The following is a 57,671-nucleotide window of genomic DNA, read 5'->3' on the forward strand; positions in this document are numbered from 1 at the left end:
ACAATACCTTATCAGCTGGAAAAAATTGTTCCATTCCCTCATAGGCTACACAAATCTTTGCTGCTTTAGCACCAACCTTTTTATTTGTTACGCCAGCGTAAGAATTCTGCTCCTGAACAACTGTAGGAATTCCCAATTTATTCGCCATCATCAATAAAGGGCCCGAAGCAAAACCACCAACACCTACTGCAACATCGGGTTTAAAGTCCCGGATTATCTTTTTTGCCTTACGAAGACTCTTCATTAATTTAAACGGTAATAAGATATTCTTCCAAAGCTGTTTTCTATTGATTCCCTGAATATCAAGCCCAACAATAGTGTAACCTGCAGCGGGTACCTTATCCATTTCCATCCGACCATTAGCACCTACAAATAAAATTTCATTTGCAGGATCCATCGTCTTCAATGCATTAGCAATTGAAATCGCCGGAAAAATATGTCCTCCGGTACCACCCCCACTTATTATTATTCGAATTGCCATGCTCAATATATTGTTTAAGCTGGAATGGAGCCGATAACCACTTTTTTGGGTTTCGGTTTTTCATCCAACTGTTCTTTTCCTTTTAATTCCTCAATATTTCTACTCACGCTCAGGATAATTCCTAAGGCTACACTTGTAAACAAAATCGAAGTTCCTCCCATACTCACTAATGGTAATGGCACCCCAGTTACTGGCCCAAGCCCTACTGCTACCGCCATGTTTGCTAGCGCCTGTATGGTAAGACTGAAACCTAAACCAGCAGCCAAGAACGTCCCAAACGCTTTGGGACTCATCGTGACAATACGTATACATCGATACATAAAAGCCAAGTATAGAAATAGCAGGATCACCCCACCAACTGTACCATACTCCTCAATAATAATTGCATAAATAAAATCGGAATATGGGTGCGGCAATACATTCCGCTGAACGCTATTTCCCGGACCTTTACCAAAAAGTCCACCAGTAGCAATTGCGATCTTTGCGTTATTTGCCTGATAGTTCTTATCATCCTGGAATGAAACTGTTTTATCAACTTTTTCGGTATTAAAGAACGATTTCACCCGACTAATGTATGTTGTTTTACGTGGACCAAAAAAGATGACTAACATCAATAGCACTCCTCCGCCACAGCAAACAATAGCGATCTGTTTAAACGATATCCGACCAATTAGCAGCAGCAACACACTAACACCGAATAACATGAGTGCTGTAGACAAATTCGCCAAGGCGATGAGAATAAACACCCCACAAACTGAACCCATTATTGGCAAAAAGGACTTTTTAACATCCTTAATTTCTTCCTGTTTACGCGATAACATCCGTGCAAGAAAAACAATCAATGAAAGCTTGGCTAAATCCGAAGTTTGAAAGGTCAAGCCTATACCCGGAATAGTCAACCAACGACTAGCTTCATTGACCTTACTTCCAAACAACAAGGTAAACAACAATAGAGGAATTGTAATTCCCATCATGATCTTGGATATACCAGCGTAATAGCGATAATCCAATTTGTGAGAAAGGTACATCAAAATAAATCCCACTGCGATGATAGAAAAATGTTTCAACAGATACATTTCTGTCCCCCTTCCTTCTTTATAGGCCAGGGTTCCGACCGAACTGTATACAGCCAAAAGTGACCATCCCGATAAGATCATCACAATGATCCATATCCATCGATCACCTTTTAATTTAGACATTATGTTCTGTAGCATATCCTTCTCCCTTTATGGTTGTACCATTTATTTATAATTCCATTACAGCTGCTTTAAATTTATCACCCCGATCTTCGTAGTTTTTAAACCAATCAAAGCTCGCACAGGCTGGCGACAATAACACCGTATCACCCTTTTTTGCTAAATGTGAAGACAATATAACAGCATCCTGCATGGATGTACTGTTAACAATAATTTCAACATCCTGCTCAAAGGCCTTATGAATTGCCGCAGTATCTTTTCCTAAACAAACTATAGCATGCACTTTGTCTTTCACCAAATCAGCAAGCATCGTATAGTCATTTCCTTTATCTACACCCCCCAATAACAACACGATCGGTGTGGAAAAGCTCTCCAAAGCGTACCATACCGAATTAACATTCGTCGCCTTTGAATCATTGATGTAGTTTACACCACCAATACAGGCAACGTGTTCAAGACGATGTGGAATATTCACATACGATCCCATACTTTCTTTCATCGCTTGATTTCTCAACTCCTGCACTTTTGCAATCAATCCAGAAGCCATACTATTATAAATATTATGCTTCCCCTGCAATGACAATTCCTCAGTTCTCATAGTGAATGTATCGTTATTTGGTGTATTAATAATCATTGTTTTATTGGCAGTTAAATAGGCTCCCAATTCAACAAGCTGTTCTTGTGTAAAAGGTAAATAAGTCCCCTTACTATGATGTCTCTCCAATCCTTTGATCGTCTCAGGATCGTCTAAACAGTATATAAAATAATCTTTCTCCGTCTGATTTTGAATCATTCTGAATTTGGAATCCACATAATTCTCCATTTTATGGTCGTAACGATCCAAATGATCTGGCGTGATATTTAGAATTACAGCAATATCTGCTCTAAAATGGTACATATCATCCAACATAAAGCTTGAAATTTCCAATACGTAACAATCAAAATTTTCACGCGCGACCTGAAGTGCAAAACTTTTTCCAATATTACCAGCCAAACCAACATTAAGACCACCATGCTTTAGCATTTCGTATGTCAACATGGTTGTCGTAGACTTCCCATTTGATCCTGTGATACAAATTAATTTAGCAGCAGTATATTGGGCTGCAAATTCTATTTCGGCAATTACCGGAATATTTTTTTCCTTTAAGGCGACCACCAAGGGCACTGTCTCCGGAATTCCGGGGCTCTTGACAACAAGAGCAGCATTCAATATGCGAGATTCATCATGATTCCCCTCTTCGAAAGCAATGCCTTCCGTTTTCAATTGCTCCTTATAATGATCCGCTATCAGTCCTTTATCCGATACAAAAACATCATAGCCCTTTTCCTTTCCCAGGATTGCTGTACCCACACCGCTTTCACCTGCGCCTAAAACGACCAAGCTTCCTGATTGAGGGTAATATGCTGTTGATATATTTGACATCGTTATCTAATTTTTAATGTTACAATTGTCAGAATGGCTAAAATTATTCCCACAATGACAAAACGTGTTACAATTTTTGCTTCATGGTACCCCTTCTTTTGGAAGTGGTGATGCAAAGGGGACATTAAAAATATCCTTCTTCCTTCACCGTATTTCTTTTTGGTGTATTTGAAATAGGAAACCTGTAGGATCACAGAGAGATTTTCCAACAAAAACACACCACATAAAATTGGAATCAACAATTCTTTACGGATCAAAATGGCAAATGCTGCAATGATACCACCAATTGCCAAGCTACCTGTATCACCCATAAAAACCTGTGCAGGATAGGTATTATACCATAGAAAACCGACACAAGCTCCCACAAATGCTCCTGCAAAAATCACAAGCTCACCAGAGTTGGGGATATACATAATATTGAGATAGTCTGAAAAAATCACGTTACCAGACACATAAGCCAAAATTGCCAAGGTAACCCCAATTATTGCGGACGTACTCGTGGCCAGACCATCGATACCATCGGTAATATTAGCACCGTTGGATACTGCAGTAACGATAAAAATGACAACAATTAAAAAGACTACAAAAGTCAAATAGTCACTTTGCAAGCCAAACATCTTGAACACCTTGGCGTAGTCAAATTCATTATTCTTATAAAACGGTATATTTGTTTTAGAAGATTTTACATTTTCAGCATATGTTTTTTCTCCTGTCCCTTCGTTAATAACCACTTCCACCGGTTTAGTTGAAGTCGGCTTATCCACACCTTTACGTACCACAATATCTGGGTGAAAATACATCGTGCAGGCAATAATAGCCCCCAATCCGACTTGGCCAACCACCTTAAATTTCCCAGCTAACCCTTCTTTATTATGTCTAAAAACTTTAATATAATCATCCAGAAAACCTATTGCCCCCATCCAAAGCGTCGTTACAATCATAATGATCACATAGATATTTGTCAACTTGGCAAATAATAACGTAGGAATCAAAATCCCGGCGATGATAATTATCCCCCCCATTGTCGGCGTACCAGCTTTCTTTTTTTCACCTTCTAGCCCTAAATCACGAATTGTCTCCCCAACTTGTTTATTATGCAAGAACTGGATCAATTTCCCCCCAAAAACCGTGGTAATAATTAATGAAGCTATAACAGCCATAGATGTTCTAAAGGAGATGTATTGAAACAAACCTCCTCCTGGTATATGGATATATTCGCTAAGCCACGTAAATAGATGGTACAACATATTCTATTTTTCGTTAAATGTATTCTCTAAAATTTCTTTATCATCAAAATGATGCTTTACACCATTCACATCTTGATATTTTTCATGTCCTTTTCCGGCGACCAGGATAATATCCCCAGGGTTTGCCAATTGATACGCTGTACGTATCGCTTCTTTACGATCTGCAATAGAAAGTGTTTTCGCCTTTTGTTCAGCTCCTACACCAGCTTCAATATCTTTAATAATCTGATATGGATCCTCTGTGCGTGGATTATCAGATGTAATCAAGAAACGATCGCTATAGCGTAATGCGGCTTCTGCCATCTCAGGTCTTTTGGTTTTGTCACGGTCACCACCACAACCTAAAACAGTAATGATCTTTTGCTCTGGACGTCTCAAAGAACTAATGGTTTTTAAGACATTTTCAACAGCATCAGGTGTATGTGCATAATCCACAATACCAAAGACACCTGAAGTGGATTTCATCGTTTCAAAGCGCCCTTCTGCCCCTTTCAATGTACTTAAGGCCGTCAATACCTTTACTGTTTCTTGCTCCAATAGGATTGCTGCCGTATACACCGCTAAAAGATTATAAGCATTAAAATCACCGATCAATTTGACCCATACTTCCTGCCCATCAATACTCATCAACATCCCATCAAAATGGCTTTCGATAACTTTAGCTTTAAAATCAGCGCCCGAACACAAGCCATAGCTTTTTTTATGGGCAACTGTATTTTGCAACATGATCTGACCATTTCGATCATCCGCATTTGTTAAAGCAAACGCATGTACATCTAGATCATCAAAGAACTTCTTCTTTGCTTTAATATAGTTATCAAAAGTTTTATGAAAATCCAGATGGTCGTGTGTAATATTCGTAAATATAGCACCAGCAAAAACCAGCCCTGCTATACGCTCTTGTACCACCGCATGTGAACTGACTTCCATAAAAGCATAATCACAGCCATCGTCTACCATATCCCTCAACAGCTGGTTCAACTGGATTGGATCTGGTGTAGTGTGCGTTGCAGGAATTATCTTTGGACCAATTTGATTCTGTACTGTTGACAGCAAACCAACATGATATCCCAGCTCTGTAAACAACTGGAATAACAACGTCGCTACAGTTGTTTTTCCATTGGTTCCCGTCACTCCAACCAACTTGAGTTGCTCGGATGGATTACCATAGAAATTGGCAGAAGCGACTCCTAAGGCATATGCCGAGTCTGCCACTAAAATGTAAGCCACAGAGTCTAATGTTTCCACAGGAAGTTCTTCAACAATAACTGCTCTTGCTCCAGAAGTGATTGCTTTATCGATAAATAAATGTCCGTCTGTCTGAACACCACGCACAGCGATAAACAAACTTCCCAGCTCCACCTTTCTGGAATCAAAGCACAAAGAGTGCACATCGACCTCTTCGAGGTTTCCCACCACCTGTTGAACAGGGATAGCATGCAATACTTTTTTTAAATCCATCATTACTTAAGTTCTAAATTTATCGCTGTTCCAAATGGGAGTTTTTGACCTGCAGTCAGAGATTGTGCTCCCACTCTTCCCTTTCCAAATACATGCGTTTTAAATCCCGCATTCTCCATCACATACAAAGCATCCATCAATCCCATTCCCACTACATTTGGAACAATTCCTTCTTTATATTTCAAATCCACAAATGGCACACCTCTATTCGATGTATCTACTTCACCTCTCGCCACCATATCCCAATTCACTGTATTAATTCCCAACTTATCATATACTTTCTTACTCGCTTCTCTTGACCCTTGCAAGGTCAATGGCATTCTTCCGCCAACGTTAACTGCCTTAAATGATTTTTTTCCCTGCATCTCCATATCATTAGCATAAACCATATCCGCAAGCTCTTTAAAAACAGGTCCGGCCACCGATCCACCATAATAACCATTTCTCGGATTTCGGATCACCACAATAATCGAATATTTCGGATCTTCAGCTGGGAAATAGCCTGCAAAAGATGACTGGTATCTCCTAGCTCCATAACCTCTCGAGCCATCAGCCATCTGCGCTGTTCCCGTCTTACCTCCCGATGTATACAATGGGCTAGCAACACTTCTTCCTGTACCCTCTGTCATGACACCCTCCATCATTCCCCTTACCTCTGCCAATGCATGATCCGAAGCGATCTTTTCATTGATTACCTTTGCCTGAAAGGTTTGAATCGTATTACCCAGATGCCTAATCTCTTTGACAAATAATGGGGCAATCAATTTACCGTTATTTGCAACAGCGTTATAAAATGTCAAGGTCTGTAATGGTGTAATCTTCATCTCATAACCATAAGCCATCTGAACCAGAGACAATCCACTCCAAGATTTACTTTTCGATGTTTTCACCAATGGAACTCCCTCTCCTGGAATCTGTAGATCTAACGTCTTACCGAATCCAAAAGAATGCAGTTTCGACGTAAACTGATCTGGGTTATCTTTATAAGCTTGATAGACAAATTTTGTAACCCCAACATTCGACGACTCTTCAAAAGCTCTTTTAGCCGAGACTATAGATTTTTTTGGCGCATGCGAATCGCGGATTGTATGCTTGTAAATCGGCCAGTTACCATTTCCGATATTAATGGTCGTACTTGAATCGATTTTCTTATCATCGATCAATGCTAGATAAGAGGCAAGTTTAAAAGTTGAACCCGGATCGGCACTTTGCGCAATTGCAAGATTGAACTTCTCACGATAAACACCATCTTTATCCCGCATGAAGTTTGCAACAGCCCGCACTTCACCTGTTTTCACTTCCATCATCACAACACATCCTTCATCAGCATTACTCACAATCATTTGTTTCTCCAGCGCTCTTTGAGCCATATCCTGCATATTCACATCAATTGTAGATATGATGTCCGAACCATCAACTGGTGCAACCTCAATATCTCTATTGACAGGGATCCAAACCCCTCCTGCAATACGTTGCATCAATCTCTTACCACTTTTCCCATCGATATACTCACCGTATGCGCCCTCTAATCCGACATGGATATTTTCTTTTACGTTTTTATAGCCAATAGTTCTTGCCGCCAGATTAACGAATGGCAAAATCCGCTTATTCTGTCTATCGGTAATCAAACCACTAGGAAAACGTTCCTTTTCAACACGAGCAGATTTAAATAAAGGAAATTGCTTCACTTTCTTTAAATCCTGATGCGACACATTTCGTTTGATCAGTAGATAGCGCTGCTTTTTATTCCGCGCCTGTTTTAGTAATGTCAAATATTGCCGGGATGATTTATCCTTAAAAAAATCAGCCAATTTAATCGCGAGAGAATCAACTTTGAGATTGAAATATTCATTTTCTTCTTCGGGAATGGCCATAGCATCAAAACGAAGTTCATACTCAGGAACAGAAGTCGCCAATAAGCTCCCGTCGTTGGAATAGATATTCCCCCGTGCAGCTTCAACCTCACGCTCTTGAATAGAAAGACTATCCGCCAAAGCCTTCCAATGTTGCCCATCCACATATTGCAACTTCAGCATTTTCCCAAATACCATAAATGCAAGAAGCACAATAAGTCCAAAGGCAAAATAGACGCGAACAAGAATCGTGTTTCTGATACTCATAACTCTCTCTATTTATCTTCTTTTTTCTCTACAACTTCAATCTTGATCGGCGGCTCCACCCGTTCTTTCAAACCCAATGAGTCCACGCGCTTTGCGATCTCCGTTTGCGTGGACATTTTCATAAGTTCAGCAGATAGCGACTTATGATCCCAGCCCAATTCTTTTACTTCTTTGCTTACTTTATCGATACCTCGAATAGTTCGCTCAGCGAAGTGACGGTTAGAGATATACAACAGCATCAAAAAGGCGATGAAAGCCCCAAAAGGGAGATACTCCAATATTTTGTTTAAGGAAAGGTCTCCAACGGTAAAAAGCGTTTTAATAAACGCTTCTGTTTCTTCCGCCTTTTCCTCGACAGTTTCTTGTAGTTCTTCCTGAACTTCTTCACTCAATTCTTTCTGTCTTATTGTATTCCTGCTCATCTTTTCGCTCCATTTTTAAGACAAATCCAACCTTTCAGCAATACGCAGTTTCGCACTGCGCGATCTATTATTTACAGCCAATTCCTGCGGCGATGCGGTAATCGCTTTACGGCTCAACACATGGAACGGCTTGATTTCATTTCCAAAAAAATCTTTCTCAACATCCCCTTTAAATTTCCCTTTGGCCATAAAATTTTTCACCAAACGATCTTCTAAGGAATGATAAGACATCACCACCAATCTCCCCTCACTTTTCAATACATCAACAGTTTGCAACAAAAACTCTTGCAAAGCCTCCAATTCACGGTTAACCTCAATACGCAAAGCCTGAAAAACTTGCGCATGATATTTATGTTCTTTTCCCTTTGGAACCATTCGCTGAATAACTTCTTTCAATTCAGCAACCGTATGTATCGGCTGTGCCAAACGAGCTGTTACAATTGTTTTCGCCAAGGACTTTGCATTCATAATCTCGCCATACATACCAAAAATCCGATGAAGATCTTCTTCCGCATAAGTTGCCAACACGGCTTTTGCATCCAAATCTCCCACTTGATCCATACGCATATCCAAATCAGCATCAAATCGGATTGAAAAGCCACGATCTGCTGCATCAAACTGATGCGATGAAACGCCCAAATCAGCTAAAATGCCATCCACTGTACGTACACCATGCAGACGAAGACTATTCTTTAAAAACCTGAAATTTTGATGAATCAATGTAAAACGAGGATCATCAATCACATTTCCCAAAGCATCCGGATCCTGATCAAAAGCAAATAGCTTTCCCTCTGGCCCCAGCCTCTTCAGTATTTCACGAGAGTGACCACCTCCACCAAAAGTTACATCCACATACACACCATTCGGCTTGATCGCCAAAGCATCCATGCATTCTTGCAACATTACCGGAACATGATACACATTCTCCATATTACTATATTCCAAAATTAATATCCCCCATTACCTCTGCCGCTAAAGACGATATATCTTCCACACCTCCGTCACCCATCAAATCATCATACCCCTCTTTAGACCAAACTTCTATCTTGTTAAACTGACAAGCCAAAACCAACTCTGTTGTTATTCCTGCAAATTCAAGCAAGCTTTTTGGCAACAAAACACGACCAGCCGCGTCCAAAGTCAGCTCTGTAGCCCCACGAGTAAAAGCACGCACAAAAGCCCGCACTTTCGGATCAAATTGATTTAACTTAGCCAGTTTAGCTGTCATCAAATCCCACTCCTCACGTGGATAAAAAACCAAATGCTTCTCAAAACCGCGATTCACAACAAGCCCATCGCGCTCAACATGAGGCATCTGCCTCTTGAGCGCCGCTGGCAACACCATTCTTCCTTTGGCGTCTAGCTTGCATTCGAATTCTCCGATCAACTGAGTCATATCGTCAATTATCCTATTCTAATTTAAATGTAAAAGTATACACTTTCTCCCACTTTCCCCCACTTTACAACATAAAAAAGTTTTCCACATCGAAAAATAGCTACAAGAAAAAATAACATCCATTTTCACCATAAAGCATAAAACCTTATTTACAAACAGTTAAAGACGCATTTCAATCAAATATACCTTCAAAACACGGTCAGATATTTTTCGGTTTTTTTTCAATAAAACAGAAATGAATTGTAAAAATTTCCTCTTTAGAAATTTAATTTTGCTCCCTTTTTCTGGAAAAATGGGAGAAAGTGGAGAACTGAAAAACAGATAATCTCTAGTGTGGTTGAAAGTGGGAGAACAGCATTCAAATAAGAACAGTAGAATTCGTTATTGTCGAGTAAAACCAATAATTTTGCATAAATTTTATTTTTATTAAGATATGCACAGAACACACACTTGTGGAGAATTAACATTAGCTGACTTAGGGAAAACGGTTACCCTAAGTGGATGGGTTCAAAAATCCCGCGATTTGGGCGGTATGACTTTCATCGATGTTAGAGACCGATATGGTATCACACAATTAACGTTCAATGCAGATGATGACGCGTCTTTACGTGCTAGTGCCCGTGAACTGGGAAGAGAATATGTCATAAAGGTAACCGGAGAGGTTATTGAACGTTCCAATAAGAATGCTAAAATCTCTACTGGAGATATCGAAATCAAGGTTTCAAATCTTGAAATATTAAATGCAGCGAAATTACCTCCTTTTACAATAGAAGATGAAACGGATGGTGGCGATGATATCAGAATGAAATTCAGATATTTGGATTTACGTCGTAATCCGGTACGTGAGAATCTTATTTTACGACATAAAACTTCGCAGGAAGTACGTCGTTATCTTGACTCTCAGAATTTCTTAGAAGTAGAGACACCTTATCTTATCAAATCTACTCCGGAGGGAGCACGAGATTTTGTGGTTCCTTCTCGCATGAATCCAGGTGAATTTTATGCATTGCCTCAGTCACCACAGACATTCAAACAACTATTGATGGTATCAGGATTTGATCGCTATTTTCAAATTGTCAAATGTTTCCGCGATGAGGACCTGCGTGCTGACCGTCAGCCAGAGTTCACACAAATCGATTGTGAAATGTCCTTTGTAGAACAGGAAGATGTGCTGAATATTTTTGAAGGATTGGCAAAACACATCTTCAAAACGATCAAAGGCATAGACCTTGGAGCGGTGCCACGTATGACTTATGCTGATGCCATGCGTCTCTATGGATCCGACAAACCTGATATCCGTTTCGGAATGCAGTTTGTTGAATTAAATGATGTAGCCAAAGAAAAGGGATTCCCTGTATTTGATGCTGCGGAGCTGGTTGTCGGTATCAATGCCGAGAATTGCGCGGATTATACCAGAAAACAACTGGATGCCTTAACAGATTTTATTAAACGTCCTCAAATCGGCGCGACAGGTTTAGTTTATGCCCGTGTGAATGAAGATGGCTCAGTAAAATCTTCTGTTGATAAATTTTTTACTCCGGAACAACTAACGGCCATTGCTGCTAAGTTCCACGCGAAACCCGGGGACCTCTTATTAATTATGGCGGGTGGCAAGGATAAAGTTCGTAAACAATTAAACGAATTGCGTCTAGAAGTTGCCTCACAGCTCGGTCTTCGCGACAAAAACACCTTTGCTCCGTTATGGGTTATTGATTTCCCTTTATTGGAATGGGATGAGGACAACGCTCGCTACCATGCAATGCACCATCCTTTCACCTCTCCAAAACCGGAAGATATTCCGTTACTGGACACAAAGCCTGGTGAAGTAAGAGCAAATGCTTATGACTTTGTATTAAACGGTGTCGAAGTGGGCGGTGGATCTATCCGTATTCATGACAGAGACCTCCAGTCACTCATGTTTAAACACCTCGGATTTAGTCCCGAAGAAGCACAGAAACAATTTGGTTTCTTGATGGAAGCGTTCACCTATGGAGCTCCTCCACATGGTGGTTTAGCGTTTGGTTTTGACAGACTCGTATCGCTATTAGCTGGTCTAGATTCCATCCGTGATGTGATTGCCTTTCCAAAAAACAATTCGGGAAGAGATATCATGATTGATGCTCCATCAACTATTCACCAGGAACAATTGGATGAATTAAGCTTAAATATTAATATAAAAGAATAAATTTGAAGCTCGATTTTCGAGAAACAATTTATTAACACTATATTTAAAAGTTGGTAGGAAACGACCAACTTTTTTTGTGAAAAATCAGCAGATTAGATGTCAGAGAGTACGGCAAATACGTTTTTAAAGGAAAGTGCACAGAAAGCATTTGACACCAAACATCGCGATATTATAAATTACAATATCGACAAATACAGTATTGCTTTCGAAAAGGGGAAAAGCAAATTTGCAAATCTCGAAAACTCCAAAATAAAAGCAAATTTGATCAAATGGAAAGTAATGGAAAATCTCGATCGATATCTATTACAATTTGAAGCAAATTTTACCGCACGTGGTGGGAAAGTAATTTGGGCTAATGATGCCGATGAAGCGCGGGAGGAGATTTATAAGATCATCGAACGAAAAAGAACACGGTCGATTGTAAAATCTAAATCTATGGCTACAGAAGAAATTGAGTTAAATCATTTTCTGGAGTCCAAAAACATAGAAGCCATCGAGACTGATCTTGGAGAATATATTATTCAGCTGCTAGACCAGAAACCCTACCACTTTGTCACTCCTGCTATGCATTTAAGCTTGGAAGATATCGCTAAGCTTTTTCATGAAAAATTTGACACTCCCTTGGATGCATCTGCAGAACAGTTAACACTAAAAGCCCGCGAATTATTAAGAGACAAATACTTAGCAGCAGAAGTCGGTATTACAGGGGCTAATTTCTTAGTCGCTGAAACAGGAAGTATAGCGATTACCGAAAATGAAGGAAATGCACGTCTGACCTCCACATTTCCAAAAACACATATTGCTGTGGTGGGCATTGAGAAGATTATTCCCACACTACAAGATCTGGAAGTATTTTGGCCACTTTTATCCACACATGGTACAGGTCAAAACTTAACAGTTTACAACACCTTACTCACAGGACCAAAACAGTCTTACGAGTCTGATGGACCCGAAGAAATGTATGTTATCCTACTTGACAATGGACGTAGTAATCTCCTTGCACAGAAAGAACAACGTCAGGGACTATATTGTATCCGCTGTGGTGCCTGCTTAAATGTATGTCCTATTTATCAAAATATAGGCGGACACACATATGAAACAACCTATCAAGGACCAATCGGATCTTTAATCTCTCCACATTTAAATGGGATGAAAGAATTTAAACATCTGAGTTATGCATCTACCCTTTGTGGCAAATGTACCGAAGTTTGTCCCGTAGGCATCGATATTCAACGTATGCTTCTTGTCAACAGAAAAGACTCCGTAGAGCAGGGTCTATCAACCAAAACAGAACAAAAAGTCTGGAGCTGGTTTACATATGGTATCCAACGTCGAAAATTAATTGATTTCTTTGGCGGAAAATTCAAGAACTTCTTCCTCCGAAAGTTTTTTAAGAAAACTTGGGGAGATCAAAGGGAATTGCCCAAGCTAGCAGAAAAATCCTTTTCCAGACAATGGAAGGAACAGCAAAAAAACAAAGAATAACAAAAAAGTGGCATTAGCTTATCAAACTAATGCCACTTTTTTTATTAGCTTCACTCCAAACCTGCTGCAAATGACCTCTAAAAATATAAAAACGTATCTTCCTTGGATAGACTTTCTCCGCATTTTGGCTTGCTTTATGGTCTTAATATCGCACAGCTGCGATGCCTTTGTTGGAACATTTGACAATAGCAGCACATTTCATCAAGGCGTATTTTGGGGCAGCATTGTTCGTGCCTGTGTACCATTATTTGCAATGATGTCAGGTATATTACTATTTCCTGTACAAACCGATGTGGCAACTTTCTACAAAAAGAGAATAGGTCGAATACTTGTTCCTTTATTATTTTGGTCAATCGTCCTACCGCTCACTTTTTTTATCTATCTGAACTTTATTAAGAGTAGTTCGAGTGCTTTGATAGATATGAATAATTTTACGGTGCAAGCAACCTTAACAAAAATCTACACGGCAGCCTTCAACTTCAATTATGATACAACGCCTCTATGGTACATGTATATGCTGGTCGGTTTATATCTCATCATTCCAATTATCGGAAGCTGGTTGAGTCAAGCCAGTAAAAAAGATATTCAATATTTTCTCGGCTTTTGGGGAATTACACTTCTAGCACCTTACATCAAAATGGCCGCTCCAACTTTAGGTTATACGGGCAATTACGGACAGATGGGGTTATGGGGTGTCTGTAATTGGAATGAATTTGGCACATTCTATTATTTCTCAGGTTTCCTGGGTTATATCATATTAGCATACTATTTAGTAAAATACCCTTTTCAATGGTCACTAACTAAAACTATTTCAATTGCCGTTCCACTTTTTGCAGTAGGATTTATCATCACCTTTTCAGGCTTTCTACTAACCCAAAAACATTATCCAGGAAATTACGCTAATTTAGAGATCGTCTGGTATTTCTGTAATATCAATGTCGCAATGATGACAGTCGCTATATTTCTTATCGTACAAAAATTAAATATCCGCGAATCAAAGTGGATAAAAAATATAGCAGGCGCCACATTTGGCATCTATTTATGCCATTTTGTTATTGTACAGGCGATGACAGATACATTTCTGAATATTGATTACCTGCCCGCTTCCCTAAAAATTCTGTCGATTGCCCTTCTAAGTTTCGGTATAAGCTATTTGGTTACGAAGATTTTTGATACAAACTCAATTACACGAAGATTTATTCGCTAAAACAACTGCTCAGAAACAGAACAGCGGGTATGTGCACACAATAAAAAATAAAAAGGGGATCAATGATCCCCTTTTCAACTAACACTCACCAATTATTAATATGAAAACTACTCTTTTTATTAACCTTATGTTGTTTTTGCTTCAGCATCAACGGCTTTTTCACTCTCATTTTTCTTAAAATCTCCTTTTCGCATTTGTCGATGTTTTCTCCAATTTTCTTTGTGCATTTTATGGTTCTCAGCGTAAGAATCTTTCAATGTCTTTTGTTGCTCCGGAGTCAATAAACCCATCATTTTTTCTTGATCAGCAGCCCGTTGTTTTCTCATTTTTTCGCGATATAATTTGCGCTCTGCCGCGATTTTTTTATGATCCTGTGCTTGCTTCAAATGAAATGCATACACCTCTTTACGTTGTTGATCTGTAAACTTCAACTTTTGGTCCATACGATCTGTTTTGATCTTAGCTAATTCTTCAGGATTTTTATTTTTTAAGCCATCGTGCTTTCTATCCTTTGAATGCTTGTGCAATGGAGCGTTCATTTCTTTGGTATCTGATTTAAGATCCTTTTTCTCCTGTGCGAAACCTGTCAACATTAATCCGGATAACGCCAAACTTAACATCAATTTTTTCATCTCTCTATTTTTAAATCAACAATCTTTCAATTTTTATAGATTGACTTTCCAACCTACTTATCTATAAGAGTATTATTGACCATCAAAAGTTTAAATTCGCATCTGTTAAATAAAGTTAAGATTGGCTTTATTGAGATACCGCACTTAAACGGATAGGTAAAGTATAAGCCACCCGCACAGTTCGTCCATTCTGAACACCAGCTTTCCATTTTTTTGCCTTTTTTAATAAATTAATTGCGGCTTCTCCAGTTCCAAAATTCATATCCCGTTTTACCGCAATATCTGTCAAAGATCCATCTCGCTCCACCACAAAAGATACTTCGATAACCCCCGATACACCCTGATCCAAAGCTGATTGTGGAAAATTATAATTTTCCGACACCCATTTCATGAAAGCCGGCATACCACCTTCTGGACGTGGCATTACTTCAACAGCCTCAAACACTGTACTTGCATTGTTATCAGTACCTCCCCCTGACACTACTCCTACTTTACTGCCTGTAATACTACCATCCTTCTTAGAGGGGCCAAATTCACCTCGTGCGATATGCGTTCCCGCGGCATTCGCTTTCAACGTGATACGTGCAGTCATTGTATTGGGTTTATTCAGTTCATCCTGTGTAGCAACATCCTCAGTTACTTCATTTGCCTTGGTAATCTTAGGTTCTGGCATACGCACCAAATCAAACTTCGACACATCCTGTGCGATCTGCTGTGGCGCTTTCTCATGCATTAAAATAGGCTCTTCTTTCACCTCATCTTTTTTCTCAGCTTCTTTCTGAATCGCGTCTAGATCCTCAGGCATCATATCCGCAATCGTAGTGGTCACTACAGGTACAGCTTTCTTAAAATATCTATTATACCCATAAGAACCCACGATCAAAAGGAAAGCAAGGGAAACAACAATAGCTAGCCCCACATTTGTTGCTTTATTTGACAAATTCCGCAACTCATATGCACCATACATCTTGTTGCGACCTGCAAAGATAACATCCAGCCATTCCTTGCGATAGATATTCAATTTTGAGTTCATCATAACATTAAAGTTTAAATCTTTTCATTATGATGCGCGAAAGCCTTATATTTCATAAAAATTTTACGCACTCTTATGAAATCACTTTTTTTAGCTATTCTTCTACTTACATTATACGGTTGTGACAACAGTCAAAATCAATCCAAACCTCCGGTTAAGAGTGAAAATAAAGAGCAATTAATTTCACCTTATTTTGGCTTTTTGAATCAGCAAAAAGATTCATTAATTGCCCTTCCAATGGATCAGGCCATGGAGAGTCCCGAAAAATACAACTATGTCATTATAGAAAATCAAGTTAGCCCATTGGGATTTATACAGAATAAAACAGACAATAAGGAAAGCAACGGAAGGCAGACAGCACAAAACTTTGCCAATAGCGAAGGCTCATTGTTTACAATAAAGAATGAAATTAAATCCGGAGATTTTGGAATGTTAGTCAATCAGGCATTCTTAAATCAATATAAAATAGAATCTTTTACAAAAGTTCAGCGCGAGACAACTCAGGAGGTAAAGGAAAAACTGGAAAAAAAATATAAAAGGAAAATAAATAAAAGCACTACAGTCGCTGTCCTAAAAGATCAAGCTGAATTCAATCTCACGGTTTTTGAAAACCAACAAGATTCGGCACTGGCGGTTTTTTCGTATATCAAAGAAGACCAATTAATTAATTTGGATTTTCCGGCCACCTATGATGATATTAGTACTTGGCGAGTCGATGATGGTGGTCAATTTGACAATGAGGCATTCCAGGTTCTCACTGTACTGCGTTCGGAAGCAGGAATTAGTTTTATTAGCATTTTTTGGGGAGCAGAAGGTTATGAATTGAACTTCTATCAGCCTAAAAAAGATAAGTTTACTTCAGCAGCACAGGCCTACGGTTACAGTTCTCCTTTATAAGGAAATTATCGTTTCCCTAGTTAGATTATTAGGGAAACGTTCTTTAATAATATTTTATAAATGCATTCTCGCCATCGGAGCTACATCCTGACCAACAAAGTCCCCTTTTAAATATTTATGATATCCAGCAATGGCGATCATCGCTGCATTATCTGTACAATATTCTAATTTAGGAATAAAGACATTCCAATGGTATTGCTCCCCCATTTCAATCAATCCCTTTCTTAGTCCAGAATTCGCAGAAACACCGCCCGCAATCGCGATATCTTTCACACCCGTTTGCTTTGCGGCTTTCTTCAATTTATTTAATAAGATAGAGACAATACGGGATTGCACACTAGCACAGAGATCTGCGATATTTTCTGTCAAGAAATCAGGATTCTGCTTTAACTGATCTTGAACAAGGTAGAGTATTGCTGTCTTTAACCCTGAAAAGCTAAAATTAAGTCCCGGAATTTGAGGTTCTGGTAATTTGTACGTATTGGAATTACCCTGACTTGCATATTTATCAATAAGCGGTCCACCGGGGTAAGGCAGATTGAGGATCTTAGCCGTCTTATCAAAGGCTTCCCCTGCAGCATCGTCCAGAGTTTCACCCAATAATTCCATTTCGAAGTAATCTTTTACCAGGACAATTTGTGTATGCCCACCTGAAACAGTTAGACATAAAAAAGGAAAACTCGGTTTCGGTTCTTCAATAAAATGGGCCAAAATATGCGCCTGCATATGATTTATATCGATTAACGGAATATTCTGAGCAAGTGCAAATGATTTTGCAAAAGAAGTTCCGACCAAAAGAGCACCTAATAATCCAGGTCCGCGCGTAAAACTCACTGCATCTATTTGATTTTTGCTTATTTTTGCTTGACGAATGGCTTCGTCCACCGTAGGAATAATATTTTGTTGATGAGCACGTGAGGCTAACTCGGGAACAACTCCACCATATTTTGCGTGGATTGCCTGAGTAGCAATAACATTTGAATGAATTTCACCGTTAATACAAATAGAAGCGGAGGTTTCATCACAAGAGGATTCAATCCCTAAAATAATAGCCATAGCTGGAGTTATAAATTAGAATACAAAAGTATCAAAAAAATAATAAAAATAATGTCAATAGTCCTGGGTAGTATATTCATTATACTGCTTGCATTGGCATTATCGCTACAGCTGAAACCTGTGCAAAATTTTGTTGCACAAAAGGCCATCAAGTATTTATCCAATGAGCTGGACACTAAAATCAGTTTAAAAAGTATTTATTTTAAACCCTTTAAATCTGTTGTGATAGAGGGCTTCGAAATTTATACCCCAGAAGGTCAAAAAATCATAAAATCCGAAAAAATAGAGGCAATTGTAAATCTATCCCAACTAATAGAATTGAACAGGGTTGTCATTAATAAGTTGAAGATTGAAAATACGGAAAGTAATTTTGAACAATTTAAGGATAGCAGCAACATCTCATTTTTAATCCGATATTTCAACCCGCCAAAGAAAGAGAAAAAGAAAAGTTCAAAAAAAATAATCTTTGACATTAAAGAACTTATTATCAACAACAACTCATTCAACTATGTTAACCACAGGCAAAAACACTATAACAAAGTTGTTGATTTTGGCGATTTAGGCATATCAAAATTAAATGCACACTTTAGTAATATAAAAATTGACTCCAATCGAATCTCAGCAGACATCAAAGGTTTCGATCTTAATGAGAAAAAAGGATTGGTTATTAAGGGACTCCTCGCACGTGCTTCAGTAAGTAGCAAAAGCATTGAACTGACAGATCTCATGCTTACAACCAATCGTTCCACAGTCAAAAATTATATAAAATTAAGCTACAATAATTTCTCAGATTTTTCAGACTTTATTCATAAAGTCAATGTCGAGATTCGCGCACGCGATTCGCGCATACACTCCGAGGATATTGCTCTCTTTTCCTCTCCTATGCATCAGGTCAAGTTTGATGTAAAGATCAAAAAATCAAATCTGAGAGGTACAGTAGCAGCCATCGATGCTTCACAAGTAGATCTGACCATCGGAAAAAACACCAAATTAGCGGGTGATCTAAAAATTATAGGTCTACCTGATATAGACAAGACAAACTTTATTGTTCCCCATGTTTTTATTTCCTCTGAACATAGCGATCTCAAAAATATTATTAGTGAACTTGGCAATTTAAAAAACTTCAAACTTCCGGAGATTGTCAAACTCTTCAATAAATTCACATTCAAAGGCAGTTTACTTGGACAGTACAATAAGTTTAAAACCATTGGTGCCTTCGCCACTGATATTGGTAACGTAGAAGCTGTTGGAACACTAGACTTGCGAAAAGAGATAAAATATGCCGGCAAATTTCAGTCTAAAAAATTTGATCTTGGTAAAGCTACCAAATTAAAAGATTTAGGCAGTTCTGGCTTCGATCTACAGCTCGATGGAACAGGTACTGATCCCAAGTATTTAAAACTTAATATAGCAGGTAATCTAACTAATTTCAGTTTTAAACAATATACCTATCAGCAGATTCAGGTTAAAGGCGATATAGACAAACAATTATTTCTCGGTTCGGGAACAATACATGACCCCAATCTTAGATTACAGTTTACGACAGATGTAGACTGGTCCTCTCGCCCCAACTACCACTTGGATGCTGACATACAACAGGCAAATTTAAAAAAGCTCAATTTCTTTCAAGGTGACTCAATCAATATTATAGACACTAAATTACATACGAGCTTAATTGGGGATAACATCAATAATATCACAGGGGAATTTAAATCTGATAGTGTAAGTTTTACTTCCTCCAAAGGAAAGTTTGTGATCAAAAATATCAATTTCCTCGCAGAAGGAGATCAAGAAGCTCGGTCGTTAACACTGCAGTCCGCTATTGGCCATATTGACCTCAAAGGAAGAATTGATCTAAACACGATTGTCCCCTATTTTAAGGCCCTCGCGATGCGGTACGCCCCTGCAATTGGATTTGAAAAGAATGACTTTAACCGTCAGGACTTTGACCTCAATATCAATATAAAATCATTCAGACCTATCGCAACGTTCTTTAGAAAAGACATCGCCCTGGATAGTGGAGCAACATTGAATGCAAAATTTGCCAGCGAAAAGCAGACAGCAAATTTTAATTTTTATGCGCCTGAATTCAAATACAATGGCATACGTCTCACCCATTTGATTATTGACCAAAATGCCAATCTTAAAAATATGGAACTACAGACTTCCATAGACCAGATCAATTTTACGGATAGCACTTACATCAAGAATGTAAATATTTCAAATACCTTAGTCAACGACAGCCTACAGTTCAACATCAAAATGTCAGAACTGGAAGCCAGCAATAGCTTAGATCTCAATGGGGTTATCCGTTTTGCCCACGCAAAGCCAGCTTTCATCAATTTTTACCCGTCCAATATACTTATCAACAAAGAACAGTGGCTTGTCAACAATGATGCACAATTAAAAATTTCAAAGGGCAAATGGTATTTTGAGAAACTCACATTGAGTCATGCAGAGCAGAAAGTGCATATTGATGGCATATTATCAAATGACCTTTCAGATCAAATCAATTTAAGATTCCAGGATTTTAATCTCAGCTCGCTCAATGGTATCACAAAACCACACGGAATCAATTTGTTAGGAAACTTAAATGGACGGATCGAGGTCAATTCTGTTTTTAAGTCTCCTTTTATCGTTGCGAATATCAAGACATCTCCTATCCTTTATAATAATATTCCTATAGGATCATTAGCGCTTAGTGCCAATTATGATCCTGAAAACCAATTGGTAAAATTAGACAGTAAAATAGAAGAAGGTGATAAATTAATTCAGTTAAGAGGTTCTTACAACCACCTAAGTGAAAGCAACAAGCTCAACCTTAGGGCAACTTTAGTGAATACAGATGTATTTGTTTTTCAACCGTTTCTGCGAAGTCTAGTTTCTAACATTAAAGGTAAGGTAAATGCAGACCTGGACATTGAAGGTGATATCCTAAACCCCAAAATTAGTGGATCAGGAAAGCTTGACAACGCTTCCATGGTTATCAATTACCTCAAAACTCCCTATCGTCTTTCCGAAGAAGTCAACGTGACCAACAATAGAATTTTCCTTACTGGTCTCAAAATATACGATCAAAAAAACAATGTAGCGACAATCGATGGTATTGTCGATCTCAACAAGTTAAGTGACCCCGATATAGATGTGACAGCCGAAGCGAAAAATTTCATGGTATTGAATACAACAATAAAAGATAATAATACCTATTACGGTACCGCTTATGCTTCTGGAACCTTTCAGTTCAAGGGATTGACATCAGCAATGAATATCAATATACGCGCTAAATCAGAAGAAAACACAGTCATCAATATACCCTTTAATAGCGCAAGTACAATTTCCGATAGTGATTTCATCTACTTTATAGAAAAAGATTCCACCAAAATCAAGAAAAATCAAAAGAAACGGGATTTTAATGGTTTGACGATGAATATGGATCTACTGATCACACCAAATGCTGAAATCAACCTTTTTTCAAGTATGGGGGAACTATCGGGCAAAGGAAATAGTAACCTGAATATGCGAATATCTTCACTGGGAGATTTTGAAATGTTCGGTGATTTCATTGTTAACAGTGGCAAGTTTAATTTCACTGCACAGGATTATATCAACAAAATATTTGACTTAAAGGAAGGTGGAACTGTACGATGGGCTGGAAATCCGACTGAAGCCAATATCAATATCAACGCAATCTACCAACAAAGAACAAGCTTAGCTCCACTGTACAATGCCGCTGGAAGAGAAGAAAACCCTGAGCGTGTATTAGCACAAGCAGACATGATTTTAAAAGGTCAGTTGAGCCAGCCCGATATTACATTTGACATCAATTTCCCCCAGAATCCAGGTGTTAAGGACGAACTGCAAGGGTATTTCTCTGATGCCAACAATGTTAACCAACAAGCGCTCAGTTTAATTGTCAGACGTAGCTTCACCCCCGGAACACAAAGCGATTTTGGGAAAGAAGTTAATAATACATTGCTATCAGCAGGCACCGAAATTGCTTTCAATCAGATCAACAATATAATCGCGCAATCACTTAATATCAATTTCTTTGATATCAATATCAAATCACTTAATGACGCCTCTGCATCCCTTCGTTTATTTAATGATAGGTTAGTTCTCACAGGCGGTATTTCGGATCGCAGGAGTCAGGCGTTAACAGATTTGAATGTATTCTCAGATCGTGTTTCAACGGATGCTGAAGCTATGTTTTATTTGCGCAAAGATGGTCGCCTTGTACTTAGGGCTTCCAACCGCCTAAACACAAGAAACTTTCTTCTTAGTCCAAACGATGGGGAATATATCAGCGCCTTTGGATTATTATATCGGCAGGAGTTTAACACCTTCTCTGAATTTCTGAAAAGGCTATTTCCATTGGGAAAAAAGAATAATTTCTTTATTCCAACCCAAACAGATGTAAAGAAAAACCAACCCAACTAACAATAGGCTACTAAAATAATAGTAAAAGCTAGTCCAGTTATCCCATCACAATCAAAAAACTGAATGAATCAATAACTACCAAATGGTAAGATCAGAGCAAGGGATATATCTAGGTCGCTTCTATAAATCAAAACGATCAACAGTATAAAGGAGACTTCATTGAAGGCATAAAAAAAGCCTTCCAAGATATTTGGAAGGCCTTCTTATAATAATGTTAAAAACCGCTTACGCTAATTTTTCGAATTCTTTAAATTCAATATCACTACTGTTCAATTTAACCAAACCTTTTAAGTGATCAAATACTTTCAAAGCTTTAGCTTCTTCGAACAAACGGTTACCTTGCTCTCTGTCTTGTAACAATTGAATTGCAAACTGATTCAATTGCTCATCAGAAGGCTCTTCATTGATATTGTACATTTTGATTTGTGCGTAGATACGTTCTTTCGCTAAATTGATTACCTCATCATATTTAACTTCAAGACCGTTTTCAGTAACGACACGGTTTTCGATGATTGTCCATTTCAAGTTGTTCAAGAAATCAGCAAATCCTTCGTTAAGCTCTTCTTCAGAAATACTAGGGTTAGTCGCTTTCAACCATCTTTTCAAAAACTCTTCAGGGAATTTTACGTCAACTTTATCCATACCAAAAGTATACATATCGTTACGTAATTTTTGATCTGAGTTTTGCTTGAACAAGTTTTCTACTTCTTCTTTTACTTTTTCAGTAAATTGAGCTTCTTCAGTTACTTCACCTTCTGCAAACAATTTATCGAAAAATTCTTGGTTAAGATCAGCTTCTTCTAAACGGTTGATGTTTTTAACAGTCAATTCGAATTTTGTAACATCCAAAGCTGTAGCTTCTTCTTCAGTGATACCTAAGATACGTGCTAAATCTTCTGTTTTGAAAGCTTTCTTAACATCGATTTTAACAGCATCGTCTTTTTTAAGACCTACTAAAGATTTCTTGATTTTTGCATCTTCAACGATATCCGTACGGATCGAAGTTGTTTTCTCAAGACCTTCCTCTTTATCTTGTTTCAAGGTAGCATACAATACATCACCTTCTTCTGATACTTCTGGATTAGTCATCTTTCCATAGCTACGACGCAAGTTTTTGATACGATCTGCCAAGGTCTCTTGATCAGCTTTGATATCGTAAACAGCAAACTCAGTCTCAGCAGTAAAAGGCAATTCAAAAGCAGGAGCTAAACCAATCTCATATTTAAAATTGAAATTGTCTTTATAATCCCAGCTATATTGTGCGTCATCTTCCAAAGGAAGTGGCTGACCTAAAACTTCTAATTTATTTTCTGAAATATAATTCGTGATTTTATCGTTCACCAATTTATTGATCTCATCAAATAAGATAGATTTACCATAAGTACGTCTGATATGTCCCACTGGAACCTGACCCGGACGGAAACCTGGTAATTTTGCCTTTTTAGCTTGCGCTTTAATCTCTTTGTCGACTTGAGGATTATAATCTTCAGGTGCTAATGCGACGTTGACGACCGCATTGATTGCATCTACATTCTCGTGTGAAATATTCATACTCTTTTTAGCTATATCGCATTCATAAAAAAATCCTCCCGAGGTTTTAAGTTCGGGAGGACATCAAGTGCGGAAGAAGGGACTCGAACCCCCACGCCTTGCGGCGCCAGATCCTAAGTCTGGTGCGGCTACCAATTACGCCACTTCCGCATTAGGATTTCTTTTGATGCCACAAAGATAGAAACCAAACCTATATCTTGCAAGTATTTTTCACTCTTTTTTTTATTTTTTTTCAATATTCTTTCTACCTCTTGCATAATTCATTATTATTCATTTACTTTGAATATCAAAGTACTTTTATGGAACAAAAAGATTTATTTAAAGAGCTTGGAGAGATCAGATTATTGATGGAGAAATCCTCCAAATTTGTTTCGATAAGCGGTTTGTCAGGTGTTCTTATTGGCTGCTATGCGTTATTAGGAACTTTATTTGGCTACTATACGATAGCAATTCCCGACACTGCGATCAATCGGTTCGCGTCTGGTCTGGCTATTCCTACACTCTTTTTAATAGTTGCTATATTGATTCTAACGCTCTCATTATTGACCGGATGGTTAATGGCTCGCAAGAAAGCAAAGAAAAATAAGCAGTCGATTTGGAACATTACCAGCAAATCTCTTTTATTTGCAGTTTCAATTCCTTTGATAACTGGAGGAGTTTTAGCATTAGTCCTACTTTCTCAAGGTTATTATCATTTGATTGCTGGGATACTGCTAATTTTCTATGGTTTGGCTTTAGCTGCTGGTAGCATTTATACCTTCACAGAGGTGAAATGGTTAGGCATACTAGAAATATGCTTAGGTTTAATGGCAGTATGTCTTCCAGACCACGGACTGATGTTATGGGGATTAGGATTTGGTGTGTTACATATCATCTATGGTTTTATCGTTTACAAAAAGTACGAATCGTGAAATTAGATCTTTCTTTATATGACAAAATATTCGAAAATAGAGTCCGCTTACAAATTATGAGCGTACTTGCAGTGAATGAAGAATATGATTTCAATTCGTTCAAAGAAGTATTGGAAGTAACCGATGGAAATCTAGCGTCCAACCTCAAAACATTGGAGAAAGAAGAATATATTGTCGTGGAAAAAAGTTTTGTCGACCGCAAACCCAACACCAAATATAAAAGGACGACAAAAGGATTAAAAGCATTTGAAAATCACCTTATTGCATTAGAAAATTTAATAAAACAACAATATAAATAATTTTTTTATCTATATACTTTGAAATTCAAAGTACTTTTAAAATCATAAAAATATGAAAGGAATTCGATTAAAACTCATGCTCCATCTCTACAATTGGTCTTCCAAAGTATATGCGGATATTTTCAAATGGAACAAAAAAGCATGGGGAATTAGCAAAGAGGAATTTTTAACCTACCCAGTTGGGAGCATTGGCCATAGTTTGGGTCTCTTTTACGCAAGTAAGGGATTTGATGTTATGCCAAAATTGGAAAATCATGATGTCTTCCATATTATAACAGGAACAGGAACCGAAATCCAAGATGAAATTGCCATGCAATACCTTTTGTTGGGCAACGGAAAAGTCAGTCTGTATTTAATGGGAATGATCGCGATTGGTGGCATCCTTTTTCCAGAACATTTTAAATATTACAAGAAAACCTTTCAGAAAGGTCGATCCCTGCAGAAGTTCCATCATATAGAATTCAAAGAGATACTTCATTACCAGCTTACCGAACTCCAAATTGCATTATACAGTAAAAATATTCAGGTTGATTTAAACAAATGAAATCATGGAAAACCAAAATACACCCAAAAGCTCATTTGCAGCGGAACAGTATTCGCTCTTTGACAAAATTAGCAACTCAACAGTCCTAAAATTATTTGTCATCTTATTTCTTTCACTACTATTGCTCATACCACTGACATTAATCAGTGATCTAATTGAAGAACGTAAAACTCGCGAGCAAAGCGTATCCGAAGGTATTGCGCTTAATTGGGGCCAGGAGCAGGTTATTTCCGGTCCAGTCGTAGCAATCCCATACAGCGAAATTATTCAGAAGTCCGCTGAAAAAAGTAAAAACTCAGCAACATTAGAATACAAACAAACAAAGTGGATTTTTATTCTGCCTCAAAGCTCGAACATCAACACAGACATCAGCCCACAGCATCTTTCCAGGGGGATCTATAATACTGTGGTATATAATAGTCATATCTCTATCGAAGGTAGCTTTAATAAAATCGATCTAACAAAGCTGGAAATTCCAATTGAGAAGATTGATTGGAAAGGAAGTCGATTAGTATTTGGTATACAAGATTTTAAGGGACTGGGCAAACGCCCTGTTCTCAAATGGAATGGTATAGAATCAACTTTCGATCCCGATTTTAACAACCTCAAACTATTCAATCAAAATCTAGTCTGTCCCATTTCTATCAATCCCCAAAGCGAAAACATTTTCAAAATCACATTAGACCTAAAAGGTTCAAAATCATTAAATTTTGTCCCGCTCGGTGATCAAACGAATATTTCTGCAAAAGGAAATTGGGCTAATCCGAGTTTTGCCGGTGCATTCTTACCAAGTAAACGAACAGTCGACAATGCCAATTTTTCAGCATCTTGGGAGATCCCTTCCTTTAGCCGCAAGCTGCCCCAACAATGGTCAGGAGATATTTATCCAATCTATCTCTTCGAAAAAAACAGGGGCAACCTGACAGATGAATCTGAGCCTCCACAGCCTACAGCCCGTGCTGCATCAGACTCAAACGTATCCAGTGACATGTTAGTCAACTCGGATATGATCACCATCAATTTCCTGCCAGACATCAATAACTATCAAAAAACGACGCGGGTTGCTAAATATGGTATTTTGATCATCCTCTTGACATTCACTTCACTCTTATTCACTGAGATTATCAAGAAAAAAAGAATCCATATTATCCAATATGTACTAATCGGAGCAGCCATGGTACTTTTTTATACATTGTTATTAGCATTATCAGAACATATCGGATTTAATACAGCCTATTTAATCGCTTCAGTTGCCACCGTAATCCTCATCGGAAGTTTTATAAAAGCGATTACAAAAGATCTTAAATCTGCGCTCTTACTTGGGGCAATTTTAGGTACATTCTATTTATTCATCTATGTACTCATGCAACTTAGAGATTACTCTCTCATTGCCGGAACGATCGGTATCTTTATCATCTTGGCAATCCTGATGCGTGTTTCCACAAAAATCAATTGGTATCAATTTGACAACAATCATGCTGATCAATAAGCAACATCTCAAAATCTATTGGGTAATTATCGGCATATTGCTAAAGAAATAAACTTATCCGAGCAGATAGCCGTCTTTTTGCTAAATAAGACGGCTATTTTCATCCTTTGCTCAGCTTTTAGCAGCAAAATCTGTAAATTGCAGCGACATTTTTCAATATTATATATATGAAACCGCCGAAGGCAGCATGAATACCTTAAAGGGAAAATGAAATAATGAATAAACAAATTTATGCGGATGAAAAAACTCACAATATTTACATTAGCGATTATGGCATGCAACCTCAGCAATGCGCAAGAAAGCAAAGGTGGAAAATCCAGTTTCAAAATGGTTACGGAATCACCACAACCTATTAGCCCTAGCACCCTATGGGATCTCGGACGTGTATCGGCTGAAGGACTTTCTTCAGACGGTAAAACATTGCTGTACAGTGTTTCTAATTACAACCTGGAAAGCAATACGAGTGAGAAGAATCTTTATACCATCTCATTGGCCAATGGTGCCGGTGGTCAATTTACGGATCAAAAAGGAGGCGAAGCAGTAGTCCAGATCGAACAAAATGGTGATGTGATTTATTTATCGAAAGGTCACTTGTGGAAAAAAAATCTGACAAAGGGAGAGGCAACTCAGCTGACATCCAGTGAGATGGCTTTGGAAAATGTCAAATTTTCTCCCGACGGAACACATATCCTTTTTAGCCAATCCGTATTAATCAAAAAATACCATAGCACAGATAAATATCCAGAATTGCCAAAATCAGATGCCTATATTTATGACAACTTAGATTACAGACATTGGGATACATTCAATGATGGAAAATTCAATCACCCTTTTGTTGCCAGCTATAGTAATGGAAAAATAGGAAATCCTGTTGATCTGCTGAAGGATCAACCTTACTACAGTCCCCAGGCACCTTTCGGTGGTGCAGAAGATTTCATTTGGTCTCCCGATAGCAAGGCGATATTATATGTTTGCAAGAAAAAATTCGGGACAGATTATGCCGTGAGTACCAACACAGATATTTATCGTTATGAATTATCTTCTGGTACGACCACCAATCTGACCGAGGGCATGAACGGCTATGACATCGCACCAGCTTATTCTCCAGATGGTAAAAGCTTAACTTGGCTCAGTATGAAAACCGATGGTTATGAGTCCGACAAAAATGACATCATCCTATTTGATAAAAGCAGTTCAATTCGATTAAATTTAACAGCACACTGGGATGGTACCGTCAACAGTTTTATCTGGAGCAATGATAATCGCAAAATATACTTTACTGCTGCCACAAAAGGTACTGTGCAGCTATTTGAATTAGAGGTACCTTCGAATATAAAGTCAAAAAGTCTTCCAAAGATCCAACAAATTTCAACAGGGGACTTTGATATTACGGGTATTGTTGGTCAAACCGGAGATAAGCTGATTGTTACTTTGACCAAATTCACGCGTGCGACTGAAGTCTTTAGCTTTGATCTCAAAAACAAATCTTTGACAGCAGTCACCAAGGTCAATGACGGCAAGTATGCAGCAATTGCGGAAAACAAAATTGAAAGACGTATTACAAAAGCCTCCGACGGTGCTGATTTATTTTCATGGGTAATTTACCCTCCAAATTTTGATCCTGCAAAAAAATACCCAACTATACTCTACTGTGAAGGTGGTCCACAATCTGCGCTCACGCAGTTTTATTCTTTCCGTTGGAACCTGCAATTAATTGCTTCACAAGGTTACATTGTGATCGCACCAAATCGTAGAGGCATGCCCGGTTGGGGGGTAAAATGGAATGAGGCGATTTCCCAAGATTGGGGCGGACAACCGATCAAAGATTACTTGTCTGCTATAGATGACATATCCAAAGAAACATATGTCGACACAGCGCGTCGGGCAGCAATTGGTGCTAGCTATGGTGGTTATTCCGTTTACCAGTTAGCCGGAGTCCATCAAAATCGTTTCAAAACATTCATTGCACATAACGGCTTATTCGATATGAGAAGTTGGTATGGTACGACGGAAGAATTGTTCTTTGCCAATCATGAATTGGGGGGTGCCTATTGGGATAGCAAAAACGAAAAATCATATACCCAGTTTAATCCGATTGAAAAAGCAAACAACTGGCATACGCCTATTCTGATTTTTCAAGGCGGAAAAGATTATCGTGTTCCCATAGGACAGGGTTTAGCAGCCTTTCAACTTGCTCAGTTGAAGAAAATAAAAAGCAGACTTGTTTATCTCCCTGATGAAAACCATTGGGTACTATCAGGGCACAATGCTCAGGTCTGGCAAAGAGAATTCTTTACATGGCTTAAAGAAACCTTATAAAACCGCTATAAAATCAGATAGTGAGATAATATACTTACACTACTGATAAAATCGCTAGTAAAATATTGCAATTACCAAAATTAACGCCACTTATTGAGTAGCGTTAATTTTGGTTTAATGGCTGACTATAAAGTAAACCCGATATTTCCGGATTCAGGATTATTGATTTCCCTTGCAAATTGACCATCCGCAGGGGATGTAATCTATTTCATTCCATCTTTTTCGATCATTTCAGACAATAAAAGAGCAAGTTAACTATTGATTAATACCTGCTTATGTATTAAAAGGGGTATTACAGGGTATTAACAAGGGTATAACAGAGGGTTAACTGGGGTATATCCCTATTAACCCTCTGTTAATACCGTATAAAAAGAGTGTTAATATGGTTTTAATATTGGAAATGGTATCAATCTGGTAATAAGTTAAGTACCGGCAGAGCTAGCCAACTTCAGTCGCTAAAGAAGTCTTAAATACAAAAAGCCTGCAAATTGCAGGCTTTTTGTATTATTAACTATATCCAATAAACGAAATCTATTTCTCTCCTTTTTTTCCAAAAATAGAAAGCTTGATATATTTACCGGGTTTCTCCTTGACATCCTTCATCAGATTATCCATTTCTTTAGATGCATTATTCAGATTACGGTATAATTCTTCATCATTAAGCAATAAACCGATTGATCCTTTACCACTATTGATCTTACTCGTAATATTTTGAAAATCGGACATTGCCGCATTTACCTTGTTCATGGTTTGTTCAAAATCCAATCGTGCCGCTTTATCCGTTATATTGTTTAGATTGGACATTATAGCGTTGATTTTCTCACCATTTTGTGAGAAATTGGATGTAATCGATTCCAGATTGGCCATAATTCTATTTAGCCTTCCCTTTTCATTTCCCACAAGTCCTTCTACATCTTTTGTGATTCCCTCAACATTTTTCAGGGAAGTCGATATGCTATGGATACTATTCTTAAAATCATCTTGAAATTGCTTATCTAGCACCGTATTAACCACTGTCAATGTAGAATCCAATTTGATCGTAATAGTTTCAATACGCTTTTGGATTGGTTCAACTTTATCCATAATATTCGCTTGGATACCTGAATTTAGAAAATCGCCATCTTTGGCCATTTCCGTGCTATTGCCCATCTCAAAAACAATTGCCTTGCTACCCAACAAATCTGTACTCGAAATCCGAGCAATAGTATTTTTAGGGATTTTATAATGGGAATGGATCTTAAATTCCGTTTTTATTTTACCATCCGGTTGTAAGATCATTTTTGATACCCGTCCAATCTGATAACCGTTAACTAAAACCGGTTTAGAAGAAGTCAAACCGTCGACTGTATGGTAAGTGGTATAAAATGTATTATCGCTACTGAAGACATCGTTTCCTTTTAAAAAACTATACCCTATAAATAATAGAGCAATTGCAACTGTTGCTAATATGCCGACTTTTGTTTCATTTGATATTTTCACAAATCATTTTTTTTGTAATGCATCATTAATATAACTTTAAAACAGCATAAAAGCAAATCTGTTTAGCGTTCAACAGAATTTTTATAAATTTTTAAAGCCGAAACCAGATTATTGACAATTTCTTGTTGCCCTTCATCTGATAAAAGATAGCTTTCCTCTTCCCTATTGCTGATAAATCCTATTTCTGTCAAAACAGCTGGCATTCCAGCTTCTGCTAATACAGCTAATCCTTTTTCCCAGAACCCACGGCTATGTCTTCCGGATTTCACGTACTCTCCTTCAATCATCTGCGCCAAACGAATACTCTTTTCACGGAATCTGTTTTTCATCAATGAAAAAATAATGGCACTTTCGGGGTCTTTAGGATCAAATCCCTGGTAATTTTCTTTATAATTTGATTCGAGCAATAACGATGCATTCTCGCGGACAGCAGCATCCTGTTGCCCTAAACGATGCGAACCAGAAACCAAGCTTTCCGTTCCATGGGCACTAGAACCACCTGAATTACAGTGAATGGAAATAAATAAATCCGCTTTGTTAGCATTCGCCAAACGAATACGTTTATACAATTCCACAAATTCATCAGAAGTCCGTGTGTAGATAATCTTAACTCCCGGAATATCTTTTTGAATTTGTCGTCCGAGCTTTAACGCCACGTCCAACGCTACATTCTTTTCTAGGGATCGACGGCCCTGTGCACCGGTATCTTTTCCACCATGCCCAGCATCAATAACGATGGTTTTAATCTGATAGTCGGGTGGTTCGGGTTGGCCGTTGTTTAATTTGAAAGAATTCAATAAAAAAAATCCCAAAGTAGCAAACATAATGCTACACCATTTTCTAATTCTTAAATCTGATTTCATTGAATAATTATTTGCTCTACTATAAACGATACAAAATGAGTCAATATTATTTCTTTAATAGATAACGATATTTAACATATTTTCTATTTGTTTTTTGACTAATTTTGTCCTTCGAAGTTTAACATTATTTCACAAAAATAACATTTGTCTTTAATTTTGAAGTCGTTAATCAACATTTTAACACTATTTATCATTCTTGCAATGGGCAATTCAACATTCGCTCAGAGCAATATTCCATTAAAACAGAACGGACTTCAAAGTAAGGACCCTGTCTCGGCGACCAGTAAACTGCAGGATACAACAAAAATAAAACCTGCTGATTCCACTAAATCCAGACAGGATACCACTAAGAAAAAAGGCAGTGGATTGCAGGCCGAAGTCAGCATTATCGCCGTCGATTCCCAAAAATCGGAAGTAGCAAAGAATATTAGCCATTTATATCGTGGTGCAAAAGTAAAGTATCAGGATTTTGAACTTTCCGCTGATTACATCCGACTCGACCGCAATCAAAAAAAGATTTTTGCATCAGGCATCTATGATAAAAGCGGCAAATATGTAGGCCGTCCTATTGTTATTATGGGAAATGGTGAATCTCCTAAAACAGTAGATTCCCTCTATTATGATTACGAAAAGCAGGAAGGGAATACCTATGGTATTATGACCGAGGTAGATGGAGGCTTTATCCAAGCCAATATCGTCCGAAAGAATATCTATGATGAGATGTCAATCTACAAGGGACTCTATAGTACTTGTAATTTACCAGAGCCACACACCCATTTTGGTATACATATATCCAAAGGGATTGTAACTAAAAATCAGATCATTTCCGGTCCTGCTTATTTAGTGGTAATGGGGGTACCTATGCCTGTAGCCTTCCCATTTGCATTTTTCCCTAAACCTGATAAAAGAGCCTCAGGATTTCTTTTCCCATCTTTTGGTGAAGATTATACGCGAGGTTTCTCCATGCGTGACATTGGTTGGTATCTCGCTTTCAACGATTACTGGGATAGTGAAATTAGGGGGTCATTGTATTCAAAAGGTTCATGGGAAGTCTCCATGAATACACGTTATACCGTAAATTATAAATTTAATGGTGGATTTAACATACGCTATGCTAACACCAAAACAGGGATAGAAGGCACCGATAATTATGGTTCAAACAAAGACTTCAATGTAACCTGGAATCATACCCAACGTCAAGAAGCTAACCCGGGAACATCTTTTTCTGCTAGTGTAAACTTTGGTACCGCATCCTATTTCCGCAATACAGGTACAGGAAGCAACCTAACCACCTATGAAAATCTGGCCCAGAACAGAATGGGGTCATCTATCAGTTATGGGAAAGTGTTTGCCGATGGAAAAGTAAATCTAACAGCAAGTTTAACCCATAGTCAGAATATGGCTGACAGAAGTATTCAGTTAAGCTTACCCAATATTAGCTTAAACGTTTCTTCGTTCAATCCCTTTGACAGCAAAGATCGTGTCGGCGAACAAAAATGGTATCAACGTATCAATGTTGGTTATAGTTTTCAGGCACAAAATACAGTCAATACCAAAGACAGCTTGTTATTTAGTTCTGGAGGTTTCAAAAGGTTCCAGAATGGTTTCCAGCATAACATTCCGATCAGCTTATCTCTTAACGCATTTAAATACTTCCAATTCAATACCAGTGTAAACTACACCGAACGTTGGTACTTACAAAGTACCAGACAACGTATTGATAACACACCGGCAGGTTATAAACAACGGCTTGATACACTACAGGGATTTAATCGTGCTTACGATTATTCTGTATCTACTGGTCTTTCGACCAAGATATACGGTATGTATCCAAAGATCGGAAAGATCGAAGCGATCAGACATGTGGTTACTCCATCAATCAATTTTAACTACAGACCAGATTTCTCAGACCCACGTTATGGGTTCTATCAACAATATAATGATCAATATGGCAATCGTAACGTATACTCCATCTTTTCGCAGGGAGTATATGGCTCACCTTCTGCAGGAAAATCTGCAGGCATAGGCTTCTCAATTGACAACAATATCGAGGCCAAGGTGAAGAGCAAATCTGACACTACCGACGGTGGCTTCAAAAAGATACCAATTCTTCAAGGTTTAACCTTCAGTGGAAATTACAATTTTGTTGCAGATTCATTAAAACTATCACCGATAACTTTCTCCGGTCGGACAGCATTTTTCGACCAGAAGATGAATGTAAACTTCAACGGTACATTTGACCCTTATTCGGTAAATGAGAATGGTGTCCGCGTCAACAGATATGCGATTAAAGATGGAAGTTTGGCCCGTCTGACAAATTTTGGTTTATCCTTTGACTATAGCCTAAATCCGAAAGCGGCCAAATCGCGGGGTGACAACATCGATTCACTAAGAAAGCAAATGTCCAATGCTGGAATGACCCCAGAGCAAGCACAAGCTTTAGCCCGAATCAGTTCAGACCCCAATGCTTTTGTAGACTTTAATATTCCCTGGAACCTAGCGGCTTCGTTCAGTTTTAATATGTCCAAGTTCTTTAATACGAGTACACGACGCATGGACAATCAGATTACTAGTACGCTGAATTTACATGGGGATTTTAGTGTTACGCCTAAATGGAAAGTAACATTTCAATCTGGCTACGATTTCAAACAAAAAGAAGTTGTCATGACTTCCTTCAATATTTATCGAGATTTACACTGCTGGGATATGTCCTTTGGATGGATGCCATTTGGACGATATCGAAGTTATAATGTCACCATTCGAGCAAAAGCATCAATATTGCAAGATCTCAAATTGACAAAAAGAGCAAGTTCTGGAGGCAGTTATTTTTAAAATAACTGCTTTTTTTATATAATTAATCCGGTATACACCCAAAAATTCAAACCCGGTTACTACGCGAAAAGGACCATCTTTAAATTCTTTTAATCAAAACAATTTTAGCGTATAGTTGATCCGTAATTTTATGTAAGTTTATACTATGAAAGCAGAAATTATTACGATTGGAGATGAGATTCTGATAGGCCAGATTATCGATACCAACTCCGGCTGGATTGCACAACAATTAGGAAAATTCGAGATAGATATTGTCCAGATGACATCCATTCCCGACACGGAGGAAGCTATTTTCAATACTTTAAAAGACGCATCCACGAGAGCCGATTTAATTTTAATTACCGGAGGGCTTGGTCCAACTAAAGACGATGTTACAAAAAAAACCGCGGCAAAATATTTTGGCACTACATTAATCCGTGATGAAAAAGTGCTTCAACACGTAACAAGTTTCTTTGAATCCCGCAATATGGAAATGCTAGAGATTAATCGACAGCAAGCCGATGTTTTGGCAAACTGTGAAATATTATTCAACGATTATGGTACAGCTCCAGGTATGTTGGTTTCCGATGCACAAAAACACTATATTTTTATGCCCGGTGTACCATTTGAAATGAAGCATCTAATGGAACAGCGTGTCTTCCCTTTGATCGAACAACAAAATAAAGATATCTTCATCCACCACGAAACCTTACTTGTAGGTGGCATTGGAGAGTCTTATCTTGCTGAAGAAATAAAGGATATTGAAGAAGAACTTCCTTCAACTATTAAATTGGCCTATTTACCCACATTAGCTTTTATTCGCCTACGGCTTTCCGGAAAAAGTAAAAACAAAGCTGATATTATTCAAGAAGTAAAGCTCTTTAAGAGCAAACTTTTGAATCGCTTAAAAAATTATGTAATTGCGGATTACGACACCACTATTGAAGCATATTTAATTAAGCAGTTTACTCAACAGCGACTTACCTTGACTACAGCTGAAAGCTGTACAGGCGGAAGTCTGGCGGCTTCATTAACAGCAAATCCCGGAAGTAGCGAAATCTTCGTCGGAGGAACAATCCCCTACTCCAATAGACTAAAACAGCAATTGCTAAATGTCAATGAAACAACGTTGGAGCAATTTGGCGCTGTCAGTGAGCAGACGGCCATAGAAATGGCTGCAGGCGCAAAAGCAAAATTTAACACGGACTATGCCATTGCGACAACAGGAATAGCCGGCCCGGGCGGCGGTTCTGTTGAGAAACCTGTCGGGACAGTCTGGGTGGCGGTAGCTGGAAAAAAAGAAGTGATCACAAAGAAGTTTCAATTCAACAATGATAGGCGCATAAACATCGAACGTACGCGCATGAATGCGCTTCTCCTGCTCTGGAAACTACTGGTAAAAGAAGAAGGGTCAAAATTCGAGTAACTTAAAATAAAATTTTAATAAAATCGTTTTTTAAGGAATAATATTTCAAATTGTTGAAAGTAAACCACAATTTAATTAACTTCGTTTTTCTATAACGAGATTGCTAAAAAATATGGCTTTATATAAACTCTTACTTCCAAAAATGGGAGAAAGTGTATCGGAGGCAACAATTACCAAATGGTTGAAACAACCTGGTGACCTGATTGAAGAAGATGACACTTTATTGGAAATCGCAACAGATAAAGTTGATTCAGAGGTACCTTCTCCTGTAAAGGGAATTTTGAAGGAACAACTTTATACTGCAGACCAAATTGTTCAGGTTGGTGATGTTGTTGCAATTATAGAAATAGAAGGAGATACCGAAACAAGCGAACCCACTGTTCAATCGCAGGAGAGCCTAGCTGATCAACCTACATTTTCAAGTGAAACTACCAATCTCGAAATACCAGGTATAGCGCAATTGAGTAGTCCGGTCGAAGAAACAACACATACACATTACGAACAAGGTGTCCGCTTTTATTCGCCGCTAGTAAAAAACATCGCGCGTCATGAGGGATTATCTCAGGAAGAACTTGATCGTATCCAAGGCACAGGAGCCGAGGGTAGAGTTACGAAAGAGGACATCCTGTTGTACGTAGCCAATAGAGGTATTCAGCAAAACACAGATCATGCGAAACCGACAAATGTTCCAATGATCAAAAATGAATCTACTCAAGTTACGCCGACTCCAACAGTCCACACCGTTGTAAATGGTAGCGACGAAATTATTGAAATGGATCGTATGCGACGCTTGATTTCAGATCATATGGTCAAGAGTGTCCAAGTATCCCCGCATGTTTGTTCTTTTGTGGAAGCAGATGTAACCAACCTAGTTCTATGGCGCAATAAAGTAAAAGATGCGTATAAGAAACGTGAAGGGGAAAATATTACATTCACACCACTATTTATAGAGGCCATTACCAAGGCTTTAAAAGACTTTCCTTTGGTTAATATATCAATAGATGGTTATAATATTATTAAAAAGAAAAATATCAATATCGGTATGGCCGCAGCGCTGCCAAACGGCAATCTCATCGTACCGGTAATAAAGAATGCTGATCAGTTGAGTCTAGTAGGGCTAAGCAAATCAGTGAACGACCTTGCACAGCGTTCACGGGCAAATAAATTAAAACCCGATGATACCCAAGATGGGACATTCACATTCACCAACATTGGTGCTTTTGGTAATATTATGGGAACCCCTATTATCAATCAGCCCCAAGCGGCGATATTGGCAGTCGGTACAATAACAAAGAAACCCGCAGTAATCGAAACAGAATACGGTGATATGATCGGAATCCGACATATGATGTATCTGTCCCTGTCCTACGATCACCGTGCAATAGATGGCGCCCTAGGCGGTACATTCTTGAAACGGGTTGCAGACTATCTCGAAAACTGGGATAGCAACAGAGAAATTTAACGGCAACAGTATAGTTATAAAAAAGTTGCTGTCCAAAAGGACAGCAACTTTTTTATTTAACTCCATATATATTCTCACCGGAATATACTTTCACCTATATTAAGGTGTGTTTATCTTCCACAGCTCTTATAATATGCTATTTTCAAATTGAAGCTTCTTTCTTTTGATCACTAATTGGAACCGTAAATAGAGCAGCACCGATGAAGTCAATAAACCCAGGGTCAAGCCGTACCAGATTCCTTTAATACCCCAATCAAAAAGTATTCCCATCACATAACCACTTGGCAGCCCGATAATCCAATAAGCAATAAAAGTGATGATTGTAGGGATATTCACATCACCCAAACCTCTCAAAACGCCTAGTCCAACGACCTGTGTGCCATCAAATAATTGAAAAAGACCCGCAATGATCAATAATTGAGCAGCAATAACGACCACCGCCTTATCAGAAGTAAAAATATAAGGCAGATAATTATTGAAAATCGCAAACAATGACGCCGTAATCAACATAAAGATCAAAACCAACTGATAGGAAGTTATGGCAAAACGCTCCAAGCGGAACAAGTTTCTATTTCCATAGCTATTGCCTACTTTAATCGTTGCTGCTGCGGCAATACCACTAGCCATCATATAGGTCATGGCAGCCAATTGGATCGCTACCTGATGGGAAGCTTGTGCCGTAGCGCTGATCGTTCCGGCCAGTAAAGATGCCCCGGCAAACGCACCAATTTCAAAAACATATTGCATTGCAACAGGTGCGCCGATCCGCAATATTTTCCCTAGTCTTACCTTGTCTATTACTGTAATTTTAAAATGTTGTATATAGCCCTTAAACTTTTGCGATTGCAACACATAGGTCATCATCACCGCCATCATCAAGATACGGTCAATCAGCGTACTATATCCAACCCCTTTTACACCCATCGGCGTAATTCCGAACATCCCCTTGACAAATATAATTGCCAATATAATATTGAGTACGTTTCCCCAGATGGTTACATTCATCGCTTGCTTGGTAAAGCCCAGACCTTCGGCAAATTGCTTAAATGTACTGAATACCATCAGCGGTAACATAGAAAGACTTAAAATCAGTAAATAAGGTTTCGCCTCCTTTACAACAGCCGGATCCTGATTCAGATGATCAATTGCAAGCATAGAACCAAAATAGACCAAGCAGAACAACAATATGCCTGTAATGATGTTCAACCAAAAGCTATTCGATAATAATACAGCGCACTCCTCCTTATTATCGCGACCATTTTCCTGTGCAATCAATGGTGTGATCCCATAGGCAATTCCCAATCCGACCACCATAACGATCATAAATACAGCGTTTACCAATGACACCGCGGCCAATGGAATCGTTCCAGCAAAATGTCCGACTATAACGCTATCCGCTGTATGTACCAATGTATGTCCCAATTGTGAAATAACAACTGGACCGGCCAATACGATCGTACTTTTATAATACGGCTTGAATGTTTTAAATTTTCCCAACATAATCAATTCCTCAAAAAAATAGGCACAAAAATACAAAGATATTTCCGCTCTATCGTCATATTAAAAAATATTTAGCAAAAATATAACAAAATTTACTCACCAAATACAGCTTCTTTGTTAAGTAATTTTTATGTTTCAAATACCTTAAAATTATCTTAAATTTACCTGTTAGTCTAAGAACTATAGAAATATAAGTGTAACTTAGCATCTAGTTAGTAATCAAAAGAAGAGGAAAAGAGTATGTACAATCCAGTAATAGCATTTCTAAACATCGGAACACAGGAGATGATTTTAATCGTGTTTGCGATCTTGCTACTTTTTGGTGGCAAGAAGCTTCCCGAATTGGCAAGAGGTTTAGGAAGAGGGATACGAGAATTCAAAGATGCATCCGAAGGCATCAAGCGTGAGATTTCAGATCAGATCAATAATTTTGAAAAAGACATAGACGTTAAGACAGAAGTCAAAGAGGAAACCGTTCCAAATGATGTAAAAGTTGCGGAAGAACAAGCCAAAGCTGAGCAAGAATCCCCGTCAGTAGAAACTGCCGAAAGCTCAGAATCTGAACCAGCGAAGAAAAAATATGAATTTACAACTCCTGCGGGAGTCGTGGAACACAATCCACATAAGCAATTAGATTACGGAGAGGAACCTTCTCATATCACTTACGGATACAATGACCACTTTGCTGAGGCCAAAAACAACGAAGGAGAAGAAAAGAAACCTACAGAACAAGAGGAAAACACAAACAAACCTGCGTAACTCCATTGCATTAATTTATAATCAGATATTTCATAGAGCTGTTGAATAACCATTCAACAGCTTTCCTTTTTAAAGTAAAATCTACAATGAGCTTATTATCACACGAAATTACTATTGCTAACGAGCTATCCATAAGCGAAAAACAGGTTCGCACGACAATCCAACTATTAGAAGAGGGCGCTACTGTTCCATTTATCTCCCGTTACCGGAAAGAAATGACAGGAAGTCTGGATGAGGTCCAGATTACAAATATCAGAGATCGTTCCCAACAACTGAAGGATCTGGATAAACGTAAAGAAGCTGTTTTAAAATCCATCAATGATCAGGGCAAATTGACACCTGAACTTGAACAACAGGTCATGACAGCCGAGACGATGGCGAATCTGGAAGACATCTACCTGCCTTACAAACCCAAACGTAAAACAAGAGCTAGCGTCGCTCGAGAAAAAGGATTGCAGCCTTTGGCAGATCTTCTTTTAGCGCAGGACAAAACAGATTATCTGGAACTTGCAAGTTCGTTAATAGATGCAGAAAAAGGAGTAAACAATAGCGACGAAGCACTAGCCGGAGCAAGAGACATCATTGCTGAAATCATTGCCGAAGACGCGACAGTACGATCCAAATCAAGAGCGATATTCCTAGAAAAGGCTGAATTCGTGTCCAGAGTGATTCCGGGAAAAGAAGAAGCCGCTATTAAATACAAAGATTATTACGAGTGGTCCGAATCGCTAAAAGACGCCCCATCGCACCGCGTTTTGGCGATGCGTCGCGGTGAAAAAGAAGAATTACTTTATCTGGATATCGACATCAATGAAGAAAATATCCTTCCGACCATTGAATCACTTTATGTCAAGGCTTCCAACGATGCTGCTGCACAAGTGAAATTGGCATTAACAGATAGCTATAAGCGATTATTGAAACCTTCTATGGAAACAGAAATCCGTGTATTGACCCGTCAAAAAGCGGATGAGGAGGCTATCAAAGTTTTTGCGGACAATGTTCGTCAATTACTTTTAGCAGCACCATTGGGACAAAAAAGATTACTTGCAATAGACCCCGGTTTCCGAACTGGATGTAAAACTGTTGTATTGGACGAGCAAGGCCAGCTGAAAGAAAATACGGCAATTTTCCCACATAATGGGGCAAATGGACTTGCCGAAGCACAAAAAACGATTACATATTTAGTCTCAAAACACGATATTCAGGCCATTGCGATTGGCAATGGAACGGCAGGTCGTGAAACTGAAGACTTTATAAAAAAATTAGGCCTCAACAACGTGACTATCGTTATGGTCAATGAAAGTGGCGCTTCGATCTATTCTGCATCAGAAACAGCACGCGAAGAGTTTCCGGATCACGATATCACCGTACGTGGTGCAGTATCGATCGGAAGAAGATTAATGGACCCATTGGCCGAGTTAGTTAAAATTGACCCAAAATCAATTGGTGTTGGCCAATATCAACATGATGTAGACCAAAACAAGTTACAAACATCGTTGGATGATACCGTCATCAGCTGTGTAAATGCGGTAGGTGTAGAACTGAATACCGCCTCAAAACAGATACTATCATACGTCTCTGGGTTAGGACCATCTCTAGCGCAGCAGATCATTAAATATAGAAATGAAAACGGCCCATTTTCCTCACGCCGAGAATTGAAAAAAGTACCTCGACTTGGAGACAAAGCATATGAACAAGCTGCAGGTTTCCTTCGGATAAGACATGCTGCCAATCCATTGGATTCCTCTGCTGTACACCCCGAGCGTTATGCATTGGTCGAGCAAATGGCAAAAGATCTGGGTAAAAAAGTAGAAGATTTACTCAAAGATGCTGAATTAAGAAAATCCATCCCGTTAAAAAATTATATCTCTGCGGAAGTAGGCCTACCAACTTTAAATGATATTCTTAATGAACTAGCCAAACCTGGTCTTGACCCAAGGGAAAAGTTCGAAGCCTTTTCATTCACTGAAGGTGTCAATAGCATTGGCGATTTACGTATTGGAATGAAACTTCCCGGTATTGTGACCAACATAACCAACTTTGGCGCTTTTGTTGATATTGGTGTACATCAAGATGGCTTAGTACACCTGAGCCAACTGTCCAACCGTTATATCTCCGACCCACATGAGGTGGTCAAAGTACAACAACATGTTACAGTCACGGTTACAGAGGTGGATGAGAAACGTAACCGCATCGCTTTATCTATGAAAACAGATGAAAAACCTGTTCTTCCAAAGAATAAGAGAAATGAGGGCAAAAGACAGCCAGAACCGGAAACAGATATGGCAAGTAAACTTGCTGCATTAGCTAGTAAATTCAAATAAATCATATTATACCGTTAAAAAAGCTGATTCTTTAATAAAGAATCAGCTTTTTTTATTAGTCTACAATCCTCAGTATACTATTCAACATTTTTATTTTGTATCTTTAAAAGACAACATGCTTTGATTTGTTATGAGAAACTGTATTTTACTATTGTGCTTATCGCTTGTAGCTGTACATTTCCAAGCTAAGGCACAACTCGCTGATGGCGCATATATTTCCACGGCAGGCACTACCAAAAACCTAATTTTGATCAAGGATCACTACCTCTCTTTCATACAGTATGATGATACCAATAAGCATTTTGGTTCTACTTGGGGTGGCGCAATCCGACAGCAAGACGACGGGATCAGTGTAGTTATCGAATATGATACGAAAGATAGTACTGATATCGGAAAATCAACCAGTTTGTATGTTAAAAACGAAAAAGGTGCCATCCAGATAAAGTTGCCTGATTCCAACAAGATTTTTGTCAAGCAGAAAACCATCACCCAAGATTTAGATGCTTTGTGGAGAATTACGGGTAGACAACAAGATGCAAAGATGCACGAAATCCCAAAAGCAGATCGCAAAACAATAAAGATTCTGGTCGACGGTTACTTCCAATGGATTGCCATTAATCCGGCCCAAAAAGGATTTTATGGAACCGGTGGCGGACGCTACAGTTACAAAAACAATCGTTACACTGAGACAATACAATTCTTTTCAAGAGACAATAATAAGGTGGGGCAAGAACTCAATTTTAACGGGAAGCTGGAAGATAACAAATGGCATCACAGTGGAAAAAGCTCAAAAGGTGATGATATTTATGAAATCTGGAGCAAAGAATTAACAAAATGACAATAGAAGAATTTCAATTATTAGATCATCCAATTCATAACTGGTCCGCTGTACAAAAATCGTTGTGGTATGACAAAAAGGGTGATTGGAAAACCGCACACGATCTCATCGATCAGTTAGATGGTGTTGAAGCAGCTCACGTACATGCTTATCTTCACCGTAAGGAAGGGGATCCCTGGAATGCCCGCTATTGGTATAATCGAGCTCGACAGACTGTATATACAGGCAGTCTAGATGCCGAATGGAACGAATTGTTTCGATTATATTTCTAACCAATCTAACCATCCTTGTTTTTTTATTAAACAGGGATTTATTTTTTAGTCCGAAGTTCTTCCCGCTCTTATAAACCCTTCTTTCTAAAATACTCCAATTCTGTTTGACATGAATTTTATTTGCAGCTGGTTTACGGAGGTAAACCAAAATATTCTATTAATTATCACAAAACAACAAAGTATAGTATATTCATATTGCCAGGACAAATTGAAGACGCTATTTGAGTAACAAAAATAACACAAAAGAAAAATAGCAGTAGACCTGAACGCAAAATGGCATGAATATTGAATATAATTTTCTATACTTCAAAAAGTATACTTTTCATAAATTTAGGTTAATAATTGGTTAGGTTAAACACCTGAGGTTCCCCACTTCAGGTGTTTTTTTTTATCTCCTACCGATGAACACATCAACTAAATAAAGGCTATATTTATTCCTGAATCAATAAACCAAACATCTTTTTTTTATTATGAAGTTCAGATTTATCACTATGGGACTAGTTTTACTGGGAATGTATAGTCAGGCCCTTGCGCAAAATAAGCCCAATGTGGTTATCATCATATCAGATGATCACGCTTATCAAACCATTGGGGCCTATGGTTCAAAGTATGGAAAAACGCCGCAAATTGATCGTATTGCTTCCGAAGGTGCGATTTTCAACCATGCATACGTCAACAATTCCATTTGCGGTCCTTCCCGCGCGACTTTATTAACCGGAAAATACAGCCATAAAAATGGTTTCAAGGACAATGAAACCTCTGAATTTGATTTCAATCAGGATTTATTCGTCAAACAGCTGCAACAAGTGGGATATCAAACGGCTTGGGTAGGTAAAATACACTTAGGTGATAAATTACAGGGTTTTAATTACTATGATATATTAGTGGGACAGGGCACTTATTTTAATCCAGATTTCATCAGTAAAGAAGGACGGAGGAATACGGAGGGATATGTATCGGATATCGTCACCGATAAGGCTATAAACTGGTTGGACAACCTGGATAAAAAAGATCCATTTTGTTTAGTCATCGGTCATAAAGCAACCCATCGAACATGGATGCCCGACCCGAAGGATTTCGGCAGTTATGACAGTATCAGATTTGATATACCGCCAACTTTCTATGACAACTATGACAGTCGCGACGCAGCCAAGCTACAAGAAATGTCAATCGACAAGGATATGAAGATGGGCTATGACCTCAAAATGTTCAACTCATTAGAAGAAATGATGAATGATGGTAATTTCAAGCGAATGAACCAAGATCAGAAAAACAAGTATATCGCCTATTATCGACCAATTTATGAACAGTTAAAGCAATCCAATCTGAGTCAAAAAGATCTTGCAAAGTGGAAATATAACAGGTATATGATTGATTACCTCAATACCGCTCAATCTATGGATCGCAATATAGGTAGAGTACTAGACTACCTGGACCAGAGATCTCTCCGCCAAAATACCATCGTGATCTATCTTTCAGATCAGGGATTCTATATGGGCGAACACGGTTGGTTTGACAAACGATGGATGTACGAAGAGTCATTCCGGACACCGATGTTAATGCGTTATCCCCCAATGATTAAACCTGCGACAAAAATCGAAGCAAAATTGGTGAATGCTGATATCGCTCCCACCCTACTCGAGTTGGCGGCGATCAAAACGCCTGTTGACATGCAGGGAAAATCCTTTGTTCATGTCCTAAAAAACACAAAAGAAGAGCATCGCAAAGATCTATATTATCATTATTTTGAAAATGGAGAGCATGCCGTAAGTCCTCATTTTGGCGTTAGGGACGACCGTTATAAACTTATCCGTTATTATAAGCGGGTCGAAAGCTGGGAGCTTTTCGATCTTGAAAAAGATCCGAATGAGCTTCGAAATGTTTATAAGGATCCAAGCTATCAGCGCGTAGTCACTAAGATGAAACAAAAACTCATCGCGCAAATCCGGCAATTTGATGATGATGAAGCCGAAACAATTTATAAAGTAAACATTGACCGTTAAACAAAAACAGGGTATCCATAAACGAGATACCCTGTTTCATTTCATACCTTCATCCTATTTTTGTTAATCCGCAAGGAAATTCCCTATTCAACTATATTGTTGTATGGATTTCCCATAGCCTTCACCTTATAAACACGTTTACAGCAACAATAAGGTACCGGCTAAATATTAACTTATGTTCCCATAGCGATACTTCATTCATACTTTATGAATACTTAATCTTATACTATATCTATACGACTAAGGTGCTTTACTGGTATTCCATTTGTATTATAAGCGCAATTTCAATAAGTTATTTTATGACAAAGATATCCGCTCAGCATTCCATCGATAAAAACGGTAGTCCTATCTAGCCAATAAGATTATCATGGGGCATTCTGACATCATAATTACAAAAAAATAAAAAATAAAGTATAGTTATTAGGTAGATTTTATATATTTGCATTAACATTTTTTAACACATGAAAATCAGTGCAATACATATACCTGTAAAACGAATGCTTCTAGGAGATGTTTTCCAGTTCGATTCAAACGATCTCCTATAACCACAAACAAAAAAATCCACTCATTATCATTAAATTAATATGGCAAAAAACAACATAGATTTTGTCGTACTGGCAGCGCTTTGCTTAAGCACGGGCACGCTATACGCTCAATCTACCATAAAAGGAAAAGTAGTCGACAACAACAACGCCCCTATTCAAGGTGCAACGATTACAGAAACAATAAGCAAAAAACAGGTGCAAACGGATGCAAATGGCCTATTCGAATTACCATCAAGTGGTAATTCCATCAGTATCCAGGTTCAATATATTGGTTTTGATTCCAAAACTGTCCAAACCAATCCAGCCGGACTCACAACAATCCAGCTTTCACCAGCGAGTTCCCAATTGGATGAAGTGGTTATAACAGCACTAGGCATTTCTAGAGAGAAAAAATCCCTAGGTTATGCTGTACAGGAGGTAAAATCCACCGAATTGCAAACCCGTCCAACCAACGCCCTAAGTGCACTTTCAGGGAAAGTTGCAGGACTTCAGGTAACCAGTTCAGGTGGCAATATGGGTGGTTCGACACATGTTGTATTACGCGGCATTAATTCAATTGCAGGAAACAATCAACCGCTTTATGTTGTTGATGGCACACCTATCGACAATACTGACTTCAATTCATCAGCTACAATCAACGGAAGCGCTGGTAAGGATATTGGAAACATGATACAGGACCTTAATCCGGATGACATTGAAAACATCTCTGTTTTAAAAGGAGCGACAGCGGCAGCATTGTATGGCTCCAGAGCAGCAAATGGGGTTATCATGATTACGACCAAGCGTGCTTCAAAAGGTGAAAAAGTAGAAATTTCTTTGAATACAGGGATCGATTTCGAAAATATTGTCCGTCTTCCAAAAAGACAGCATCTCTACGGTCAGGGTTATTCGACCAACTTTCAGACGCAGAATATCGCCGGTACCGATTATAAGATCGTAGACTATGCCTCCGATGAGAGCTGGGGGCCAAAATTGGATGGCACACCAGTTTTACAATGGTACAACCTCAATCCCGAAGATGAGGCAAATTACCTAAAGCCCTCACCATGGCTCTATCCAAAAAATGATGTTAATTATTTCTTCCGAACCGGAGTTGCCAACACCAATAATTTCGCAATTGCTGGAAATAGCGGAAATACCAATTATCGTTTTTCTTATACAAACAAGAATGTAACAGGCACAACTCCGAATTCAAACTTACATCGCAATGCATTTAATTTTTCGGGCGGTACACAATTAGGAAAACTAAAAATCAATTCGACATTTAATTATATCCGCAATTCTTCATTAGGGCGCCCCTGGACTGGCGCTTCCAACAGAAATATTATCCTTGAGGCATTTCAATGGGGAGCTGTACAGGTTGATTATAAGATACTGGAGAACTATAAACGGGCTGATGGAACGCCCTTGGCCTGGAACCGGACGGGCTGGCAGAATAACCCAACAGGTGAAGCTACACGTTTTATCGACAATCCTTATTGGTCAGCCTACGAATCGTATATGGAAGATAACAGAGATCGGTTTTATGGTAATATCGGAGCAGAATATGATGTCAATAGCTGGTTAACACTCGGAGCCAAAGTTCACGCCGACATCTATTCCTTACAGGCACAGGATCGCATTGCTGTATATTCACGCAGCGCTTCGCAGTACGAAGAAACAAACAACAAGCTCAATGAATATAATTACGAGTTTATTGCAACAGCCAAAAAAAATTGGGATAAATTTTCACTCATTGCTTTCGCCGGAGGTAATATCAGAGATAAGAAATCGCAAAACAATTATGCGATTACACAAGGCGGACTAATTATCCCTAATTACTATAACCTCAAAAATGCAAGTGCGATTAAAGTCGATAATTTCAGTTATCATAAACGGATCGCATCGGTTTTCGGTAGTGTGTCGTTGGGCTATAATGACCTGCTTTATATTGATGCCACCATTCGAAACGACTGGTCTTCTACTCTTCCTACTTCTAACTGGTCCTATGTTTATCCATCCGTGGCAGGAAGCTTTCTATTCAGCAATTTAGCAGCTTTCAAAAACTTATCCTGGTTAAGCTTTGGTAAACTGCGATTAGGCTGGTCCGATGTTGGAAATGATACAGATCCTTACCAGCTGGCTAAGGCTTATAACCCGGATCAGCCTTTTGAAGGTAATCCTTCCTATACATTACCACCTATCAAACCAAACAACAACCTGCTTCCAGAACGAACAAGTTCATGGGAAACTGGTATCAACCTTCAGTTATTCAAAAACCGATTAGGCCTGGATCTGACCTATTATAATAACAACTCAAGAAACCAAATTCTGGCTGTACCAGTATCGTCTTCTTTTGGATACGAAGGCAAATGGCTTAATGCGGGTAGAATCAACAATAAAGGCATTGAAATTGTGCTTAACGGCACACCAATCAAACAAGAAAACTTTTCTTGGGATGCAACAATCAATTGGGCGAAGAACAAAAACAAAGTGGTCAAATTAGACGATCAAGTAAATACATTAAGCTTAAGCAGTTCACTGGTCCAATTGGTCGCACGTGAAGGGGAATCGTATGGACAATTTCTTGGAAATGATTTTGTGTATGCACCGGATGGACAACGTGTACTAGAAAAAGATACGCAAGATAAAGATGGTAAATTAATTAAGAATAGCACCTATATGAAGACCTCTCAATTGGTTCCTCTGGGATCTATTCTGCCTGATTTCACCTTTGGTATCCAAAACAGCTTCCGGTATAAAAACTTCGCCCTCGGCTTTTTGGTCTCCGGTCGTGTAGGTGGAAAATTCTTCTCCCAAACATATAAAGTCGGCATGTATTCCGGTATTCTGGACAAAACAGCGGCCAATAACATCCGTGAAACAGGTATTGTACTCGATGGTGTCAAAGGAGATGTTACCTTTCATAGTGACGGAACTTACGATGTCAAAAATATTACGTCAAATACAACCAACATTGATGCCCAGCAGTGGGCGCGCAATGAATACAATGGGCCTACAACCTTTTCCATTTTCGATGCGACATACGTCAAACTCAGAGAAGTCACATTAGGCTATAATTTCAAACTAGCCAATGTCAAAGTCATTAAGAATATCGGCGTTAGTGTCTATGGCCGGAATCTTTGGAATATCTATACCAAAAGTAAATACATTGACCCCGAATTCACTTCGAGTGGTGGTAATGTACAAGGCATCGAAGGCGGTGCTATTCCGTTGCCTGTTACTTATGGTTTTAATGTGAATCTAAAATTCTAAAAAATGAAATTATTAAATATACTATATACAGGAGCGATCGGCATCTCACTTTTTGCGTCTTCGTGTTCCAAAGCTAAATTTGCTGAGATTAATACCGATCCCAATCGTCCGGCTTCGGTACCAACACCCACGCTATTGGTTACTGCGGAGAAGCAGTTGGTCAATGCCTTACGGAGTGAAGAGATTAGTCTTCGGGGGGCGCAATTATTCGCCCAATATTTCAGTCAGAATATTTATACTGACCAATCCCGCTACAGAATAGATCAGAGTTATTCGGATAATTACTGGACAGCAACATACAAATCGTTGAATAACCTGAATGATATTATCAAACTTAATACAGATGAAAGCACCAAAGCAATCGCCACAGCAGGGACAGCCGGCACCAATGCCAATCAAATTGCCATTGTAAGAATTCTCAAGTCTTATGCTTTTCAGTCATTGACCGATGTCTTTGGCAATATTCCCTATGAGTCTTATGGCAATAAAGATCCTGATTTCGAAGCTTTACAGCAGGATCCGGACAATCTTACACCCAAATATGCGAGTCAGGAAAAAATCTATAAGGATATTCTCAACGAACTTCAACAGGCAGCGGATACCCTGCTCAAATATTCATCGGATAAAACCTTCGGCAGCGCCGATATTATCTATAGGGGGTCTAATGCAAACTGGGCAAAATTTGCCAATTCCCTCCGCTTGCGGGTAGCCAATCGTATTAAGATCAAAGATGCCGCTTTAGCTACAGCACATATTGCAGATGCACTGGCAAAAGGAGTTTTTACGTCCAATAGTGACAACGCTGTATTTAAATATTCGAAAACCTCACCCAACGAAGCGCCTCTATTCCGCGCCACTGTGACGGCTAATCGGAAAGATTTCGCGATCTCCGATGTGCTTATTAAAACCCTTCAAGGTACGCGTGGTCCCTTTAAAATTGCAGATCCAAGGTTAGCTAAATTTGCCAAGCCAACAGCCGCAGATGGGAAATTTATAGGCCAGCCCTACGGCCTGCCTTTAGCTGCCGGAAATCTGTTTCCGGTCGATAAAATATCGTTGCCAAGTGACCTGATCAATGCGGCAGATTATAGCGAAGTTCTTATGGAATACGCAGAAGTAGCATTTATCCAAGCCGAAAATAGCAACTGGGATCAAATCAATTACGAAAAAGGCACTAAAGCCTCATTGGAAAAATGGGGTGTCCCACAAGACGATATCACAGCTTATGTAAGCAAACTTCCCGCCGCGAACAAAGAGCACGTGCTTACTCAGAAATACCTGGCACTTTTCAATCAAGGTGTCGAAGCGTGGTCAGAGATCAGAAGAACGGGATATCCATTATTCCTGACAAAAGCAGGCGACGTACTTTGGACCGGGACTATTAATGGTGAAACTGTCACCTATTATTTTACACCAGAAGTGGGAAAAGAAATACCCAGTCGTTTTGTTTACCCTTTAAAGGAACAAAGTACAAATAAATCAAATTATCAAGCAGCCCTTGCACAACAAGGAGATGATGTGATCAACACCAAAATATGGTGGAATAAATAAAAAAGTATTTTACAACTGATTAAAGCACCTGAAGTTTAAGATTTCAGGTGTTTTTTTTTCCAATTATTTCATAACTTCGTAAATACCATTAAGAAAAAATGCCATGGATGATCAAATATTAGACAAAATCGACCAACTGAGTGAAGAGGGAAATGCTTATTGTGATGAAGAGAACTTTCGCGAAGCAATTAGGGTTTGGACTGAGGCGCTCAATTTAATCCCTAGTCCACAAAATGTCCACGCTGAAAGTCTTTGGCTGGAAGCCTCCATTGGGGATGCTTATTTCTTAGAGGACGACTTCGACAACGCACTTCCACACTTTGAAAATGCCAAAGGCAATATCATCGAGAATGCCTATGAAAATCCATTTATCATGCTGCGATTAGGACAGTGTTATCTGGAAACAGCCAATACAGAGTCTGCACAAGAATACCTTCTTCGCGCCTATATGATGGAAGGAAAAGAGATTTTTGAAGAGGAATCACCAAACTATTTTAATTTTCTGGCTGATAACGTCGAATTGGATTAATCTATTGCATCTGCGACTTCCATGGGTAAATCAGATTCGAGAATAGATGCACCCTGGGCGAATATCGCCCTATATTTTTCCTTTCTTTCTTCTTTCTTTGTTAGCTTGTCATAAGTTGGCGCCGAAGAAATCATGCACATCACTCCTTTTTTATTAAAAAAGCGATACATTTCTGCATTGGATTCTTTTAACTCAGGACCTATATAGACAATCATTCGATCATAGGGCAATCCCGAAGCCTTAAATTTAGCTAAGGCTTCCTGATCTTTGATATGCATAGACATATACTGATCTGGATTTTGTGTTAAATAGTAGGCTGCCTGCTCAACGTTATGTACGGTTACCCAAACCCAGCTATATGCATTATGCTTTCGCAATATAGCTGCGGTCGCTGACAGCGGTAAATCTTTCTTATCAAGATTTAAAATGGTTTTCCCTTTTGCCCATTCAATCACTTCATCCAGGGTATTTATAGGATATTCGGTGACATTTCCAGCATGGTCTTTCAGACGAAGTTTACGCAATTCAGCCCAAGTATAATCCGATACCCGACCAACCCCATTTGTCACACGCTCCAAGTTTACATCATGGAGTAATACCGCAACGCTATCTTTCGTATAGCGTGGATCTATTTCAAAAATTGCTGGAGTTTTACATAACACAGCCTCAAATGCCACAATAGAATTTTCAGGAAGACCATCTTCTATAGTCCCGCGGTGACCGCTGATGATTTTCTTTCCCTCAGCATACTTAAAGTATGCGCGCATGGCTTCCACAGATTCAAACTTTAGCTTCTGGTTGCTTTGAGCTAAAACTTTCGTGTATAATAAACTAGATAAAAATAATAATAGAAATACAGAAATCGTTTTCAACCGTATATCATTGTGATCTGAAGCAGCCATCTACCTATTTAATTATGGAAATATGAATTGCTAAAATAGGCATCCTATATCAATAAATCGTAAACAAAATATGTACTCAAAATAAAGAAAATAAAACGAGTAGCTTAACAACATCGAATAGATTTTCTGCTACAGCCCCTATACGATGGCAAAACATTCCTCTATTCCTTAATATTCATGGTGATCAAGAAAGCCCCCTCCAAATTGTATTCCTATTTATAGTTGGTGATTTTTTGAATGAGACAACCGCTATATGAGCATATTAAGCGAAAAAAATAGCAGTTTTTTAGATGAAGAAAAATTAAATATTCTATATTTGCATCAATTTATATTTGATCTAAATAAACTACCATGAAGAATAGAACACGATATATGATGTTCGCAGCAGGGAGCATTGTCCTTCTCGGGACTCAGTTACATGCACAAGAGTTATCTCTCCTCGTTAAAAATGCAGAAAATCAACCCGTGGCTCAAGCTAATATCAGGCTCAATGGGAAAAACATTGGTTACTCAAATCAGCAGGGGCAATTTTATCTCGCTAAAGTACCGACGAATAGCCCACTTCAATTTCGTATTTCCTATACCGGTTACTCAGCCCTTGAAAAAAAAGTGAGTTTAGATACAGTTAGCGGTCCTATCCTATTTCAGTTAAATGCGACACAGACTTTAGACGAGATTATTATTACCGCCGGTCGTAAAGCCGAAAGTATCTCTACAGTGCCTTCGTCAGTATCCATTTTAACAACAAAAGAGATCGAAGCACAAAGCCAGATCAGCACTAATCTTTCAACCATACTTGGCAATACAATTCCAGGACTGGGTACGGCTACCAACAAAGCAACCAATTCAGGTCAGACTTTACGCGGGCGATCTGTACTGGTTTTAATAGATGGGATCCCACAATCCACACCATTAATGAATGGACAGCGCGATCTACGCACCATCGATCCCAGTGTCATTGAACGTGTGGAAGTTATTAAAGGAGCAACCTCCATCTATGGAAATGGCTCAGCTGGCGGGATTATCAACTACATCACGCGCAATCCAGCAAAAGATTCAGCTCCTATCCAAGGAATTACCAGCCTGAGAACAACCTTCAATCCTATAAACAGTGGCGGAACCTTGGGCTATCGTGCCGCCCAAACATTGTACGGCCGAAAAAATAAGTGGGATTACACCGTCAGCGGATCGGCAGATTATGTCGGTCTTCAGCGCGATGGCGATGGAACGGCGCTCGGTCAGACAGATGGTCTTTCAAATACCTATCAATACAATGCATTCCTCAAACTTGGCTACACCATCGATAATAGTTCCAATCTATCCGCTGTATATAATTTTTATCGAAGCAACCAGCACAACAGATACATCAGCCAAACGGGTGTGTATGGACAATCCCCAACTATCGGTATAAAAGGAGATGATCCTGGCAAACCTGCCGGCACGCCTTACAACCACAATGCGATGCTGACTTATACGAAAAATAATCTTTTTGCCTCCACTTCTCTCGTTGCATCGGCTTATTACAACACCTTTCGATCCATGAATCGTTATGTTGAAAAAGCATCGGCATGGTATGGTCCTGGTCAAACACAGATCAACTCTGAGAAAAAAGGATTGCGTATCAATCTCAACACGCCTTTTCAAGTATTTGGCTCTAACGCGGATGTCACTTATGGAATTGATCTCCTAAATGATGTCACGGATCAAAACCTAACGGATGGTAGAGTCTATATTCCTTATATGAATATGCTCAACGTGGCACCTTATGCACAAGTAAAGATTGATTTCCTAGAAAATCTAATTTTCAAAGGTGGGGTCCGTTATGAAAATGCAACCGTCAAAATAAAAGATTTCAACACCATTGCTACGGGCCCGGACAATGCGGGTAGCATCGCTGTTAAAGGCGGCGAAATACCGTATAAAGGAGCTACGTTCAATGCCGGTCTCCGTTATAATAAATATTCGTTCTTTAACCCTTTCATAAGCTTTTCACAGGGTTTTGCCATCAATGAACTTGGCCGAATTGTCCGCAGGGCAACCGACAACGATCTAGATAGTCTAAAAACAGATCCCATCATTACCAATAACTACGAAATCGGGTTTTCCAGCAACTACAGTATTTTCCAATTATCTGCTTCCTACTATTATAGTACTTCAAAAATGGGCGTGGAACTTGTAGACATTGGTGGTTATCTGATGCCACAACGACTTCCTGAGGATGTCTATGGATATGAAGTAGCCCTAAGTGCAACCATCAGCCCCCAACTGACTGTGGGTGGAACTTATGCTTATGTTGAAGGAAAATCGAAAAAAGAAGACGGCACGAAATCCTACCTCAATGGCTCACGTATCGCTCCAATCAAAGCAACTGGATATGTCTATTATACACCGATCAAGCCATTAACCTTCCAATTATTTTGGGTACATACCGGCGCGCGCGATCGTTTCATGCCTAACGAAAAAGGTATTTATAAAAATAGCGAGGGGCCTGTTAAACCAGTAGATCTTTTTAACTTGAATGGCAATTATCAGATCAACAAACAATGGTCATTGGGACTAGGCGTCGAAAATCTTTTCAATAAGAACTACTATCCGGTTGTAAGTCAATACCGTGCACTAAATGAGGAATATGTAAGAGGTCAGGGATTGATGGCTTCCTTTAATATCAATTACAAATTTTAGATGATCAAGTCGAGCATACTTTGGCTACATAAATGGCTCGGGATAATCACCGGTGTCATTGTACTCATTTTAAGTATAACAGGATGTATATATACCTTTCAGGATGAGCTCAAACTATGGGCTTATCCCGAAAAGTATTTTATAGCGCCCGTTGACAGCTCCTTAGATCCACTCCCTTTAAGCACCTTACTAAACAATGCGCAAAGTAACCTGGAAAACGGGCAGAAAATCTCTCGTGTAGACCTCTATCCAGCAAAAGATCGAACCTGGGTATTTCGTGCCATGAAAACAGATGAGACAGCCTTTGGCCATTGGAATTACTTTCGCTACTATAAAAGGGTATTCATCAATCCTTATACAGGTAAGGTGCAACACGTTGAAAACACAAAGACAGAATTTTTTCAACTGGTATTACAACTCCATCTCAATTTGTTGCTAGGAAAAAAATATGGTCATGCCTTAGTCAGTTGGTCTACGGCCCTATTTATTGTCATTCTATTGAGCGGAATCGTATTGTGGTGGCCAAAAAAATGGAAGGAAAAAAATCTCCGCAGGAGCTTTTGGATAGACACGAAGGTTAAATGGAAACGGTTAAATCACGATCTGCACAATGTTATTGGCTTCTATAGCCTTTTTATTGCACTGGCTTTTGCGATTACAGGTTTGGCATTTGCATTTCCGGGATTCAAAAAGACATATATCGCTACATTTAATCTTTTTCAACAGGAAGCGGCATCTACAGCTCTACCGGTCCCAACACAGATCCCCCTAGCTTACGAAAAATTTCAGGACAATGCACTCTACTATAGCCTCAAAAACTATCCGCAAGCCGAAATGCTTTCCATCCGACTGAAAAAAGAAACAGAGCAAGAAGTCGATATTCAAATCAGACGGTACGAAAAACGAAGTGGTGTCTTTAACTGGTTATATTTTGACAGAAAAGAGGCCAGTTTGAAGCAAATCAAAACCGGTGACAACTTGCGATTCGGAGATAAACTTGGCTCGCTCAATTATGATATCCACACAGGCAGCATCGGCGGCTTGGGAACAAAGATTATTGCTTTTATCGCCAGTCTTTTTTGTGCTTCCCTGCCAATCACAGGTTATATTATCTGGTTGAACAAAAGTAAGAAGACAAAGAAGAAGAAAGGTTATCAACATTATGTTAATAAGTACTGTTAATAACAGCATCTTTTATTCTAAACATATTATTAACACAGTTATTAACATAATGTGGAAAAGTATACTATCAGTAACTTCTATCAAGAACCTATCGGAGCAAATCAACTTTCCGAATAGATACGGATCCAGGAACTATGGAAAAAAGCAGTGCAAGGTTACTATATCAAAAGGCTATTTTAAAAGCATAAATACCAAAAAGCCGATACAGAGATGCATCGGCTTTTATATGAATAAGCAGCTTGCGCCTCCTACAAGTTTGGATTTCGATCAGTTTCCAAAAATGGGATCGAGAATAAATAATAAGGGCTATTTTCCACAAATTTGGTATCGTTAGGAAACTGGATAACACGATGTCCTTTGCCGGTCACTTTTTTGACGACCCCATCTTCGCCAACGACATCTACCATAATCGCATTTCCTTTAGCATCGACATACGCTTTCCGATCCACCTTTCCTTGTGTACGAATAATATCCGACAGCGCAAATCCCTCTCCCCAAAGCTCTTTTCTGCGCTCAATTAAAATCTCTGAAATCAACTTAGCATTATCATCTCCAACAAATAAAGCTGCATTCCGTGCTTTCCGCAATGTATTCAAGGCATTTATCGCTTTTTCTTTTTCTCCGGCCCGCGCATAGCCCTCTGCTTCGATCAAAAGCATCTCAGCTGAACGCATATATACGATATCACCGATCAAATTTGATTTAAATTTAAACTTCTTATAACGTAAAAAACCCTCTCTTCCCTTTAGACCATCCCACTCAAATAAACCTGAACGAATATCATCACGATCAAATAACTCCTTGAAATAGGGATCGGCCATAAAGCTATAATAATAAGATCCCGCAGAGGATACATCCAGATAATGGAATGTATAACTCGCTCCACTTTGTTCGTTCGTCTGTAAGTGTCCCCATATCCATTCCGAATTGCCAAGATCATTAAACCCTTCGTTATAGGCCGCAGCACTCATCAAGGGGTAATTTTGAGCTGCTTTGTCTGCATATTCAGCAGCAAGTTTCCACGCTCCGGTCTGCAGGTATGTCCGAGCTAACAGCCCGTTCACCACATCAATATTAATGTCATACTTCGCTTCTCGTTTAGCTGTTGCTAAAAGCGCTTCACTATCCTTCAAATCCTGCACGATAAGTTTATAGATTTCTTCTAGTGTGGCTTTCGGATGCCCCTGGGTCTCTAACGTACTGGGTTCAGTATAAATTGGAACTGATTTTGCATTTTTATCTTTTAAGTAGCTAAACTGATAAAAAGAAGCCAAATTAAGATAGGAAAAAGCCCGTAACACTTTGGCCTGTCCCTTCAAAACATTTTTAGCTTCCTGTGGTCCGGCAGCGCCATCGACTTTAGTGATCACATTATTCGCGTTATCGATCACCTTGTACAACAAGGTCCAAAAGAAGGACGAGCGCCCCGAACGGCTATTGCTCAATTCGGTGAATGCATACGCATCCCGATACCCATATTTTGTTGTCACAGCAACA

General features: G+C 38.8%; 41 protein-coding genes and 1 tRNA gene (2 of these 42 cut by a window edge). 23 read left to right on the forward strand and 19 right to left on the reverse strand.

Features of this window, described 5'->3' with window-relative positions:
* The 9 genes in view from murG to mraZ are tightly spaced (at most 31 nt apart) and all read right to left on the reverse strand, a layout consistent with a single transcriptional unit that may run on beyond the window.
* Nucleotides 1-481, reverse strand: partial view of an undecaprenyldiphospho-muramoylpentapeptide beta-N-acetylglucosaminyltransferase gene (gene murG / locus AC07UV_RS14595; RefSeq protein WP_495184278.1) — the 5' portion only. It extends 623 nt beyond the left edge of the window; only the first 481 of its 1,104 coding nucleotides appear in the window; it begins with the start codon at nt 479-481; its stop codon lies beyond the left edge, outside the window.
* A gap of 14 nt (nt 482-495) precedes the next feature.
* Nucleotides 496-1,695 (reverse strand): FtsW/RodA/SpoVE family cell cycle protein, encoded by a 1,200-nt coding sequence (locus AC07UV_RS14600; protein ID WP_223580602.1) that lies wholly within the window; start codon nt 1,693-1,695, stop codon nt 496-498.
* Between the two features lie 31 nt (nt 1,696-1,726).
* A complete protein-coding gene (murD, locus tag AC07UV_RS14605) occupies nt 1,727-3,100 on the reverse strand; it encodes a UDP-N-acetylmuramoyl-L-alanine--D-glutamate ligase (protein WP_282252838.1) in 1,374 nt (457 codons plus the stop codon).
* A gap of 2 nt (nt 3,101-3,102) precedes the next feature.
* A complete protein-coding gene (gene mraY, locus AC07UV_RS14610) occupies nt 3,103-4,347 on the reverse strand; it encodes a phospho-N-acetylmuramoyl-pentapeptide-transferase (RefSeq protein WP_259187015.1) in 1,245 nt (414 codons plus the stop codon).
* A gap of 3 nt (nt 4,348-4,350) precedes the next feature.
* Entirely contained in the window at nt 4,351-5,811 is a 1,461-nt protein-coding gene (locus AC07UV_RS14615) for a UDP-N-acetylmuramoyl-L-alanyl-D-glutamate--2,6-diaminopimelate ligase (protein WP_495184279.1), read from the reverse strand.
* Nucleotides 5,811-7,928 (reverse strand): penicillin-binding protein, encoded by a 2,118-nt coding sequence (locus AC07UV_RS14620; protein WP_282252835.1) that lies wholly within the window; start codon nt 7,926-7,928, stop codon nt 5,811-5,813. Before AC07UV_RS14620 ends, AC07UV_RS14615 begins: the two co-directional genes overlap by 1 nt.
* Nucleotides 7,929-7,936: 8 nt before the next feature.
* Nucleotides 7,937-8,350 (reverse strand): FtsL-like putative cell division protein, encoded by a 414-nt coding sequence (locus AC07UV_RS14625; RefSeq protein ID WP_120259578.1) that lies wholly within the window; start codon nt 8,348-8,350, stop codon nt 7,937-7,939.
* Between the two features lie 15 nt (nt 8,351-8,365).
* A complete protein-coding gene (rsmH, locus tag AC07UV_RS14630) occupies nt 8,366-9,280 on the reverse strand; it encodes a 16S rRNA (cytosine(1402)-N(4))-methyltransferase RsmH (protein ID WP_282252834.1) in 915 nt (304 codons plus the stop codon).
* Nucleotides 9,281-9,284: 4 nt separating this feature from the next.
* Entirely contained in the window at nt 9,285-9,746 is a 462-nt protein-coding gene (gene mraZ, locus AC07UV_RS14635; protein WP_223580611.1) for a division/cell wall cluster transcriptional repressor MraZ, read from the reverse strand.
* Nucleotides 9,747-10,179: 433 nt separating this feature from the next.
* On the opposite strand from mraZ, the gene aspS reads away from it, so the two are divergent.
* The 3 genes from aspS (at nt 10,180) to AC07UV_RS14650 (ending at nt 14,623) form a co-directional block, all read left to right on the forward strand.
* A complete protein-coding gene (aspS, locus tag AC07UV_RS14640; RefSeq protein WP_495184280.1) occupies nt 10,180-11,931 on the forward strand; it encodes an aspartate--tRNA ligase in 1,752 nt (583 codons plus the stop codon).
* A gap of 96 nt (nt 11,932-12,027) precedes the next feature.
* Entirely contained in the window at nt 12,028-13,416 is a 1,389-nt protein-coding gene (locus AC07UV_RS14645) for a LutB/LldF family L-lactate oxidation iron-sulfur protein (RefSeq protein WP_495184281.1), read from the forward strand.
* Between the two features lie 70 nt (nt 13,417-13,486).
* Nucleotides 13,487-14,623, forward strand: coding sequence for an acyltransferase (locus AC07UV_RS14650; protein WP_495184282.1), 1,137 nt, complete (start codon nt 13,487-13,489; stop codon nt 14,621-14,623).
* A 125-nt stretch (nt 14,624-14,748) separates the two neighbouring features.
* Here AC07UV_RS14650 and AC07UV_RS14655 read toward each other — a convergent pair whose 3' ends face one another.
* Both AC07UV_RS14655 and AC07UV_RS14660 read right to left on the reverse strand, forming a co-directional pair.
* The gene (locus AC07UV_RS14655; RefSeq protein ID WP_495184283.1) at nt 14,749-15,255 is read right to left on the reverse strand and encodes a DUF4890 domain-containing protein; all 507 of its coding nucleotides are present in this window, start codon (nt 15,253-15,255) and stop codon (nt 14,749-14,751) included.
* Nucleotides 15,256-15,382: 127 nt separating this feature from the next.
* Complete coding sequence (locus AC07UV_RS14660; protein ID WP_495184284.1) at nt 15,383-16,291, reverse strand: energy transducer TonB; 909 nt, start codon at nt 16,289-16,291, stop codon at nt 15,383-15,385.
* Between the two features lie 72 nt (nt 16,292-16,363).
* Between AC07UV_RS14660 and AC07UV_RS14665 the strand changes: the two genes are divergently transcribed.
* Complete coding sequence (locus AC07UV_RS14665; protein ID WP_495184285.1) at nt 16,364-17,185, forward strand: hypothetical protein; 822 nt, start codon at nt 16,364-16,366, stop codon at nt 17,183-17,185.
* Nucleotides 17,186-17,239: 54 nt separating this feature from the next.
* On the opposite strand, the gene tsaD is transcribed toward AC07UV_RS14665, so the two are convergent.
* Nucleotides 17,240-18,241: a tRNA (adenosine(37)-N6)-threonylcarbamoyltransferase complex transferase subunit TsaD gene (gene tsaD, locus AC07UV_RS14670; RefSeq protein ID WP_495184286.1), complete on the reverse strand. Its 1,002-nt coding sequence runs from the start codon at nt 18,239-18,241 to the stop codon at nt 17,240-17,242.
* 51 nt (nt 18,242-18,292) lie between these two features.
* On the opposite strand from tsaD, the gene AC07UV_RS14675 reads away from it, so the two are divergent.
* Nucleotides 18,293-22,678, forward strand: coding sequence for a translocation/assembly module TamB domain-containing protein (locus AC07UV_RS14675; protein WP_495184287.1), 4,386 nt, complete (start codon nt 18,293-18,295; stop codon nt 22,676-22,678).
* A gap of 225 nt (nt 22,679-22,903) precedes the next feature.
* On the opposite strand, the gene AC07UV_RS14680 is transcribed toward AC07UV_RS14675, so the two are convergent.
* The gene (locus AC07UV_RS14680) at nt 22,904-24,229 is read right to left on the reverse strand and encodes a trigger factor (protein WP_282252815.1); all 1,326 of its coding nucleotides are present in this window, start codon (nt 24,227-24,229) and stop codon (nt 22,904-22,906) included.
* A 68-nt stretch (nt 24,230-24,297) separates the two neighbouring features.
* A tRNA-Leu gene (locus tag AC07UV_RS14685) sits at nt 24,298-24,379 on the reverse strand.
* Between the two features lie 149 nt (nt 24,380-24,528).
* On the opposite strand from AC07UV_RS14685, the gene AC07UV_RS14690 reads away from it, so the two are divergent.
* The 5 genes from AC07UV_RS14690 (at nt 24,529) to AC07UV_RS14710 (ending at nt 29,791) form a co-directional block, all read left to right on the forward strand.
* Nucleotides 24,529-25,140, forward strand: a complete 612-nt coding sequence (locus AC07UV_RS14690) for a hypothetical protein (protein ID WP_495184288.1) — start codon at nt 24,529-24,531, stop codon at nt 25,138-25,140.
* Complete coding sequence (locus tag AC07UV_RS14695; RefSeq protein WP_120259565.1) at nt 25,137-25,439, forward strand: winged helix-turn-helix domain-containing protein; 303 nt, start codon at nt 25,137-25,139, stop codon at nt 25,437-25,439. The genes AC07UV_RS14690 and AC07UV_RS14695 overlap by 4 nt, the downstream gene beginning before the upstream one ends.
* A gap of 52 nt (nt 25,440-25,491) precedes the next feature.
* On the forward strand, nt 25,492-25,983 hold the full coding sequence (locus AC07UV_RS14700) for a Coq4 family protein (protein WP_282252811.1): 492 nt from the start codon (nt 25,492-25,494) through the stop codon (nt 25,981-25,983).
* Nucleotides 25,984-25,987: 4 nt separating this feature from the next.
* Nucleotides 25,988-27,472: a cell envelope integrity protein CreD gene (gene creD, locus AC07UV_RS14705; RefSeq protein ID WP_495184289.1), complete on the forward strand. Its 1,485-nt coding sequence runs from the start codon at nt 25,988-25,990 to the stop codon at nt 27,470-27,472.
* 237 nt (nt 27,473-27,709) lie between these two features.
* The gene (locus AC07UV_RS14710; RefSeq protein ID WP_495184290.1) at nt 27,710-29,791 is read left to right on the forward strand and encodes a S9 family peptidase; all 2,082 of its coding nucleotides are present in this window, start codon (nt 27,710-27,712) and stop codon (nt 29,789-29,791) included.
* A gap of 531 nt (nt 29,792-30,322) precedes the next feature.
* On the opposite strand, the gene AC07UV_RS14715 is transcribed toward AC07UV_RS14710, so the two are convergent.
* Together AC07UV_RS14715 and AC07UV_RS14720 are read right to left on the reverse strand one after the other, a co-directional pair.
* Entirely contained in the window at nt 30,323-31,270 is a 948-nt protein-coding gene (locus tag AC07UV_RS14715; RefSeq protein WP_282252807.1) for an MlaD family protein, read from the reverse strand.
* A gap of 62 nt (nt 31,271-31,332) precedes the next feature.
* Nucleotides 31,333-32,133 carry an N-acetylmuramoyl-L-alanine amidase family protein gene (locus tag AC07UV_RS14720; protein ID WP_282252806.1) on the reverse strand — a complete coding sequence of 267 codons (801 nt, stop codon included), beginning with the start codon at nt 32,131-32,133 and terminating at the stop codon, nt 31,333-31,335.
* Nucleotides 32,134-32,334: 201 nt separating this feature from the next.
* Between AC07UV_RS14720 and AC07UV_RS14725 the strand changes: the two genes are divergently transcribed.
* The 3 genes from AC07UV_RS14725 (at nt 32,335) to AC07UV_RS14735 (ending at nt 37,832) form a co-directional block, all read left to right on the forward strand.
* A complete protein-coding gene (locus AC07UV_RS14725; protein WP_495184291.1) occupies nt 32,335-34,965 on the forward strand; it encodes a putative LPS assembly protein LptD in 2,631 nt (876 codons plus the stop codon).
* Between the two features lie 145 nt (nt 34,966-35,110).
* Entirely contained in the window at nt 35,111-36,370 is a 1,260-nt protein-coding gene (locus tag AC07UV_RS14730; RefSeq protein WP_282252804.1) for a competence/damage-inducible protein A, read from the forward strand.
* A 112-nt stretch (nt 36,371-36,482) separates the two neighbouring features.
* Nucleotides 36,483-37,832 carry a dihydrolipoamide acetyltransferase family protein gene (locus AC07UV_RS14735; RefSeq protein ID WP_495184292.1) on the forward strand — a complete coding sequence of 450 codons (1,350 nt, stop codon included), beginning with the start codon at nt 36,483-36,485 and terminating at the stop codon, nt 37,830-37,832.
* A gap of 126 nt (nt 37,833-37,958) precedes the next feature.
* On the opposite strand, the gene AC07UV_RS14740 is transcribed toward AC07UV_RS14735, so the two are convergent.
* Complete coding sequence (locus tag AC07UV_RS14740; RefSeq protein ID WP_495184293.1) at nt 37,959-39,332, reverse strand: MATE family efflux transporter; 1,374 nt, start codon at nt 39,330-39,332, stop codon at nt 37,959-37,961.
* A 240-nt stretch (nt 39,333-39,572) separates the two neighbouring features.
* Between AC07UV_RS14740 and AC07UV_RS14745 the strand changes: the two genes are divergently transcribed.
* The 8 genes from AC07UV_RS14745 to AC07UV_RS14780 all read left to right on the forward strand — a co-directional run bounded on the left by AC07UV_RS14745 (nt 39,573) and on the right by AC07UV_RS14780 (nt 51,408).
* Nucleotides 39,573-40,091 (forward strand): Sec-independent protein translocase subunit TatA/TatB, encoded by a 519-nt coding sequence (locus AC07UV_RS14745; protein ID WP_495184294.1) that lies wholly within the window; start codon nt 39,573-39,575, stop codon nt 40,089-40,091.
* A gap of 86 nt (nt 40,092-40,177) precedes the next feature.
* The gene (locus tag AC07UV_RS14750; protein WP_495184295.1) at nt 40,178-42,415 is read left to right on the forward strand and encodes a Tex family protein; all 2,238 of its coding nucleotides are present in this window, start codon (nt 40,178-40,180) and stop codon (nt 42,413-42,415) included.
* A 130-nt stretch (nt 42,416-42,545) separates the two neighbouring features.
* Nucleotides 42,546-43,253, forward strand: coding sequence for a hypothetical protein (locus AC07UV_RS14755; protein WP_495184296.1), 708 nt, complete (start codon nt 42,546-42,548; stop codon nt 43,251-43,253).
* Entirely contained in the window at nt 43,250-43,525 is a 276-nt protein-coding gene (locus tag AC07UV_RS14760; protein WP_495184297.1) for a hypothetical protein, read from the forward strand. Before AC07UV_RS14755 ends, AC07UV_RS14760 begins: the two co-directional genes overlap by 4 nt.
* Nucleotides 43,526-43,995: 470 nt before the next feature.
* Nucleotides 43,996-45,528: a sulfatase family protein gene (locus AC07UV_RS14765; RefSeq protein ID WP_495184298.1), complete on the forward strand. Its 1,533-nt coding sequence runs from the start codon at nt 43,996-43,998 to the stop codon at nt 45,526-45,528.
* Nucleotides 45,529-46,112: 584 nt separating this feature from the next.
* Complete coding sequence (locus AC07UV_RS14770) at nt 46,113-49,328, forward strand: SusC/RagA family TonB-linked outer membrane protein (RefSeq protein ID WP_495184299.1); 3,216 nt, start codon at nt 46,113-46,115, stop codon at nt 49,326-49,328.
* A 3-nt stretch (nt 49,329-49,331) separates the two neighbouring features.
* The gene (locus tag AC07UV_RS14775) at nt 49,332-50,879 is read left to right on the forward strand and encodes a SusD/RagB family nutrient-binding outer membrane lipoprotein (RefSeq protein ID WP_495184300.1); all 1,548 of its coding nucleotides are present in this window, start codon (nt 49,332-49,334) and stop codon (nt 50,877-50,879) included.
* Nucleotides 50,880-50,982: 103 nt separating this feature from the next.
* Nucleotides 50,983-51,408 carry a hypothetical protein gene (locus AC07UV_RS14780; RefSeq protein WP_495184301.1) on the forward strand — a complete coding sequence of 142 codons (426 nt, stop codon included), beginning with the start codon at nt 50,983-50,985 and terminating at the stop codon, nt 51,406-51,408.
* Here the strand turns inward: AC07UV_RS14780 and AC07UV_RS14785 are convergent.
* Entirely contained in the window at nt 51,405-52,175 is a 771-nt protein-coding gene (locus AC07UV_RS14785; RefSeq protein ID WP_495184302.1) for a glycerophosphodiester phosphodiesterase family protein, read from the reverse strand. The genes AC07UV_RS14780 and AC07UV_RS14785 overlap by 4 nt on opposite strands.
* 486 nt (nt 52,176-52,661) lie before the next feature.
* Here AC07UV_RS14785 and AC07UV_RS14790 point away from each other — a divergent pair, with 486 nt between their 5' ends.
* Nucleotides 52,662-54,992 (forward strand): TonB-dependent receptor, encoded by a 2,331-nt coding sequence (locus AC07UV_RS14790; protein WP_495184303.1) that lies wholly within the window; start codon nt 52,662-52,664, stop codon nt 54,990-54,992.
* Nucleotides 54,993-56,174, forward strand: a complete 1,182-nt coding sequence (locus tag AC07UV_RS14795; protein WP_495184304.1) for a PepSY-associated TM helix domain-containing protein — start codon at nt 54,993-54,995, stop codon at nt 56,172-56,174.
* A gap of 248 nt (nt 56,175-56,422) precedes the next feature.
* Here AC07UV_RS14795 and AC07UV_RS14800 read toward each other — a convergent pair whose 3' ends face one another.
* Nucleotides 56,423-57,671 carry the 3' portion of a RagB/SusD family nutrient uptake outer membrane protein gene (locus tag AC07UV_RS14800; protein WP_495184305.1) on the reverse strand. The gene runs 236 nt beyond the window's last position, so the window shows 1,249 of its 1,485 coding nt (coding positions 237-1,485); its start codon lies beyond the right edge, outside the window — the gene reads right to left on this strand; the stop codon is at nt 56,423-56,425.

It is taken from the genome of Sphingobacterium sp. GW821-FHT03E03 (assembly GCF_059420745.1).

What these genes read in the sequence shown, in the direction of transcription:
- AC07UV_RS14760 (WP_495184297.1), top strand. Translation starts at nt 43,250, where the DNA reads ATGACAATAGAAGAATTTCAATTATTAGATCATCCAATTCATAACTGG.
- AC07UV_RS14775 (WP_495184300.1), top strand. Translation starts at nt 49,332, where the DNA reads ATGAAATTATTAAATATACTATATACAGGAGCGATCGGCATCTCACTT.
- AC07UV_RS14620 (WP_282252835.1), bottom strand. Translation starts at nt 7,928, where the DNA reads ATGAGTATCAGAAACACGATTCTTGTTCGCGTCTATTTTGCCTTTGGA.
- AC07UV_RS14625 (WP_120259578.1), bottom strand. Translation starts at nt 8,350, where the DNA reads ATGAGCAGGAATACAATAAGACAGAAAGAATTGAGTGAAGAAGTTCAG.
- AC07UV_RS14770 (WP_495184299.1), top strand. Translation starts at nt 46,113, where the DNA reads ATGGCAAAAAACAACATAGATTTTGTCGTACTGGCAGCGCTTTGCTTA.
- AC07UV_RS14765 (WP_495184298.1), top strand. Translation starts at nt 43,996, where the DNA reads ATGAAGTTCAGATTTATCACTATGGGACTAGTTTTACTGGGAATGTAT.
- AC07UV_RS14660 (WP_495184284.1), bottom strand. Translation starts at nt 16,291, where the DNA reads ATGATGAACTCAAAATTGAATATCTATCGCAAGGAATGGCTGGATGTT.
- AC07UV_RS14790 (WP_495184303.1), top strand. Translation starts at nt 52,662, where the DNA reads ATGAAGAATAGAACACGATATATGATGTTCGCAGCAGGGAGCATTGTC.
- AC07UV_RS14665 (WP_495184285.1), top strand. Translation starts at nt 16,364, where the DNA reads ATGAAATCACTTTTTTTAGCTATTCTTCTACTTACATTATACGGTTGT.
- mraY (WP_259187015.1), bottom strand. Translation starts at nt 4,347, where the DNA reads ATGTTGTACCATCTATTTACGTGGCTTAGCGAATATATCCATATACCA.
- AC07UV_RS14745 (WP_495184294.1), top strand. Translation starts at nt 39,573, where the DNA reads ATGTACAATCCAGTAATAGCATTTCTAAACATCGGAACACAGGAGATG.
- AC07UV_RS14795 (WP_495184304.1), top strand. Translation starts at nt 54,993, where the DNA reads ATGATCAAGTCGAGCATACTTTGGCTACATAAATGGCTCGGGATAATC.
- murD (WP_282252838.1), bottom strand. Translation starts at nt 3,100, where the DNA reads ATGTCAAATATATCAACAGCATATTACCCTCAATCAGGAAGCTTGGTC.
- AC07UV_RS14655 (WP_495184283.1), bottom strand. Translation starts at nt 15,255, where the DNA reads ATGAAAAAATTGATGTTAAGTTTGGCGTTATCCGGATTAATGTTGACA.
- AC07UV_RS14780 (WP_495184301.1), top strand. Translation starts at nt 50,983, where the DNA reads ATGGATGATCAAATATTAGACAAAATCGACCAACTGAGTGAAGAGGGA.
- AC07UV_RS14755 (WP_495184296.1), top strand. Translation starts at nt 42,546, where the DNA reads ATGAGAAACTGTATTTTACTATTGTGCTTATCGCTTGTAGCTGTACAT.
- rsmH (WP_282252834.1), bottom strand. Translation starts at nt 9,280, where the DNA reads ATGGAGAATGTGTATCATGTTCCGGTAATGTTGCAAGAATGCATGGAT.
- aspS (WP_495184280.1), top strand. Translation starts at nt 10,180, where the DNA reads ATGCACAGAACACACACTTGTGGAGAATTAACATTAGCTGACTTAGGG.
- AC07UV_RS14690 (WP_495184288.1), top strand. Translation starts at nt 24,529, where the DNA reads ATGGAACAAAAAGATTTATTTAAAGAGCTTGGAGAGATCAGATTATTG.
- AC07UV_RS14650 (WP_495184282.1), top strand. Translation starts at nt 13,487, where the DNA reads ATGACCTCTAAAAATATAAAAACGTATCTTCCTTGGATAGACTTTCTC.
- AC07UV_RS14600 (WP_223580602.1), bottom strand. Translation starts at nt 1,695, where the DNA reads ATGCTACAGAACATAATGTCTAAATTAAAAGGTGATCGATGGATATGG.
- AC07UV_RS14750 (WP_495184295.1), top strand. Translation starts at nt 40,178, where the DNA reads ATGAGCTTATTATCACACGAAATTACTATTGCTAACGAGCTATCCATA.
- tsaD (WP_495184286.1), bottom strand. Translation starts at nt 18,241, where the DNA reads ATGGCTATTATTTTAGGGATTGAATCCTCTTGTGATGAAACCTCCGCT.
- creD (WP_495184289.1), top strand. Translation starts at nt 25,988, where the DNA reads ATGGAAAACCAAAATACACCCAAAAGCTCATTTGCAGCGGAACAGTAT.
- AC07UV_RS14675 (WP_495184287.1), top strand. Translation starts at nt 18,293, where the DNA reads ATGTCAATAGTCCTGGGTAGTATATTCATTATACTGCTTGCATTGGCA.
- AC07UV_RS14785 (WP_495184302.1), bottom strand. Translation starts at nt 52,175, where the DNA reads ATGCGCGCATACTTTAAGTATGCTGAGGGAAAGAAAATCATCAGCGGT.
- AC07UV_RS14725 (WP_495184291.1), top strand. Translation starts at nt 32,335, where the DNA reads ATGGGCAATTCAACATTCGCTCAGAGCAATATTCCATTAAAACAGAAC.
- AC07UV_RS14720 (WP_282252806.1), bottom strand. Translation starts at nt 32,133, where the DNA reads ATGAAATCAGATTTAAGAATTAGAAAATGGTGTAGCATTATGTTTGCT.
- mraZ (WP_223580611.1), bottom strand. Translation starts at nt 9,746, where the DNA reads ATGACTCAGTTGATCGGAGAATTCGAATGCAAGCTAGACGCCAAAGGA.
- AC07UV_RS14700 (WP_282252811.1), top strand. Translation starts at nt 25,492, where the DNA reads ATGAAAGGAATTCGATTAAAACTCATGCTCCATCTCTACAATTGGTCT.
- AC07UV_RS14710 (WP_495184290.1), top strand. Translation starts at nt 27,710, where the DNA reads ATGAAAAAACTCACAATATTTACATTAGCGATTATGGCATGCAACCTC.
- AC07UV_RS14740 (WP_495184293.1), bottom strand. Translation starts at nt 39,332, where the DNA reads ATGTTGGGAAAATTTAAAACATTCAAGCCGTATTATAAAAGTACGATC.
- AC07UV_RS14730 (WP_282252804.1), top strand. Translation starts at nt 35,111, where the DNA reads ATGAAAGCAGAAATTATTACGATTGGAGATGAGATTCTGATAGGCCAG.
- AC07UV_RS14735 (WP_495184292.1), top strand. Translation starts at nt 36,483, where the DNA reads ATGGCTTTATATAAACTCTTACTTCCAAAAATGGGAGAAAGTGTATCG.
- AC07UV_RS14615 (WP_495184279.1), bottom strand. Translation starts at nt 5,811, where the DNA reads ATGATGGATTTAAAAAAAGTATTGCATGCTATCCCTGTTCAACAGGTG.
- AC07UV_RS14680 (WP_282252815.1), bottom strand. Translation starts at nt 24,229, where the DNA reads ATGAATATTTCACACGAGAATGTAGATGCAATCAATGCGGTCGTCAAC.
- AC07UV_RS14645 (WP_495184281.1), top strand. Translation starts at nt 12,028, where the DNA reads ATGTCAGAGAGTACGGCAAATACGTTTTTAAAGGAAAGTGCACAGAAA.